Origin of the sequence: Alkalibacter mobilis (assembly GCF_015594845.1) — a bacterium.
GTDB classification, from domain to species: Bacteria; Bacillota; Clostridia; order Eubacteriales; family Alkalibacteraceae; genus Alkalibacter; species Alkalibacter mobilis.
Window position 1 is genome coordinate 1 of the sequence record NZ_JADNRK010000005.1, and the last position, 57,196, is coordinate 57,196.

Consider the following 57,196-nt stretch of genomic DNA (forward strand, 5'->3'; position numbering starts at 1 on the left):
TCTTTACGAATTATTCTTTGAAAAACAACAGTCTGTCTCAATTTAATATGAGACAGACTGAAAAAGAGACATTTTCTAACGATAATTACTTTAAAAAAAAGAGACATTTTCTCAAGTTATTGACATAAATTTGATAATATTCCTGAAATCTTTTTTCGATCTGTTTCTCTTGATGAAATTATCCCATTTATCAGACGATGGTATTTATCACTTCCAACATATCATCGGCTGTTGTAACAGATTTTGCATTTGCCTGATATACTCTTTGCACAACCAACATCTCTGTTATGCTCTGTGTCATGTCCACATTCGAATTTTCCAAGTGCCTCTGCCTTAAAACTCCGAATTCAACATCCAAATCCTCAACAGAGTTATATACCGGCACGTCCTCTCCAGGCAAAAATCTCCCCTCCCCAAGGGTAATGAGATCATCTGAATTTTCAGGTGCAAATACAACCACTTTGCCCAAATCAATATTTTCACCAATTTCATCAACAAAGCTTATAACTCCATCGCTTCCGATATTGACGGATTCACCGTCAGGCCATTTATCAATGTCCACATAAGTATCCATGGCCAAAATATTCCCTTGATCATCGGTGATGCTGTTATCAGCATTTTGGTGAAAACATCCGTTTCTGGTCAATGAAAGTTGTCCCAAATCATCAACTGTTCCAAAAAAACCCCTTCCTTCGATCGCTAAGTGAAACGGACTGTATGAAGGGACGATCGTACCCTGAGTAAAATCCGTCTTGGAAAAAACTGCTCTTGATCCTGCATTTATCCCCTGATTCTGTCCATTTTCAGAAATCTGAACCTGATTATCCCCCAATTTATTTATGAGCAATTCCTGAAAATTTATTTGCTTTTTCTTATAACCTTCGGACCCTGAATTTGCAATCTGGTCAGCTACATTATCCATTACCTTCTGTGAAGTCCTCATTCCCGAACTACCTATTTTCAACCCATGAAACATTTCCTGCCCCCCTAGTTCCTTCCAATTTCATTCACGGTCTTTTGCAACGTTTCGTTAAGCACTTTCAAAGCCCTTTGATTAGACTCGAACTCTCTGGAAATTTCCATCATCTTTACGATCTCATCCATTAGGTTTACGTTTGAATTTTCAATGTAGCCTTGCAAAACCGAAGACTGCGTCAACTCAAATTCTTCATTCTCAGGTAAAAACAAAGCATCTCCACTTAGTTCAAAGGATCCATAATCTGCAAAGTCAACCGTCATTATTTTTATTCCCGAGTCGTTTATGAAACCCGAAGAATTCACAGAAAGATCATCGCCTTCTACAAAAATTCGAGTTGTATTCCCAACCTGATCTACGGCCAGGACAGGATGGCCTTCCTGAGTAATCAGTTGGCGATTTTCATCTATTTTAAAGTTTCCATTTCTTGTAAATCCAATTCTTCCTTCTTCCAGTTCTACAGAAAAAAATCCTTGACCTGATATTGCCAAATCCGTGGTCAGTCCAGTTTCCTTCAATATTCCCTGGCTAAAATCAGTATGCGCTTCATCTATTTCCGTACCCATATTTATGGTTCCCAATGTTTGGAATTTGTCATTTCCAACTCCGCCAGTGTGATTATGCACTTCATACTCGGCCATGGTTTTTTGGATCAAATCTTGATATTTATACCCTGGTGTATTTGCGTTTGCCGTATTTGCAGCATTGTTTTCCTGTTTTTTTTGCAAAACGTTCATCTGTCGACCTACATTATAGAGGCTTCTAATTATCACCCGACTCACCTGCTCCCTTCAAATCGACTTTTATTTCATCAGGGTATACCATACCCATCTCGCGCGCCTTGTCTTCAATTCTGAAATTTAAAGACATGATGCAAGAACCATTCATCAATAAAGTACCCAACAAGATCCCTGCACCCAGTGCTATCAATATTTCAGATCTAACTCTTAATAGTGCCTGGATAAGTTTTTTAATAGTAAAACCTCCCCTTTTTTTATTCCCATGACATTGGCAATCTCCTGTATATTGAGTCCCTTGCTCTCGTAATCCAAAAAAGACTTGATATTATCGGGCATTTCTTTTTTTGCAATCAAAATATCACTCTGCTTTTCCAATTTTTCGACGGTTTTCGATCGATCATTCAATTTTTTTTCATCTTCTTCTATTTCAAATTTTATTCCTGACACTTCGATTTGTTCGTCATTGATTTCTTCGGGTCGACTTTCATTTTTTTTCATATTTTCCAAGACCATCAAACTGGTAAAAACCGTTTTTTCCAATTCATTTAATCTCGTTTTCAAGTCGTTTAATTCTTCTGATTTGAATTCTTCTTCAACCTGAATATATTCCATCGCATAATTTGCATCTGACTTATCTTCATAATTTCTTTTAATAAATCCTCCAAACGTCAAAGCACCGCCTAAGATAATTAAAAAATAGAACATCACTTCATTCCCCTCATATATTGCATTTCAAGACATGAAATCTTTTAATCTGACCAGTATCTTGCCATGAATCTGGGATACCCTCGGTATGGAAATATCCAGGATATAGGCAATTTCTTTTAAAGTCAGCTCCTCCACGTAATAAAGACTCAAGATGATTTTTTCTCTTTCATTGAGCTGCTCTATGGCTTCAATCAGCAGGCTTTTTCTTTCCTTTTCTAAATAGTTCATTTCCGGCGACTGCATGGATTCGTCTTTGATCATATCCAAAAGCTGGATCTCGCTTCCATCTCCTGTAAACAAAGTGGTCTCCATGGACACCTCAGAAAGATAATGAACTGTTTCATGCAACTTGTAAAGATCTTTCTGGGTAATTCCCAACTCCATACATATTTCATGTTCTTCAGGTTTTCTTAATAATTTCTGCTCCAAGTCTTCCCTGGCCCTATAAAATCTGTTCAACTTGTTGATCCTGTCTCTGGAAACTCTACCGGATTTTCTCATTTCGTCTATTATGGAGCCTTTTATCCTTACAGAGGCGTATGCTTCAAAAGGAACCGATTTATCCGAGTCGTATTTTTTAACGGCATCCATCAAGCCTATAACTCCAACTGAGAACAAGTCGTCTTTTTCCAAATATCCATCTCCGGAGTCGATCCTGTTAACGATCCTTTTCACAAGTGGAATATACTTTAGTATAATTTCATTTTCTGTTTCCGCAGCAGGGTATCCCAATTTTATCACCTCCAATATTATTTTCTGCTTTGCTTCCTCATCAAAATAAATACGTGGTTTATGATAAGTTCTTCCGTAGATTCATCCAGATTTTCAAATTTAATTCCGTAAAAATACTTTATATTTGCAGGGTTGACAATAAGTTGCCGATGGACTACGATCCCGTGAATTACCAGGGGTTCTTCCTCAAGACATATCTGCAATAGGATCTTTTGTCCTTCTTTTATGTCTTCATCGCATGAAAATTTGACACCTCCGGCACTTAAATCTATCATGATCGCACTTTTCATATACTTGGCTATGCGCTCGATCAGATGATCAAGGTTATTTACAGAGGCTACCGATTCAATGAGATACCTGTTATTGGTATACTGGATAGGAGCACTGCATGGAACCCTGACATTGTCCCTTCTCTGAATTTCTTTGATACCCCCTATGTGAATTATGGAATATGAAGGTATGTTTTCGGATTTTCTAAGACCTATTATGCCGTTGAACAAAACAGCTTTTCTTTCACCATAAGCTACAGCCCTGATACATTCGCCTTTGTGAAAAAGCTTGAAATTCTTGTCATCGGCAGGAACTGAAAAATCGACAGAGCTTTCCGATTTATCCACTACCATGCCCTCGGTTACCCTTCCGTCTTCGCTTATGATCTCAATTTTTCCATTCAGTTTAATCAAATTCAATTCCAATCACCTGCTTAGGATCCAAAAATTTTTAAAAATCTGTTTCCCAACTGTTTTAGTGTGGAAACATTTCCAGTGTAGTTCTTTTGATCAAGTATGGATGAAGCTATGAGTTTTATATTACCGCTGGCCAATGACCCAGGATAAGCGAGTACCACCGGTTCCTGTTCCATGATCGCTTTTTCAACTCTTGAATCATCAAATATATATCCCGAATTCTCAATGTCTACAGTTAGAAAACTTTTTGCAGTATTATAAAGTTTTCCGTAGGTTTCTTCCCCCACATCAATGGACGAGACCTTGTTGACCACCAGTTTTACCGTGGACTTGAGTTGATAGAAACTAATTGCTTTCAACACCCTGTAAGCATCGGTAACGGCAGTAGGTTCAGGAGTGGTCACCAGAATAACTTCGTGAGCAAAAGTAATAAAACTGAGGGATTCTCGACTTATACCTGCTCCATTGTCGATTATCATAACGTCGAATCCACCAATATCCAACAACCCCTGAATGAACTTCTTTTGTGTTTCTTCATTCAGGGTCTCCATTTTAAGAAGTCCCGCTCCTCCAGACACAAATTTAATGCCTTCCGGCCCTTCGTATATTATTTCCTTCAGGTCTACTCCACTCTCAAGATGATCAAAGAGATCGTACTTGTAATTTATGCCCAAAAGGATATCTGCATTGGTCATCCCAATATCTGCATCCATCAATAATACTTTTTTGCCGGATTGAGCCATGGAAATAGCCAGATTTACAGAAAGGTTTGTTTTGCCGACACCACCCTTGCCGCTTACCACCGAGTATATCTTGATCAATCCTGGATTGTAATTCTTGCGAATTTCTTTTGATTCAACTAATTTTCTCAATATTTCGGCTTGGTCATTCATTGATCAATTCCCTCCATAGATAGGATAAAACATTCTCAAGGGAAGACTCTTCAATGTCTTCCGGGACATTTTGACCATAGCAAAAATATTGAATGGGCAAAACATTATTTTCCATCATGTTCCAAAAATTATTATAGTTTCGCACTTCGTCAAACTTAGTCAATATTATCCCGTTGTACGACAGGGATCTGTACGTCTTAAGCACTGCATTGTTTGTATCTACATCGGTAGACATGCTTAAAGTCAGGTAAGTGTTTTTTTCACCTTCAATTTGATCCACATAGGCTTTGACATCTTCGATCCTGTCCTCGCTCCTTGGGCTTGCTCCAACTGTATCGATCAAAATCAAATCGCAATCTTTAAGTTTTTGGATCTTCGATTTCATTTCAGAAGGTTCGTTCACTGTCTCACAGGCAATTCCCATTATTTTGGCATACTTTCTTAATTGCTCCACCGCTGCAATCCTGTATGTATCTATGGTTATAAGGCCAACTTTCTTGTCATTGTGCAAATATTCCTTAGAAGCAATTTTAGCCATGGTAGTTGTTTTTCCAACTCCGGTCGGTCCTACAAATACGTTTATTTTGCATAGACCAAGTTCCTTCAAGTAGGCGTTTTCCATGTACATTTCAGATATGAAATTTCGCACTTTCTCATAATCCACTTCATTTTCGGAAATGGCATTTCTATCGCAATAATCCTTCCATCTCTTATGGGTAGAATCGTGATTTCCGAAAACATGCCGTCCTTTAGATTTTTCAGTCTTTTCGACTGTGGCCTTTTCAGTTGATTTTCTAGACTTTTCAAACAGGATCTTGTTTATTGCTTCTTTCTCGGTTTTGTTCTTTTCGTGTATTTCATCTTCTATGGCTATGGTTACCTCAAACTTTTTTTTCCTGAATGGATTATACCATTTTCCAGGTTTTACCGTCTTTTGACTTATGATTATTGCATCCTTGCCCAATTCATACTTTGCACGAACGAGGGCTTCTCTCATGTCATTTACTATGTATCTTTTAATGATCAACGAAACTCCACCATCCCAACAACTTCAATCTGTATATCATTCGGAACTTCATTTAAAGATAAAACAGCAATCTCCGGAAAAGTAATAGCAGTAAGATTCCTGAAAGCAGTCCTTATTTTTGGCGATGCAAGAATGACACATTGATACCCTTTTGACAGTGCGCCATCATAAGAACTTTTTATGCCGTTAAAAATCCTGGTTATCATATCCGGATCTAAAACAGGAATGCTCCCGTTTATGGTCTTTTGAATATTTGATCCAATTAAATCTTCCAATTGGGAATCTATCGTTATTACGTTTAATTCTCCTTTATGGTCCAGATGATCCTTCACCACTGTCCTCTGCAGATCATGCCTGACATGTTCTGTCAAAACTTCCGTATCTTTGATTGTCGTCCCATTATCTGCCAAAGTTTCCAAAATCGTTACCAAATCCGTAATCGGCACATTTTCCCTCAATAGATTTTGCAGCACTTTCTGGACTTCACCCAAGGTCATGATTTCCGGAATAAGTTCATCTACTACTACCCCGTAATTTTCTTTCAAATCTTCAAGAAGAGCTTTTGTTTCCTGCCTTCCCAACAGCTCATGGCTATGTCTCTTTATCAATTCTTTGAGATGTGTCACAAGAACCGTCACTGGTTCAACGATCGTATATCCTTTCAAATCCGCCATCTCTCTGTCTTTGCCGTCTATCCAAAGGGCATCAAGCCCAAAAGCCGGTTCCGTGGTCGCAATCCCCTCCATTTTAAAATCGGAAGTTCCCGGATCGATCACCAAATATTTGTTGGTGAATATTTCACCTCCGGCTATTTTATTCCCCTTGATTTTAAGGACATATTCGTTGGGGTCCAGCTGCAGATTATCTCTTATTCTTATGGGATTCACCAGGATCCCCAATTCATTGGCACATTGCTTTCTTATAGCTGTAATGTGCCCGACCAAATTGCTTTCCGCGCCCTCATCCACCAGCGCTATTAAACCGTATCCTATTTCAAGAGATATGGGTTCGACTTGATATGAGGTGATTTCCTCTTCTTTTACCATGCTTGATTTGAATTTTTCTTCTTTTAAAAGAGCATTTTTTTCTTCGGCTTTTTCATTTTCATATACCAGATATCCTGAAGTTCCCAATATCAAGGCAATAATAAAAAAAGGTATCGAAGGAAATGCCGGGATCATTCCTATTGCAAAAATCACAACAGCACCTATCATCATAACCTTCCAGGTTGAAAAAAGTTCATCAGCAAGAGTAGAACCAAAACTTTTGTCATTACCGGATCTGGTTACTATAATTCCCGATGCCACTGATATCAGTAGTGAAGGAATTTGACTAACGAGACCGTCACCTATGGTCAAACGGCCAAAACGGTCGAGCGACTCCATAATAGTCAACCCGCCCTGAAGTGAAAATATTATAATTCCACCGGTAAGATTTATTATAGTAATGATTATTCCGGCTATTGCGTCGCCTTTTACAAATTTGCTGGCTCCATCCATAGAACCATAAAAATCAGCTTCTCTTTGCAGATCCAAACGTCTGATTTTAGCTACTTCTTCATTTATTATTCCTGAATTCAAATCTGCATCAATTGCCATCTGTTTCCCCGGCATGGCATCGAGAGTAAACCTGGCTCCGACCTCCGAGACCCTTCCTGCACCGTTTGTAACTACCACCATTTGAACTATGGTTATTATTACAAATATTACTCCTCCAACTACGTAATTGCTGCCAGTTACAAAGGTGGCAAAGGCATTTATAACAGATCCGGCGGCACCCTCGCTGAGTATCAGTCTGGTGGATGAAATATTCAATCCAAGTCTGAACATGGTCATGATCAACAACATGCTCGGAAATATGGAAAATTCAAGTACGTTTTTAGTGAACAGCGTCAGTAGCAAAATCATAACCGAAATAGACAGATTTACTGTCAAAAGCAAGTCCAGCAAAAAGCTGGGCATTGGAAGTATGATGATAGCCACTATTCCTATAACTGCAAATGCGATGGCTATCTCAAGATATCTGTTTATTTGATCGAATGCGTATTTGATTCCCTGGGGCATAACCTTCTCCTAACTAAATCTTACCTTTATTCTTTTCTTTTAACTTATAAACAAATGCCAAAATTTCAGCTATGGCCTGATACATTTCTACAGGCACATGATCTCCCGGGTCTACTTTGTGATACATTGCTCTGGCCAAAGGCTTGTTTTCGACAACAGGCACATTTACTTCCCTGGCTTTTTCCTTAATTTTCTGAGCCATGTAATCAAGACCTTTCGCCATAACCACTGGTGCCTGATCCTTTCCCTGTTCGTATCTCAACGCAATTGCTATGTGGGTGGGATTTGTGATTATGACACTTGACTCCTCTACACTCTGCATGGTTCTGCTCATGGACAATTCACGTTGCCTTTGCTGCCTTGCAGATTTGATTTTGGGATCTCCTTCCATTTGCTTGTACTCATCCTTGATTTCCTGTTTTGTCATCATCATGTTTTTTTTGAATTCCTTCTTCTGAAAAATCAAATCGATGATTGCCAGCCCCAGCATCAGTACCGCTATATTTATGCTTAAGGATCTGATTATTTCAATAAAAAAATAAAATAAATTTTCGGTTCCTATTTGTCCTGAATTCAAGATTTGTCTAATGACATCCTGAAGTCCCTTGTAAGTAATAAATGATACTACGATCAATTTCAAAATACTCTTGAACATATTGAAAACAGCTTTTTGCGAAAATATGTTCTTAAAACCTTCCACCGGGTTCAATCTCTTGAAATCCGGCTTTATGGGCTCTATTGAAAAGATGAATCCTACCTGAACCAGGTTTGTAAAAACGCCCAGTGCTACCGCTATGATACCAAAAGGCAGGAATATATAAAAAAATCTCTCAATGATCTGTATCAGCACGACACCGGCATTTGCATAAGACAAATCATTTCCAATCCCGGTTTTCAAAGTGGCTTCAACCATCTCTGCGGAATTCACCAGCAGATATCTGCCCAGACTACCTAGAAGCAGTGCAAATATCAAAAAAGATACCGCTGAATTCAGATCTCCACTTTTAGCAGTCTGACCTTTTCTCTTGCTGTCTCGGAGCCGTTTGGGTGTGGCTTGTTCGGTTTTTGAATGTTTATCCTGCACAAAATCCCCCCTAGCGGAACATCTCCAACGACTTTTGGATAAAATCATCCATCAACATAAGGTTTTTGCCTGCATAATTTAACAAGGAAGTTATCAGAAGCAAAAAAACTATTAAACCTACCAAAGACTTCAAGGGCATTCCCAGCATAAAAACATTAATTTGAGGTACTGTTCTTGAAATGAGTCCCATGACTATATCTGTTACCAACAGTACTATCAGCATGGGTGCAGCCAAACTGAAACCTATCTTGAATGCATGGGAAAACATGTACAGGACGCCTTCCAAATTTATACTTCCAAACCCTACGGTCCCCGGACTCACCAACTGAAACGACTCTATCATAGATATTATCATCGTGTGATGAAGGTTCAGGATAAAAAACACTAAAATGGAAATCCAATAAAACAGGCTTCCATAATATGATGAAGTATTCCCGCTGGATGGATCAAACACCGCACCCATGGAATATCCAACTTGAAAATCTATGTACTGCCCCGCCATCTCAACGGCAGAAAAAATAAGCTTTGCCATGAACCCCATTGAAAGGCCTATTATGGTTTCCCTTATTGCTCCCAACATAAAATACACTGTGTTTTCCTGGACAACTGATAAAGAAAGATTCATATATACCAACCAGCTCAAAACAAGAGAAAGTGCGACTTTGGATGTATTCGGCAAACTTTTGTGAGAAAATCCCGGAACTACTACTATAAAAGATGTGATTCGCACCATAATATAAAGAAAAGCTTGAACCTCAAGAACAAACATCCAATCACCTATAAATTTGGGATCAGTTCCAACAGATCCCGGAAAAATCCAGTAAGCACATTCATCATGAAACTACCAAAAATTATCAATGCAAAAATCACGGCCATCATTTTCGGCACAAAAGACAAAGTTTGTTCCTGCACCTGAGTCGTGGCCTGCAAAACGCTTATCACCAGACCAACTACCATGGCGACAATCAAAATGGGTGCCGCAACTATAATTGTGTTCATAAATGCGTTTCTCAACAAATCCAAAGCTATGGTCTGATTCATAAATCTCTCCTAACTAAAACTTCTCAGCAATGACTCCACCACCAGATACCAACCATCGACCAAAATGAACAATAGAAGTTTAAACGGTAATGATATCATTACCGGTGGCAGCATGAACATGCCCATTGACATCAATATGCTGGATACAACGATATCCATAACCAAAAATGGCAAAAAAAGTATGAACCCAATGCTGAAAGCCATTCTCAATTCACTTATCGTAAATGCAGGAACTATCACGGTAAATGACAGCTCCATTGGATCATCCAAATTTTCCATATTTGAAGCTCTCATAAAAAGAGCCAGATCTTTCTCCCTTGTCTGTTCCAACATAAATTTTTTGATGGGGCGGGACCCTATGTCGAATGCTTCTTCCTGTGTTATCTCTTCACTTAAATAGGGTGTGACAGCCTGATCCATTACTTGAGTGTAAACCGGTTGCATCACAAACAGCGTAATGAACAGCGCCAAACCCATCAGAACTTGATTGGGGGGTGTCTGCTGGCTTCCGATGGCACTCCTCAAAAATGAAAGCACCACAACGACCCGGGTAAAACATGTTGTAAGTATTAGAAATGCAGGAACCAACGTCAGTACTGTCAACAATATAAAAACCTTTACTGTGTCAACAAGGGCCTGGGGTTCGTTTTCCGATGAGCTGAAATTAATGCCAAAATCACTTAGATCCAAACCCGTTGCCGAAACTTGATCAGGAAACAATACCGCAAAAGACGCAAGTAGCAAGACAATTATTATCAACTGTCTCTTATTCATGATTTTTCCCCTTTTTTATGAATTTTTCCAGGGGATTTTCATCTAACCGCCTGCTTTTCTCATCTATGATCTTTTCAACTTCCGCAGGATCCAGTTCTTTGATGAGTTTGATCTCATTTCCTGAAACCCCAATCAGATCGTAACCTCCACCAACTTTTACTACCGCCAGATATCCCTGATTTGACAAAGGCATCTTTTCGATTATTTTAATATAAGACAAAGTTCCCTGATTTATTCGCCGGGCAAATCTGATCGTCACATAAGCCAATGCAATTACAGCGCCCAAAGCTGCAAATGTCTGCAGCAGTGCAAAAAACATTTCAAAATCCATATTTTCTCTCCGGTTACTGGATCAAGAAATCTGTAAAGTATATTTCCTCTACCGTTTCTTCACCCAAGGTTTTATTTATATTGGTCTTTAGCCTGGTTTTTGCTTTTTCAAGACCGCCTGACTCCAGCAATTCATCCGGGTTGTAACTCATAAGATCTTCTATGATCACATCCCTTATCTGACTTGTTTTCTTTTCCAGATAAGACGTTTTCTTATCATCACTGTACATAATGGAAATTTGAGTTTTGAGGTAATTGTTGGTTCTCCCATCTGTATCCAGATTGACCACAAAGCTGTCCAGCTGCATTACATATTCTTCCTGTTTGACAAATTTTTCTGTTATATCGGATATTTTCAAACCAGTTGCCATAAATATCAAAGCCACTATCCCCAAAACTATTATCGCGCCCAGTATGGCAATTACTACTATCAGCTTGTTCGGTTTTTTCTTTTCACCTTCTACCGCCATTGTCATACCTCTCCTTCATCCATGATTATCAATAAATTGACCCTTCTATTCAGAGCCCTGTTCTGTGGTGTATCATTGTGGGCAATGGGTTGATATTCTCCGTATCCTATTGCCGAAAGTCTCTTTTCAGGTACCTTTTTAACTTCACACAGGTACCTTACCACCCTGACTGCCCTATCAACCGACAATTCCCAGTTTGTAGGATAATTTGCCGTTTTAATGGGGACGTTGTCGGTATGTCCCTCTACAACGATCTCATTTTCAAACTGCAAAAACAATCCTTCCAAGTTGTCAAGTATCTCCTTCCCGCCGGTTTTAAGTTCAGCTCTACCCGGCTCGAAAAGTATGGCTTCCTTTATATCAACGAAGACACCGCTTCTGTTGAGACTTACTGTAACTTCAGCTTCCAGACCTTGTTCCTGGATATAATCCTTTACCTGTGTGTACATTTCCAGTGTGGTTTCTTTAATTGTACTTGGATCGATAATGTCCTCTATCTCATGATTTTCCTCTTCAAGGGGTATGTCCGTTGTAGGATCCTGTCCTTCGAAAATAGTCGGTTGACCCTCTCCCATCAACACAGCCTGCAGTGAATAACTTATATCCTTGAATTTTTGCACATCGACTGTAGAAATGGAGTACAGTAATATGAAAAAAGTCAGCAACAATGTCATCATGTCAGAAAAAGTAGCCATCCATGCAGGTGAACCAGAGGACTGGCTTTCAGTAGTTTTCCGCTTTCGCCTTTCCCTACTCATATGCCTCGGCCTCAACTCCCGGAGTGATCTTTTCTTCCTTTAATACCAAATGATCTTCCGGGGACAAGTATGTCATCAATTTTTCTTCTAAAATCCTGGGATTGGTGCCAGCCTGGATCTCTATTATTCCTTCGATAGCCATTTCCTTGGAAAACATTTCCTCGTTTGTTTGAACACTGAGGTTGCTGGCAACCGGGATAAAAACAAGGTTCGCAGTTAGTGAACCGTAGAAAGTGGTAATCAATGCGACAGCCATCCCAGTTCCAATGGAACTGGCATCCTGGAGGTTGGCAAGCATGACGATCAAACCTATCAACGTTCCCAACATCCCAAACGCAGGAGACAACTCCCCCCATTTAGTGAATATGTTTTGCCCCATTCTATGCCTTCTTTCAGTGGTTTCCATCTTTAGAGTAAGGATCTCCCTGATTATATCAGGGTCGATCCCATCTACTACCATCTGCAGACCGGATATCATGAACTCGTCATCCATGGTTGCAATGTCGTCTTCCAAAGCCAAAAGACCATCTCTTCTGGCTTTTCTTGCCAATTCGGAAAAAATCAATATCAACCTTTTTCTGTCATTTTCGGGCTCAATGACCAACATTTTCAATATTTTAGGCAATTTCATCAAGTCTTTCAGCGGAAAGCTTATAAGAAGAGCACAAAAGGACCCACCTAATGTAACTACAATGGACGACAAGCTGACAAAGCTTTGAATGTCCCCACTCATTAGAATTGAAATTACTATTAAGGCAAAACCCGCCACCAAGCCTATTATTGCTGTAAAATTTTTTTTCATCAATCAAACCTCCGGTTTTCCCAGGTATATCTTTCTTCTGTATTCTACGATCCTGTCTATGATGGCCTCAGGAGATTCCTTGACCCGCACGGTTTTTCCGTCGGTCAAAGTGATCACTGTATCGGGCAATGCTTCGATTTTAAAAATCAGGTCATCATTAAGATAAAACTCACTTCCACCTAAAGAGTTTAAAAGTATCATATTTCCCCTCCATCTTAGGTCCCGCTAATTACCTTTTAAGATTTATAAGCTCCTGGAGCATTTCATCCGATGTAGTTATAGTTCTTGAATTCGCCTGATAAGATCTGCTGGTGATTATCATTTCGGTAAATTCGTTTGCAAGATCCACGTTGGACATTTCGATGACTCCCTGTCTGATAGTACCAAATCCGTCACCGTTTGCCACACCTGTTTCAGGCTGTCCGGAGTTGTTAGAAGCTGTATAATTGTTGTTACCAGCTTTTTCAAGGCCTTCCGAGTTGTTGAATTTACTCACCGCCAACTGACCCAAAAGGTATGGGTTTCCGTCACTGTAAACACCAATTATCTGTCCGCTACCATCTATTGAAAATGTTTCAAGGCTTAGATCGTTTACCCCTACAGTTATGGTATTTGGGATGCTGAGAGGTTTCATGGAAGCTTCATCAATATCCAGGTTTGACATTTCCGGAGATGCATAAGGATCTCCGGCTGCCGGCATGTATCCAAGCACCCTGTACCCGCTGGCATTTACCAGATTTCCCTGGTAGTCCCTGTAAAACGCTCCATCTCTGGTATAATATTTCATTTCTGCATTTGTATCCTGTGACACTACAAAAAATCCGTTTCCCTCTATGGCAAAGTCCAAGTCCCTGTTAGTAGGCTGCAAAGCGCCTCCGGTCATAATAGTATCTATGGCCCCCACCTTTACACCCAAACCGATTTGCTGAGGATTGACCCCTCCAAGGCTGTTTGCTGTAGGTGATTGGGCATTTGCTATGGTTTGACTCAACATGTCCTGAAATCTCACACGACCTGATTTGAATCCTGTAGTGTTTACATTGGCGATGTTGTTTCCGATTACGTCCATTTTAGTTTGGTTGTTTCTCATGCCGCTTACTCCGGCGTATAGTGATCTTAACATTGTGTTTCCTCCTAGGTTAATTTATTAGTTCCGCATCTGTCATTCAGCGGGCAATGGCTTCCTCAAGAGGTCCGGCCATTATTTTATCTTTACAGCGCTGTCGATGTTGGTTATCGTGTCCAATTCTCCGTCTTTCATGGCTGTAATTATGGTTCGGTTTCTAATGCTTGCTATAAATGCCGCATCCTTGTACAAAAGCAGGCTTTCTTTAGCTCCTTTTTTATCAAGAGTCTCAACTGCATCGTTGATTTTAATCATGTCTTCATCATTGAGCTTTATTTGCCTCTGATCCATCCGTTGAACTGCATGAGCCGATATTTTTACAGTAGATTTTTCTTTATTCAGGCTGTCAATAAAAGCTTTCTCAAATTTATTGCTTGCTCCATCAGTTCTTCTGTTGCGTTGCTGAGTCGGAATTACTTGTCCGTTTTGAATCCTAAAGGACATCTTGTTCTTCACCTACCTCTGAAATCATCCCCATAGAATATTCCTTGCCATTTACCACAGGGTAGACTACACCTTCTCTGAATCTGATTTTCTCCACTTCACCCGTTACGGTCTCGTCAACGTCATTAACTTTTACTGTTTTTCCCACAAGAGAAAATGACAGTTGCTGATGGGTCAGAGTCGATATGTTGTCCAGACTTTCAGTTAGACCTTCCAGCTGCTCCAGTATGGTAAATTGTGCCATCTGTGTCATGTAGCTGCTTGAATCGGCTCCACTTTCGCCCATTGGATCAAGATTTTTCAATTGTGCTGTCATTATCTTTAAAAAATCCTGAACGTCCATTGAATCATTGCTTTTCAGACCTTCTTGAGGCGTCATCTGATTTCCTATTCCATAAACTTCCATTTCTTACTCCTTTCTTCAAGCCAGCAGATCGATTCCCTTAAGATATTTTGTTTCAGGTCCAATGGACCCTTCTAATGTCAAACTTGGGACTTCGTAGCTTTTAAAACTGCGCTTTGTGTTGTACCTTCCCTGTTCTTTTCTTTTTCCCTGGCTCTGATCATGACCTGCTCCGACGTTAATTTCAATTTTAGCCACATCCAGATTGTTCTCCTTGAAGTTGTGGTTTAGTTCCGACAACCGTTCAATGAAAACCTGTCTGATTTCTTTGTTCTCCACCAAAATTTTCCCGGCAAGCTTTCCGTCTTCAAGACTTAAAGTGATTTCCATTTCTCCCAATTCTTTCGGATGGAGGTTAACTTTCATTGTAGTCTTCTCACCTTCCACCATTGTTTCAAATTTCTGCGAAATTTCTCTTGATGCAATTTCAAGATTTTTTTCAAATTCCATATTGTTTGCTGGCTTCAAACGCACCGACTGATCCCTTGGATCTACGAGTTTAAGCTGTGGTTGAACATTGTCCGCCCGATCCATGATTTCTTTTTCAATTGGATCGTCCTTTTCCAATCTTTTGTGCTCATCAGATGCGTATACCGAAAGGTCGTCAAATTTGAAATCAAGAGATTGTAGATTTGCTATAGCACCATTTTCCGAATGATTTTTAATCGTATTGTCCTCTTTGGAAACATAACTTGTTTCTGGAGTTTCAATACCAAACCATTCAACTGTTTCTTTCTGCACTAATTTCGAGTCAACCTTGGAAACGGTCTCTCCATAAAAATCACGAGATTTTAAATCAGTTATATCCTTGATCTCAAAATCCGGTCTTTTCATGCACAAAAGTTCTTTAAATGCGATATCCTGATTTTCATGTAAATACATCCCCGTTTCGGGTTCATCATTTTCCATGGCCGTCCCGTCAACTTGTCCAGAAGAAAAGTCCAAAATCTGATTGCTTTTTTCGGTATTTATAGGAATAAAATCAGATGCCACCACCATCGAAAGTAGTTCTTCAACTTCTTCTTCACAACCTTTCAGCTTGCTTTTTTCGGCTGAAATCAAAGACTCAAATCCGGTTTGATCAAGATTCTTACAGCTTCCCGGATTGGATTTTAGATTGCTTTTTTCCATATTGAATTGTACACTGCCATTCACTGTTTCACCTCCTTTCAGAACCTGTTTATATTATCTGTGTTTCATCACAGTAAGGTCATCCAATTCCTTTTGCTCAGATTCTCTTATCATTTTGTCGTATTTTATTCTGTCTTTGTCTTTAAGGTTTTCCATTATTTTTCTGTCTTTTCGAGCCTCTATCAAATTTCCTCTTGCGCACTCAAGTCTGTCTGTCATTTCGTTTATCCTGTTTTCCTGGGCATTAAGTTGATTTCTCAATTTTTCTTTGTAAAGGCTGTGCATTTTCATATGTTTGATATCATGGATCTTTTTTCTGTTCTCCGTGTTATATGCCGCCTCCAAATCTTCCAACTGTTCCTTTTCTTCCAATAGTTTTAAATTGATTTTGGCATAATCCTCAACTTTAAGCTTTTCCACGTTGCTCTTATATTCAAGCACCTTCTCCATTTTAAATCGATAATTCTTCATATGACTCATCAACCTTTGCAGTTAATATTTTATTTAAAGACAGATGCCAGTTTTTGAATCGTTTCATCATATTCCCAGGGTTCGTCGAATTCCTGTTTCAAGAATGAATCTATTCCTCCCTTGAGTTCTACAGCTCTATCTATCTCAGGATTTGCACCCTTAGCATAAGCGCCAACATTGATAAGATCCTCACTGTCTTGATAACGCCCAATATTTTCTTTCAATTTGCCGGCATAGTCATAATGATCCTTGCCGACTATTTCTCTCATCAATCTGCTTACACTCTGCTGAACATCTATTGCAGGAAAGTGATTTTTGCCGGCCAGTTTTCTACTTAACACTATGTGACCGTCCAAAATCCCCCTGACTGCATCTGCAATGGGTTCATTCATGTCGTCACCTTCAACTAATACTGTGTAAAATGCGGTAATCGAACCTTGACTGGACATACCGCTTCGCTCCAACAACTTTGGAAGCACTGCAAAAACCGAAGGCGTATATCCCCTGGTAGTAGGCGGTTCTCCGATAGCAAGTCCAATTTCCCTTTGAGCCATTGCAAACCTGGTAACAGAATCCATCATAAACATGACTCTTTTTCCTTGATCTCTAAAATATTCAGCAATTGCCGTGGCAACGTATGCACCTTTCAATCTGACTAAAGGGGGCTGATCCGACGTAGCGCAAACCACCACAGATTTTTTATATCCTTCTTCGCCAAGATCCCTTTGAATAAACTCGAGAACTTCTCTGCCTCTTTCGCCTATCAAACCAATCACATTCACGTCTGCCTCTGAATATCGGCTGACCATTCCCATCAATGTGCTCTTCCCTACTCCGCTGCCTGCAAAAATACCGATCCTCTGACCTTCACCGCATGTTAGTATTCCGTCAATAGCTTTTATCCCAGTGCTCATTACTTTCTCTATTTTTTTTCTCTCAAAGGGATTTGGAGGCATCCTGTAAATGTCAGTTCTCTCTTTCAGATCCCTTTCGATCCCGTCCATAGGCTTGCCCAATCCATCCAGGGTCGTTCCTAAAAGTTCTTCACCCACTTTTATCTCAAGTGATTTCCCCGTGGGTTTGACCAAACATCCGGGCCCAATGCCTTGAATATCGCCTAATGGCATAAGCAACACGCTCTCATCATGAAATCCCACCACTTCTGCAGGAACATCTTTGTTGTCACTGATGATTATGTTGCACACTTCACCGATAAAAACCTTCAAACCGGCAGCATGTATTATCAAACCTATGACTTTTTTTACTTTACCCATCTTTACATACAAATTGTTTTTGTTTAAAATATCCGTGTAATTTTCAAAAGACAAATCCATAAGAATTGATTCTCCTCTATTCGGCTGCGAGTTCCAGAAATCTTTGAAGTTGCTTTTTTATCTGCAAATCTGTGATTTGACTCTCATTTTCGACAACTACACCGTTTTTTTCCAGCTGTTCATCTTCCAGTATCAGAATATGTGCATTTGGACACATTTTTTCGATTTCGTTCAAATGGCCCTTTATAAAATCCGTATTATTAGGGTTGCAGGTAATTATTACCGTCTGAGTCTTTCCATATTCTTGCAATACCGGCTTTGCCAGTTGCATCACGTTCTCTGCATGATGGTCTATCTTGTGGTGGATAATTTTCTCAGCTATATTGACCGAAAGTTGAATGATGCGCTTTTCATTTTCAATGAAGTAATCTTTGACTTTTTTTTCAGCTTCATCCAAAAGTTTGATGGCATTTTTTCTCATTGATTCCGTTTCGATCCGACCGTCTTCAAAGCCTCTCTGAAACCCTTCATTGTAGCCTTCGACAACACTTTCTCTTCTTGCAGCATCTTTAATTGTTTCAGCTTGAGCTCTGGCTTCTTTCAACAGCTCTTCCCTTTTGACCGAAAGTTCTTCTTCGATTTGACTTCGTATTCGATTTTCCATTTCTTTTACGAATTTATCAATGTCCTCTTCCTGATCGTCCGATTCTTCGAGATTTATCGTCTTTTTTTTAAAATCAGACAAGTCCATGGGGTGAAGTTGTTTTTCAGCATCCTTGATTCCATCGGGATTTTTAATGATCTTATACGATAATGCTATCGGAATCACCCCTTCCAATAACTATTTCTCCTGCTTCTTCGAGCCTTCTAATTATGCCCACAATTCTGTGCTGAGCCTCTTCCACAGTTGACAACCTGACCGGCCCCATAAATTCGATATCTTCGCGGATGGTCTCTGCAGCTCTCTTTGATACGTTTGAATAAACCACGGTTGATACCTCTTCAGAAGCTCCTTTGAGCGCAAGTACCAGATCTTCATTGCTGACTTCTCTAAGCACTCTCTGGATGGAGCCTTTGTCGAGAGAAACGATATCTTCAAACACAAACAGATTTGCTTTTACTATTTCTGCCAATTCGGGCTGGGATTTTTCCAAATCGCTTAGAATATTCTTCTCTGTGGTCCTATCTACCGAGTTAAGTATCTCGACCAAAGTTTTCACCCCTCCGATATTCTCAGAGTCGCTGTCGATTATATTTGAAAATTTATTCTGCAAAATAGTTTCGATTCTTTTGATAACAGCCGGAGAAGTCCTGTTGATCACTCCAATCCTTTCAGCCACCTCCGCCTGAAGTTCCGTGGGAAACATGGATAACACATCTGCGGCTTTGTCGGCCTGTATATAACACATGATCAAAGCAATGGTTTGAGGATGTTCGTTTGCCAGCATGTTTGCCAATTGATGGGTATCGGCTTTTCTAAGAATGGCAAAGGGCATTTCCCTCTGTTGAATCTGGTTTAGAACATCCAACACTTCTTTAGCCCGGGAAGTACCCAATGCCTTGGTGAGAAGGTTTCTTGCATAGTCGATTCCTCCATCCAGGATGTATTCCCTGGCAGAAGCCATGTCCATAAAATCCTGGATCACTCTTTCTCTTTCATGAGGTTCCACGTATTCGATATTTGCTATTTCGTAAGTTACCTTCTGAATCATATTGTCCGGAAGCATTCTCAAAATCTGAGATGAAACTTCGGGTCCCAACGCTATCAAAAGTATAGCCGCTCTTTTGATTCCATTTACTTTACCTTGCATTTTCAATCATCCTCAATCTTTCATCCAGGCTTTGATAAGATCGGCAGCAATTTCCGGATGTTCCTGGGCGTATTCCTTGATTTGTTTTTCCTGCTGGTTTTCCTTTACCTCAAACTTTTTAACGACTTCATCGATCAAATTTTCCGGTTCCTGCATAGGCACAGACATTTCAGCAGCAAGTTGCATTTTGTCTTCTTTTCTTCTTCTACCCAGCATCATCCTTAGCACCGATATGAATATCAGAAGACCCAGCAGCGAAAATACGCCAAACAATATGTAATCTCCATACCTGTCCATTATGGATCTGGAAGCCTCTTGGGCTTTTCTTACTTCTTCAAGTTCTTTTTCCAGTTCCAACTGATATTCCCTGTCGAAGACAACACCTTCTACATTGATCAGGTCTCCACGATTTACGTCATACCCTGTTGCAGTTGCAACCAGATTTCTGATACTGTCTCTTTGCCCCTGTGTTAAATCCCCGTCATACAATACCGAAGTCGATATCTTGACTACCTTTCCCGGAGCTTTTACTGTATTGGTTCTCGATTCTGTCAGTTCGTAATTTACCGTACCGTCAAAAGAGGACAACCCTTCATCATCAACGCCACTCAAAACATTTTGTGCGCTGTCACCTATGGGATCGTTCATTATACTGCCTTGATCCAGTTCCGAACCCACCGCACTCATTTGCTCGCTTCTGACAACAGGATTTTCATAACTTATAACTGTTTGCTCTTCTGCATCAAAGTCCAAATCGGCGTAAACGGATACCTTGATCTTCTCCGGCCCAAAAGCCGGTCCCAATAAATTCAAAATATTATTTTTTAGTTCCGACTCAAACCCGGATCTTATTTCGCTGTATTTGCTCATCATGTCTATTCCAGCATTAGTCTCGGAAGTAGAAAGTCCTGCATTTAATAAATTTCCGTACGTGTCTATTACTCTGACATTTTCTTCGGGAAGGCTGTCGACAGCACCTGAAATCAGGGCAACAATTCCGGAAACCGCCTGATCACTTAGATTTGACCCGGTTTTTACGTCCAATATGACAGAGGCTGTGGCTGATCGTTTCTCTGTATCAAAAATACTATCTTGGCTCATCACCAAATGTACACGGGCTGCTTCGATTTCAGTCAAAGACATTACCGATCTTTGAAGTTCCCCCTCAAGAGCTCTTTGGTACATGATCTTCCTGTCTTCGTCCGTCACCATCATTCCCATATCGTCGAATATTTCAAATCCCGTGGAGTTTTCGGGCATCATTCCATTCATTGCAAGATCCAGTCTATACTTGTCCACGTGCTTTTCATCGATGTAGATGTCCTTGCCACCGTTTTCGATCCTGTAGTCAATGTCTTTTCTTGCATCCAAGTCTGCAGTTATTGATGCCGCATCCTGTAGATCTAGGTTTGTAAAGAGAGGTACATACTCGACTTTCCCACTGTACCACGCATAAACCAGAATGAATGAAATCAAGGATACAATGGCTAAAATCAAAGCATTTTTCTTTTTTTTGTCGATGTTATCCCATCCACCCCTGATTTTCAGGGTCAATTCCTTTAATTTTTCCATCAGCAAGCTCCTTACTTCCACAAAAATTTCATATCTGGCATAATTTTGATTTTTACTGTATTTAATCAATGCAATTTTCCCAATCTAAAACTGCTTATTCATGAAACTCTTTTTTCATACTGTGTAATACCTATAAGAGTTGGTATGTTAAGAAGCAGTCTGTTAGTTGATTTGTTCAATTTATAGTTTGCCATCCTGGATGCACTTTATAGTAAAAAGAAATCTCTCTTTGATCCAAATTTATAGCTGCATGTTGTTCAATTCTTTGTACGCTTCCACAACTTTGTTTCTGATTTGTACGGCCAGCTCCATGCTCAATCTGGCTTCTTCAGCAGTGATCATCACCTGATGAAGATCTTCCGTGTTGCCAGCTGCAAAATCCGCAATCATATCATCTGATCGTGTCTGAACGCTGTTCAGCTTCCCTATCTGTTCTGAAATCAAACTTTCAAAAGATCCAGCAGGCTGTCCTAAGGATTCCAATTCTTCCGGTTTTATTTCAATGCTTTGATTGACCAGATTCTTATATCTACTCAAAATATTATTGTATTCGCTATTTATTCCGTTCATAAATTACACCTAACCTTTTGATATTTCTACTGCTTTATTCAGCATGGCCTTGCTGGCTTTTAGGGCGGTTGCATTTGCCTCGTAAGATCTTTGGGCTTCGATCAACCCAACCATTTCATCCAGTAGATTTACATTAGGCATTGTCACATAGCCTTCATCATCTGCATCGGGGTGATTAGGATCGTAGACAAGCCTCATGTTGTCAGGATCTTCCAAGATGCCTGTTACCTTTACGCCCATAGTCACTTCTTCCTGTCTTTTTGTATATTTATTATATTGATCCTTGACCATTTCCTGAAAAGCAACTTCTTTCCTTTGGTAAGGTCCACCTTCTTCCGTTCTGGTGGTGTTAACATTTGCAATATTGGATGATATTGTATCCAGCTTCAGTCTTTCCAAAGTAAGTCCTGAAGCGTTGATTTTCATTGAATTGAAAACTGACATGGTTTCACTCCTTCAATAAAGTAAATTGACCTTACGATCGTTTTTATTTATTAAATATTTTAATACTTAGTTAAACAATAGTTATGGTTGGTTATTATTCAAAAAAATAATATTTATACATTAACGATTGATCACATAGCTCATATTGCTTAATTTTCTATTCAGTTGTTCGATCAATGCCGAATAGTAAATCTCGTTGGCTGCCAAATCAACCATTTCCCTGTCGATATCTACATTGTTGCCATTTTCGTTCATACTATGCTCCTCAGATTTCACCACTTTTGGAGAGACAGAGGAAATATCTGTGCCACCAAGGTGATTTTCGTGAGTTTTTTTCATGGAAACGCCAGCATTCCCGATAGCTTTTCTTAATTCGCTTTCAAACTCGACTTTACCGGCTTTAAAACCGGGTGTATTAACATTGGCAATGTTGGATGATATGGATTTTTGTCTAATTGATGCTGCATCCAAACCTTTTTTTATTATGTCGTAACTGAAATCGGCCATATTGTCGCCCCCAAATTTTTGTTCTTAAATTTACTTAAATTTTATTTTTTTAAGAATTAAGAAATAATTTCCAATCACATTTTATAATTCTATAGCTAAATTTTAAAAAAATCAACAGAATATAAGTAAAAAGTTTGTTAATCAAACATTTTTTATGGGTATATAAAATTAATTTGTAAGTTTTGCCAACAAAGTTTACATATATTGTATTATATGTAATTTTCTTAAAAATAAAAAAATCCAGAAATTCAATATAATGTAATTAATGCAACATTATATTGAATTTCCAGATATGTTGTTCTATCTAAAATCCTTATCTACAAATATGGATATGCTCTCTTTTTTTACGTAACTGCTGGTAATACTTTTTATTTTCGAAAATTGATTCATTGAATTCAGGGTATCGGCTTTTGACTTTTTCAGTGAAAACATCAATTTATCATTGTTGCTTTTAAGTATCTTCGCCAGCTCCAAGACTTTTTTGAACATTTGAATGTATTCAATGTGGTCTCTGAAAATTTCATCATCAAACGAAGCATCAATTACTTCAAGTTCTCTAAACAGGCATTTATTTTTTTCTATTGCTGCTATGCATTCTTCGGGTGAATCCAGATCTACTTTTGTGTTATTGATTGCCTCGGAAAATAAAATCTGTTTTCTCATTAGTACTTCGTAATAATTTTCAGAATTCATATTCTGCTCCACACTTGGCTTAATTCCTCCAAAAAACTTATGACTTCATCCAATACCGATTTGTCCTTGTCAATATTTGCTCTGACAGTTCGTTCGTACATGTATCGGTACAATGACATCAGGTTTTCAGCAATTTCACCACCGTGATCAAAATTTATGGTACTCATCAATTCCGCCAAAATGTCTTGAGCTTTTATTATCAAACTATTTGTTTTCTCAATGTCGCCTTCGTTGATTGCCATTTTTGCCAGTTTAAGATTCTTAGCCGCTCCGTCATACAACATTATTACCAGTTTTTTCTTTGACGCCGTCATTACTTCATTACTTTTATATGCATTGCCGGCATTGGCATATGCATTATTGGTTGCATACATTACAAATCCCCCTTACTTGTTGTTTCCAACTGAAGCCGTCAAACTCGATATCTGACTTGTCAGCCAACTCATTTGAGATTCGGCCTCCATCATTGCCGTGTCAAGCTTGCTGAACATGTTTATATAATATTGCTCTTTCCTTTCCATTCTCAAGTTGAAATCATCAACCTGCTTGCTTATTTCCCTTATCGATCTGTCGTAAGTATCAGTCTTTCCCTTTATGATCCCTGTGGTGGAAACAAATCCATCCAAATAGCTGTTTATTCTTGGAACGAAACCTGTTTCATCCCCCAAAGCATCCGATGCGAAAAAAAAGTTTTGCACCATTTCAGGATTTAAATCCGTCATCTCATTGAGTTTACTCTGGTCAAACTGCAATTGACCGTATTTGTCAATAGTTGTTATACCGAGTTGGGATAAATCCGAAATATCAGTTTCCAAATTGGTGATCTTTGAAGTTACCATGTTTCTAAGGGTCGATTGCAGTCTCATCAACGTGGCATCTCCCGCCAAATCTCCCCGGCTATTTTCCACTCCAACTTCGCCGGCATCCAGTTTGTCTGAAATGAATTGGATAGTGGAATTATACTGTTTTACAAATTCATCCAGAGCTGAAGTCAACTTAGTTTTATCCTGGCTTACAGTCACCGTATCGAAATCACCCGTCTGATGCTCTTTTGTCAGATTTATGGTTGTATATGCTACCACGTCCTTGATGGAATTGGTGGTTCTTTCAATATCCACTCCGTTGATATTGAACTTCGAGTTTTTGCCTTCAACGACCGACTTGCTTACTCCCAATCCAAGGGCATCAAGTGTGATTCCGTCATTATCTGTCAAATCAAGTGCAATACTGCCGGTTTCGTTGTTTTCCAGAATCAGTCTGTTGTCGATTATCGTTGCTTTTACCCCTGAGTCTGAAGACAGGTTATTTATCTTTTCGGCTATGGACTGAACAGTGTCAGCGACATCGACCTGAATCTCAGTGCTGCCATTGATATAAAAGCTGCCGCTTACACCCAAAGCCTTGTTGCTGTCACCATCGGCAAGCGCAATTTCTCCGCCTATGACCGAGGTGTTTGTGGCCAGCTGACTTACAGCAATTTTATAAACACCTTCAGGTGTATTTTTGCTGACTGTCATATCCGCCGATTCTCCTAAAACAGTTGCGGTCTTGCTTGTATAAGTGTCAGAGTCTTGCAATACCTTGATCTTGTCAAACAGATTGCTCAATCTGGTTCTGACATCGTTCCAGGCATTTTTTTGATTTTCCATATTTACTTTTTTATCAGAGAGTTGAACCAACGGTCTTTTTTCTATGGCCATCAATTGATCTATGGTTGTTTGGTCTATCCCTGAATATGAACCCATGAAATTTATTGTAGACATAGAATCATCCCCTTTCATCCACCAATATTCCGACAAGTTCCCAGATGCTGGCTACCAAATCCAAAATCTTTTCGGGCGGCATTTCCTTTATGACTTCGTCTGTCTTCGTATCTACAAGGTTTATCATCACACGACCTGTTCCTTCGTGAATTTCAAATTTGAAGTGAGTGCTTTGCTGTTCAAACAATAATTTATTCGTTGATTCCACGACACCTTCAAGTTCTTTTATGGTGTAGTCGTTCTTTTTTTCAACAGGTTGAAAATCCCTTAAATCGAGCGGTTCTTCTTTTGGCTTTCTACTTGAGTTGTTTTCCAGGGTACGACCTTCAACTTTTATGAGTGGCTTGGGATTTTCATTGCCGCTTCTTGAAATCTGTATCAACGTGATCACATCCTTATTTATTTGAAATTTTACTATTTGCTCACCATTTGCATTTACTAAAGGCCTGTAAGAAGATCTTTCGACAAGCTCAGGAAGACGACATTTGTAATCGAATGAAGTTTCACGCCAAGCTTGAGTGGGTCCTTCCCCCGGTAAAATACCTTTACAATAGTAATATCGGATGATAATTTAAATTTTTAATAGTATCTAAATAAATTCAGACATATTTTTCATATGTTTTCTCCAATAAAAAAACGCCGATGATCAGCGTTTGGCCTTTGTCAGTATGTTGAAACTATCTAAAGATATGCTTGCAGCTTCTTCGTTTTCTTTCTTAATTTCCTCATACACTTCTTTTCTAAAAATCGAAATGTTCTTTGGAGCTTCAATACCGATTTTGATTTTTCCGTCTCCGGCTTCAAGAATTACTATTTCGATTTTGTCATCTATTATGATGCTCTCATTGATTTTTCTGTTTAGTATCAACACCGGTATCAACCTCCTTTTTTTCGAACAAAGGGTGCTTGGTGCTATATAAAACATCATTGAGAACTTGTTGTTTACCCAGTTTTGAAACTGTATTCATAACAATGGGCGCCAGCAAGTTTATTGTGCTCTTATAAAAGTCCCCTGCCAATGTGACTATTCCCACAACAGCCAGCTGCTCTTTTTCCCTAATTTCGATTTTCAACAACTCTTCGTCGGGAATTTCTATTTCGTAATCCTTGTAGAATACCCAAGGTTCCGCTACGATAAAACTTACATAATCTTTATCTATATCCTGCAACACTTTGAATTCTTCATTACCTGGAATATTCAACAATGCAAACTTCCTGCTGTCCTCAAAACCCAGAATTCCATCGGGAAAAGTAATAACATGTTTATCGTTTATATCGACTTCGCCCAAAAATTTTGTTTTAATTTTCATAAGATCCTCCTACCTTATGTAATCCAGCAGACTTGGCTGGAGTATCTTTGCTCCCGCAGAAAGAGATGCTTGATACACTGTTGACATGACGCTGTACTCCATCATTTTTTCCGCTATATCTATATCTTCGCTTTTAGACAAAAGTTCTGTCATGTTTAAATTCTCTGCATCATTTCTTTCCAATGCAGCTTCCAGACGATTATAAGCGGCACCCATTTTTGATCTAAATCTTATCACATTGTCTATATGTGCATCCATATCACCCAATAATTCACCGGACAATTTTCCCAGGTCACCGCTTTCAAGGGCTTCCGCAACATTTTTGATCAAGTTTCCCAAGTCTTGATTTTCAGCAGTAGAAGTTCCAGAAGTCTGGGTTATTCTGCTGCCATCACTAATTATAGTGATCCCTACCTTGGGAGCAATTTCCCGGGCAATATTATTATTGTCTCCTGCATAAATCATTTTGCCGTCAACATCGATGGAAAACGGCGGTTCCGTGGTCATCTGACCTCCAAAGATATATCTGCCGTCAAAATTTGTATTGAGCAACTGTGTCAGTTGTTCGTTGAGCATATTTACTTCATCCATCAAAGCTGACCTGTCCGTGTCGGACAAAGTTCCATTGGCTCCGTATACAATAAGATCTCTGGCTCTGAGCAATGTGGCTGAAACTTCACTCAAAGAACCGTCCGCAGTCTTCGTCCACCCCAAAGAATCTTCGATATTTTTCTTGAATTGTTCATTTTCCCTAACAGAATTGTCCAAATTCATAACTCTTGAAACCAACATTGGATTATCAGATGGTCTGCTTACCTCTTTTCCCGAAGAAAGTTGATTCTGATACTTTTGCATTTGTTTTAAATTTCTGGACAGATTCCTAAGATAATTTCCAGTTAAGGTATTGTTTGTTATTCTCATGATTGCCTCCCTACACACCGGTCCTGTTGATTAAAGTATCGAGCATTTCCGAAATCGTACTTATGACTCTTGAATTAGCCTCAAAGCTTCTTTGGAATTTTATCAGATTTGTAACTTCCTCGTCGATGGACACACCAGATACTGATTCTCTTCTATTGTTCAATTGGGCCATAAGTGCTTCCTGATTGTCCACCATATTGGCTGCATGTTCAGTAGATATACCGACTTTAATGACCACATCTCTAAAACTGCCTTCCACAGTCACTCCACCCGGTACATCAGAAATCTTCATGGTTTCCGCATCATAAGATATCGTGGATAAGTCATTAAAATCGATCTTAGTATTTCTTAAATTAGCGATCGCCAAAGCTCTTGAACCGTCACCTGCAGGTGATGTTGCAGATTTTCCAGTAGCCACCAGCTCTTCATTGTCCAAGATATCTTGATTCACTTTTAGATTCAAAGCACCTGTGGATCCTGAAAAAACATAGAAATCTTTTCCCGAACCGTCCGGGTTATGAACCTTGTTGAACACAGTTGCCGTTCCCTGGGCAAATAGATCAAGTTCATTCATTCTGTCGTCAATTTCGTTTAGTGCATGAATATTTCCGCTGATTTCACCCGAATTCATATTAGCAACTTGGATCGAATCATTGTCCAAATCATAAAAAACCGTGCTTCCTTCTCTAAAATTTTGCGCCTCCATAGAAGTTATTGTCAATGATTTCATATTTGTAGTATCTCCGCCTACGGCAATTAAAACTGTTGCATTGCCGCCATCGTACGATATATCGCTTATCGAACTCAGCTTCAAGTTTACGGGTGCTTCTGTCAATGACTGGCCATCAACTTCTATTGAAACTCTACCCCATTTGTCAAAGGTTTCGGTAAACCCTGTCAAATCAGAAAGATCTTTCATCAACAAATCTCTCGTATCCAGCAAGTCATTCGGGCTGTGCCCCTTGACACTTACGTTGAATATCTGTTCATTGACTGTATTTATCTGGGTAATCAGTGAGTTTACGTCGTAAACATTTTTACTTATATTTGAAACCGTATCTTCTTTCAAATCTTCGATTTGCATCGCCATATGATTCAAAGTATCGGCAAAAGTTTTTGATTTCTCTGCGACTATGCTTTTTGCGTTCAGACTTTCCGGATTCTTGCTCAATTCCTGCCAGGAATTGAACATTTCTCCCATAGCAAAATTCAATCCGGTATCTGAAGGCTCGTTAAATACCATTTCTATCTGGCTCATAACATCATTTTTTGCCATATATTCGTTGAGTGTACTGTTTTCATTTCTAATTTGATAATCGACAAATTCATCTACCATCCTAAAGACGCCTTCAAGCTTAACGCCAGTACCCAGTTGTCCTACACCGGCATAGTCAAAGGCCAAATCAGCCTTCATGTCCACTCTTTGTCTGGAAAACCCCTCTGTATTTGCATTTGATATATTATGGCTCGTGGTGTGCAATGCAGTTTGTTGTGCATTCAAACCTTTAACCGATGTATTAAATGTATTAAATAAACCTGCCATCTTATCCCGCCTTTAAACTGATTGATCCAGTATTGATACATCTCTTTGGTTGTTCAGATAACCCTTAGATGAGTATGTGTTGAATTTTGAAGTATTATTTTTGGACAACGCTTTAAATATTTCTTCCTGGTAACTCAAAGCTTGAAATGTCAGCATTTGATTAGTCTCCTGGCAAGAGTCGATTTGAGCAACCAATTTTCTCATTTCGTCAGTAGGCTCGAATTCCAGATTTTGAAATTTCTCAAGATGATCCATCAGAATATTTTTTCTTTCCACGATTGAAACCAAGGTCAATGCATCGTTTTTTATCAGAATCTGTTTTTCTTCTCTTAATATTTTAAGCAACTCCTGCAATATTTCCACCAGATCTTTTATTCTGCTCATTTTTTGTCCAGCCTCTCAGAATCGATCTTCTCCAAAATTTTATCCGCTATTTTTTCTGAATTTGCCAGATAAGCGCCCTCTTGTATGGATCTTCGTATGGATTCCACTTTTTCAGAAAAGTTAGCATCTTCAGACTCATTGATTTTTTTAACAAGATCCTTTGCCTGGGAAGAAATTTCAACAGTGGATTTTGCAGTTGTAGGCCCCTCCACATGACCTTTCTTTCTTTCGTCATTAGTTTTATAGAGATTGTTAACGTAATTACTGTGAAATTTGTCTATTTTCATGGAATTCACCTCATTTTATTATCCTTTATTAATATTATCGTAGGTTTATTGTTTTTGTTAATACTTCAAATCAAAAATACCGGTATAATTTAGCATTTTATAAAAAAGATGCTGATAAAATCAACATCTTTCAAGACGGATATTTATTTAAGTCCTTTAACTCTCTGCTCTCTGCTTAGGATTTGAGTGATCCTGATGCCAAAATTCTCATTTATCACCACAACTTCACCATGGGCGATCAGTTTTCCGTTAACGTATACTTCTAAAGGTTCATCAGCCAACTTGTTCAACTCAACTACGGATCCTGTACCCAAAGCCAAGATATCCTGAATGGTTTTTTTAGTCTTGCCCAAAACCACACTGAACTCCAAGGGTACATCCATGATCAAATCAAGATTCCTGTTTTGATTTGACTCGGAGGTGTCTTCAAGGTTTGCAAAGACAGGCTTTTCTATTTGCAAACCAGGTTGAATTGGAATCTCATTAACCGTTTTGCTTTCGCCCTGCATCTCCGCTTCCCTTATTGAGTCAACTGCAGCAGTTTGTTTCGTATCTACCGAGGCGGCAGAGTCGTTGCGCTCTGAAGAAACATCTCCCATCATTATGTCAACGATCTCCTTGACCGTATCCAAGGTGTACAGCTGCATTATATCGCTTTCTATCAAACCCTCCACCGATAGATGGAAAGATATTTTACAAATGTAATCTTCCTTGATGAACTTCTTGTAATCGACAGTCTCTTTCTTGTCCCAAACGCTTACATCAGGTGGAAGAATGTCGATGTTCTTTCCGAGCATCTGAGCCATCGAAGTTGATGCGGATCCTATCATCTGATTCATAGCCTCGGCAACCGCACTAAGCTCCAATTCTGTCAATTCCGAATTGGCATTCGATCCATCTCCTCCCATCATCAAATCCGCAATTATTGCCGAATCCCTTACGTTCATCATTAAAAGGTTGTTTCCGATAAGACCTTCCTTGAATTCGATCCTGGAGACGACTTTTGGGATCTCACAATCGTCGATGATCTCTTCAAATGGTATATAACTTACCCTGGGGGTCGTAATGGAAACCCTGTGATTGATAATAGAGGATAGGGTGGTTGCAGCAGTAGACATGGTTATGTTGCCGACTTCTCCAATTACGTCTTTGTCAGAATCCTTGAGTCCGGTTTCGTCTGCAGCGTTTCTCTTTTTCAACAAGGCATCCACTTCAGCCTGCGACAAAAAATTTTCTTTCATATTTCAACATCCTCTTCCACATATTGTAAAACCTGTACTGCCAGTTTATCCTTGTGAAGCCCCGGCTGCACCAGGTAATGCACTTTATCTTCTACGTACATTTTCATTGGTTTGTCGGTTCTCATATCCAACTGAACTATATCTCCAGGCTCCAAGTGAAGAAAATCGTCAACGGTCAATATGGTTTTACCCATTTCAACCGTAAGATTCACTTCCGTACTCACCAGTCTTTCACTGATTTGTTCTTTGTATTTGCTGTCATCATAGGTTTTACCCATGTCAAACCAGCTTCTGATACTCAGCTTGTCAGTAATATTTTCAAATGAAACGTATGGAATGCATATGTTTATAAAGCTTTTTTGACCAAAAATCTCAACTCCAAAACTTATTAAAACAACCGGTTCGTTAGGCGACATGGTTTGAACCAACTGAGGATTGGTGTCCAGACTGTCCAAAACAGGATCCAACTCCAAAATTTCATTCCAGGCTGATTTAAAACCCTTTAGAATGTTGACCACAATGTCTTCGATTATTCCCAGTTCTATATCAGTGAATTTATCCTTCTTAAAGCCCTTTTTTTCTTTGGATTCAGCACCGCCGCACAATAGTTCTATAACTTGTATGGCAAACTGAGGATTGATTTCCAGTATCTGATTCCCACTTAAAGGCGCCGAATGAAATATTCCCATGATCGTGGGATTTGGTATGGAATGAACAAATTCGTCAAAGCTTATTTGTTCAACCGCCCCCAAGGTAAGGTTGATATTGGTCCGAACCTGGTTGGACAAAACATTCGAAGATATTTTCGCAAAGTTCTCAAATATCATATAAAGCGTATTTATATATTCTTTCGACAGCTTTATGGGCCTTCTGAAATCGTAGGCTCTGACCTTGTTCTTTTCCTCTTCTTCCTTGATCTCCTCAGGATTTATCTCTCCTGTATTAAGAGCATTCAACAAAGAGTCTATTTCTTGTTGCGACAGTACCTGTTTCAATTTATCCCCTCATTTTACTGAATTATAAGGTCCAAATCGATGTAGTTGACCAATTGACCGTCGATTTGTATTATTCCGGTCACACCATTCATGGTATCGACTGACACCTTTTCAATTTCTTCCTCTTCGATTTTCAGAACTTCTTTCACCTCATTGACCATTATACCTATTTTTTCTTCCTGCCCGTTGGTGATTATTATGTTATTATAACACTGATCATCTTCCTGTTGCAAAAGCTTGGACAAATTTACCAGAGAAACCACGTTCCCTCTGAGATTTATAAGACCTTGTATCCACGCCGGCGCATTAGGCACGAATGTAGAATCGATCATTTTGCTTATTTCTTCAACTTTTTCAGAGTTAACCGCGTAGTATTTCTCCCCTAGTGTGAATACTATTATCTGCATTTTTTCACCTCTCTACTTACTTGCTTTTCCGAGAGAATCCAGTACCCTGTCGGTCTCGAATGGTTTAACTATGAAATCTACAGCTCCGGATTGTATGGCTTCCATGACCATAGCCTGTTGACCCATTGCACTGCACATAATCACCTTGGCTCCTGGATCGATTTGTTTGATTCCTTTTAGTGCCGCTATACCGTCCATTTCCGGCATGGTTATATCCATTGTCACTATCTCAGGTTTGTCAGTTTTATACTTTTCAATTGCCTCCGCTCCATTTTGAGCCTCGGCCACCACCTCATATCCATTTTTCTCCAAAATATCCTTCAACTTCATCCTCATGAAAATCGCATCATCCACTATCATTACTCTTTTTGCCATTATAGTTTCTCCCTTCAGATTAAACTCCTATTAATTTAAATAAATTACTCAATACTCCGGGTCTCGGTATGAAATACAAAGCCGAATCCACTTTTTCTCCTTCGTATAAGAATTCATTTTTGATTATCATGACATTTTCGTCAAATTGTTCACTTTCCATGTACGCACTACTTAAAATGGCCCCAAACATGTCGACCGCCAGTGCAGGTACTGAAGATACCAAATTTATATCCAACATTTTTGAAATTGCATTCAGATAAGAAGTGACTACAATATTCACCAACTCGCTAAGGGCCGAATATTCTATTTCCTCGTTCAATTCCATTCCTTGGGGCAGCATCATTTCAACCAACCGCTCTGCATTTTCGCTGGTGCAGACAAAGAGGAAATTTCCGTTGCCTGCACCGATCATTCTTAGACTTACTGCAACTACCATCTCGTCTTCAGGCATAATATTTCGAAAGACTTCGGTGTAGTTCAAAATATCTATTGTGGGAACGGTCATGTTTATAAATTTGTTCACCAACTGAGATATTGATGTTGCGGCATTTCCTCCACCAACATTTGCCAGTTCTTTCAAAACATCCAGTTGAATAGGAGAGTATTCGTTTTTATTCAAAATTCTCCCCCTTTCCGCTGCAGAGATTCCCAACATCTAAAATCAGAGTTATGTCTCCATTGCCCAAAATTGTCGCCCCCAAATACTCTTTCATGTTACCGAGGCTTCCACTGAGCTTTTTGATTACTATCTCCTGCTGACCTATCAGGTCATCCACCAAAAGACCGTAATGTTTCCCGCCGATCATGACAAGTATTATATGCTGGTTCTCTTCCCGGGATTCAATTCCCAATTTTTCGTTGACCCTGACCACAGGAATGACTTTTTCCCTGTATACATAAACTTCTTCATTATGTGATTCTTTGATATCCCCCGGTTTTGCATTCACCACTTTTTCAATTATTCCCAGAGGAAGTGCAAATGTCTCCGTCCCCACATGCACCATGAGAGCTTGGATGATCGAAAGGGTCAAAGGCAATTTGATTACAAATTGAGTACCTTTGTCCACTTCACTCATGACTTCGATGCTTCCGCCCAAAGAAGAAATTTTTTGGCGAACCACATCCATCCCCACACCTCTTCCGGAAATATTCGTGACTTCCTGATTTGTAGAAAATCCTTGATTGAAAATCAATTGTATTAATTCATTTTTATCCAGATCTTCTGCCGGGATACCTTTTTTTACCGCACTCTCCCTGATCGTTTCCGGATTTAATCCTTTTCCATCGTCACTGACTTTAATTACGACCTTGTTGCCTTCTTGATAAGCCTCAAGACGTATGGTTCCCTTTGGTTCTTTTCCTTTGGCAACACGTTCGGCGATCGACTCTATCCCATGGTCTGCCGCATTTCTCATCAAATGCACCAAAGGCTCTCCCAACTCCGAAACTACAGTTCGATCAAGCTCAGTCTCTTCTCCCTTGATAATCAAATCAATTTCCTTATTCAACTCCTGGGAAAGATCCCTTATCATGCGAGGAAATCTGTTGAAAACCACATTAACCGGTTGCATCCTGATCTTCAAAACCAAGTCCTGAAGATCGGACGTTATTCGGGCCACCTGCTCCAACGGCTCATCGATCTCAGTTGATTTTTGTTTGGAGCTTAGTTCTTCCAGCCTTGTTCTGTAAATCACAAGTTCTGAAACAAGATTCATGAAATTGTCCAACCTACTTAGATCCACCCTGATGGATTGAGTTGCCGTTGGGATCGTTGTTGCTTTTTCTTCAGATCTCAAATTCTGATTTTTCTTTTGATCCAAAATTTCTTTGCTGTTTTTGTTCGCATTGTTTCCATCTTCTGCAACTTCAGCATCCTCTGTCATTATGTAATGATCAGGAAGAGCTTCTTCGGTAATTTCATCTATCGACACTTCTTCTACCTCAGAAACATTTTCTATCATTTCCCGAACATTCTCTTTTGTCTCTTTAGTAAGAAAAATCATTTTGAAAACCCTGTCAAAATTCCCCTCTTCCAGATCTTCCACCCCGGGATTTGTCTGCAGAATATCCCCTTGAGCTTCAAGCTTGTTTACGACCAGATATGCTCTGGCACCTTTTAGCATGCAATTTTCCACTACCTTTACTGCTATGGAAAAAGCGTTATATCCTTTTTCCAACGCTGATCGTATTATGTCTGCATCCATATCGCTGATTTCATCACTTTTTCCCAACGCTGGTTTTGAATCAACCTCATCTTTGGCAGCCATTTTCGGATCGGCCAGTGCATCCAATTCATACAACAAGCTTTTAATATCATAATCAGGATAGTGCTCGGAACGGAGATCTTCTACTATTTCAGACAGCTTGTCCAAACATTTGAATATCACAGTCACCGTGTTGCTGGTTACTTTCACCTTGCCGCTTCTAAACAATTCCAATACGTTTTCCATGCTATGTGTCAGTTCCGCCATTGTGGTATAGCCCATGGTTGCGGCCATTCCTTTCAAAGTGTGCGCTGATCTGAAGATTTCGTCTATTATTCCAGGACTGTCGGTATCTTTTTCAAGTTGAAGCAAATTATCATTCAAGCTTTGTAAATATTCGTCAGTCTCTTCAAAAAACAAATCCCTGTACTTTTGTATATCGTCCATAATAATGACCTCCAATTAAACTTTTTCGTACAAAAAAGTCGATATTTTTTTAAACCCAAACTCGTTGGGATTGTATATGCTCTCAGTAGCTCCTGTAAAAAAAACACCGCCTTTTTCCAATGAGCTGCTGATTTTTTTGTATATCTGATTTTTTGCTTCATTTTTAAAATATATGGTAACATTCCGGCAGATCACGGCATGAAAGTTTTTTTCATAAGTGTCTAGAAGCAAATCATGCTTTTTAAAATGGACCATCCTCTTTATATTTTCAGCCAAACGATATTCGTTTCCATCCTTAGAAAAATACTCCTTCAACTCTTCCTTGGCAATATTTTTTATTTCATTTTCTTTGTATGCACCCACCCTGGCTTTTTCAAGTATGGTGTCGTCGATGTCGGTTGCAATTATTTTATTGTTCTTCAGTTGGTTTCTTTCCATGATCAGAGCAACTGAGTATGGCTCAGCCCCAACGGAACAAGCTGCACTCCATATTTTTAATGATCCGAATTTGGGTGCCAGATTGCTTTTGATCACCTCTTCAAATTCGTCAAAAATATCTTTATTTCTGTAGAATTCTGTAACGTTTATGGTTATATAATCCAAAAACACCCTTCTCGTGTTTTCATCTGCCTTGATCATATCAGCGTATTCTCGAAGATTTTTTGCCCCGGCGCTTTTCATCACTGTTCCGATTCTTCTATGCAACTGCTTTTCCTTGTAAGCATTCAGATCTACTTTCAATCGTTCCCTGACCCAATTCTTAAAAAAATCAAATTCCAGTTCCATTTTTTCTCTCCGATATCCTAATTATTTTTTCTGTCATTTGTGCTGGAGTCATTATCACATCTACTACACCGGAGGATTCTGCATATCCAGGCATTCCGTATACCACGCAGCTTGCCCTGTCCTGTGCCATGGTGTGCCCACCCAGATCCTTTACAAGCGTCATTCCCGCCGCACCATCCTTGCCCATTCCGGTAAGAATGATTGCCAGCAATTTCTCTTTGTATTTTTTCGCAGCCGTTTCAAACATATAGTCCACTGCAGGTCTGACTCCGTGAAGTTTTGGGCGTTGATCCAATTTTACTATGTTCCCCTCGATAGTCATATGGAAATCTCCTGGTGCCACGTATACAGTTCCCGCTCTCAATTCCATATTTTGTTTAGCTTCCACAACTTTTAAAGAACATTCATTGTCCAACCTTTCCGCAAATGATGCAGTGAATCCTTTTGGCATATGCTGAACTATGAGTACCGGCATGTTTAAATTTCCCGGCAGTTTTCTAATTATGTCAAACAATACTTTTGGTCCGCCTGTCGATGCTCCTATGGCTATGGCCTCTACGTTTGAATATTTGGCATCGATGTTTTTGTTTGGAATTCCCGATATCTTTTCGGTCGTTTCGTTTCTTTCCTCCAACTTAGAAGACAGTACCTTTGCAACTACCAACTTTGATTCCAACTGATTTTTCAAGTCTTCAATTGAAGACTTGCTCGCCTCTGAAGATTTTTCAATAAAATCCAAGGCTCCCAATTCAAGTGCTTCCATGGTCACTTGGCTTCCCGTTTTTGAGTAGGCACTTAGCATAATTACATGTACTTTCGGGTAATCTCTTTTTAAAATTTTTAAAGCCTGTATGCCGTCCATCTTCGGCATCTCTATGTCCATCGTTACGATATCCGGTTTCAACCTTGACATTGAATCAATAGCATCCTGTCCGTTTCTGGCTATTCCAACTACTTCTATCCCTTGGATTTGCGCTGCCGCATCTGACACGATCTTTCTCATAAAGGCTGAATCGTCCACAACCATGAGTCTTATAGACAATGAAATCCCTCCATTTACAGCACTACGATACTTTTACTGGCTGTCTTTATATCAACTTTGAAATTTGACAAATCAACTATCATGGTACGACCTATGTTTCCTCCAGTGTGACTGCCTAATATTGGTATATCAAGTTCACTTAGGATTTTTTCCACCGACTCTACATTTCTTTTACCTATTTCGGAAGTCATTTTCTTGTCTGGAAAATTGAACATACTCGCACCTCCCGCTATCTTGGCAACTAGATTTCGCGTTTTTAGCGTACCTCCATTCATTTCCTTTATCATCAGTGGAATTGCCAAATCTGCGAATTTTTCCGGTTTAACCCCACTTTTGAAGGCGGTGCTGTCAGGCAGCATAATGTGACTGAGTCCTCCAATTCTTCTGTTTCTGTCATAGATCGCTATGCCTACACACGACCCCAGCCCCAATGTTATCAAGCTGTTCGGATCAGTTGTAATTTTATAATCGGCAATACCGACCTTTATCTGATTTTCCATTCATAAACCACCAAACTTTGATTTATTAATTCTTATTGTTCCACGGTCAGAAGTTCTTTGCTTTGAACAAAATCAAAGAGGTTGTCCGTTTCCAAAAGTATGATTATATCCTCATCGATTTTTATGAATCCTTGGATATATTCTTTGGATATGCTGCCTTCTCCAAGGTCTGCGTTCTCAAAAGTATTATCCTCCACCGTTCTGATCCCTATTATTTCATCTACAACAAGTCCGATCAAAGTATTATTCCACTGGATCACTATGATTTTTGATTTTTCATCATTGCCGGCCGGATCTGAATAAAGACGCATGTTTAAATCTATTATCGGCAGCACTTTATCGTTGTACTTGATGACACCAATTAAATAATCCGAGGTTTCAGGAACTTTCTTAGGACAGTTGTATTCGATTATCCTCTCAATTTTAGATATTTCAAGGGCGAAATTTTGGTTGCAGTTGGTAAATATGATCACTTGTTTCATTTCAAGTTACCCTCCCAAAAATATTTTTGATATTTTATATATCGACCATTTTCCCATTAGTTTAATAATATTTTAAAATTTTATTGAATTTATCTTACATTATTATATATAATGGTCTAGTAATTCTCTGAAAGGAATTGATTCTATGCGCTTGGTACCAGTCAACTCAATCAAGGAAGGCAGCCTATTAGCCAAGACTCTTTACAACGGCAGCGGAATACCTCTTTTAAGGGAAGGGCATCCTTTAAACAAGAAACTACTTGATCGTGCAGTCAGCAACGGAGTTCACTCGCTATACATACACGATGAATACAGCAAGGAAATAATCGAGGATGTAATAAGCCCTGACCTGAGGCAAAAGGCCATACAGACTCTCAAAAACAATTTTACCGATATCCATCGGGTGGTAAAATCAAGTTCAAAATACAAAAACAAAAAAAACAACAAGATCGATTCTGCCATAAGCAAAATCACATATATTGCCAAGGAATTCGTAGACAACATTTTATCTCAGGATGATTTGATAATTAACCTTGTGGACATCAAGACAATGGACGATTACACTTATCAACACTGTGTAAATGTTGCCGTACTATCAATCGTGCTGGGAATAGAATTGAACTATGACAGAAAAGTTTTGGAGTCTATGGCAATCGGAGCACTTTTGCACGATTTTGGAAAAGTTTTCATCCCCAAAGAAATTCTGTTAAAACCTGGAAAATTGACGGAATCGGAAATGGAAGCCATACAAAAACATCCATACCTGGGCTATGATTATCTTAAGTCCAACCTCCAGATCAACCATATTGCTTTATCAATAATTCTTGAACATCATGAAAAATCAAACGGCTCCGGATACCCAAACAAGCTTTCAAGCAACCGTATATCTCCTTACGCCAAGGTCGTTTCCGTTTGTGACGTTTATGACGCTTTGACTTCAAACCGACCGTACAGAGAAGCCATGTCTCCCAACGAGGCTATTGAGCTTTTGATGGGATCCTGCGGTCAAGATTTTGATTTAAGTATAGTGAAATCATTTATAAGGCGCATAGTTCCTTACCCCATTGGTACAATGGTGGAATTGAGCAACAGGCAAAGAGCAATAATCAAGGAACTCAATCCCGAATACGTTCTAAGACCTGTCGTCGATGTTGTCATTGAAGATGAAGAAACAATTAGTTTTAAAAAACTGGATTTGATGGACCATATGAACGTTGTAATAAAGCATCTCGCCGGAAATTAAAAAACCTGCCTCCCACGCGGATCGAACTTAAAGTTCTTTTCCAGTGTGAAGCAGGTTTTATTTTTCAATTACATTCTCTGGTAACTACAAGGTTTGCACCTGAACCGCATATGTTTTCTATTATGACGTCTCCGATTTTGCACGGTGCGCTTATTTCAACTTTGTCAATGGCATCAATAACGTTGAATATGTCTTTTTTCGGCACTCCCGAATCTGTTTTCACGGAAGTCACCGGTTCCATTCCACCTTTGACTCTTACCGTGGAAGTTATGACCCGCCTTGGATCCGTTAGCTCTCCTACTGCGTACGCTTCACCTCTTTTACATCTGTTGCCTTTAACCGAATATTTACCCTGTTCTTCTTTTATTGATACTGTACATCCGATTGGACATACCACACATGTGAATTTTTTTTCTTCAGCCATCATAGAACCTCCACTTCAAACACGATTTCTTCAGTATCGCATTCCTGTATATTTTTCATATTCAAGTTAAGACTCGCCATTTCACCAGGCATCAATCTTTCAAATGATTTAGAAAATATTTCATTTCCATTGCTGTATACCTTGATTTTTGCATCGCTGTACACTTTGTCTACGCGCATATACATTTTGATTTTGTCCTCTGATTCACATTTTTTAATCTTTTGAGGCACAACATAAGTGATACCTTGTCCAGCTTTGGTGAGCGTATATCCACTTTCAGATTTTCCATTCTTGATATATTCCATGGCTCCCTTTGCCGCTATCTCTGCTTCTTCGGAAACATAGTCCACCAGATCATGTACGTGCAATACGTTTCCGCAAGCGAAAATCCCGGATTTGGTCGTTTCTCTGCTTTCAGTTACTATTGGTCCCTTGGTCCTCCTGTCCATCTCTATACCGCAAACATTTGAAAGCTCGTTTTCAGGAATAAGTCCCACCGACAGAAGCAAGGTGTCGCATTTGATATATTCCTGGGTTCCTTCGATTGGTTTGAGGTTTTCGTCGACTTTTGCCACAGTTACTCCCTCAAGCCTTTCTTTTCCGTGAACAGATAGAATCGTATGGCTCAGTTTCAATGGTATATCATAATCTTCCAGACATTGAACGATATTTCTTGTCAAACCGTTTGAATAAGGCATCAATTCGAAGACACCTTTAACTTTTGCACCTTCTAATGTCATTCTTCTGGCCATTATCAGACCAATATCACCAGAACCTAGGATTACGACTTCCTTACCCGGTAAATAGCCCTCCAAATTAATAAACCTTTGAGCAGTTCCTGCCGTAAACACTCCAGCCGGTCTGCCCCCTGCTATATTGATGGCGCCCCTGGTTCTTTCTCTGCATCCCATTGCCAGAATTATGCTTTTTGCTTTGAGAACTCTGAACCCGTCCTTTTCATTCAGTACATGCACTTCTCTGTCTTCTGTAACTTTCATGACCATTGTTTCGGTAATTACTTCGATGGAACTATCTTTCAATTTTTCTATGTATTTTTGGCTGTACTCCGGACCTGTAAGTTCTTCTTTGAATTTATGCAAACCAAAACCGTTGTGTATGCATTGATTCAAGATTCCGCCCAGCATGTAATCACGCTCAATGATCAAAATATTTTCAAGACCTTCTTCGCTCGCTTTCAGTGCCGCTGCCAATCCGGCAGGCCCTCCGCCTACAACTATCAAATCATATGTCATTACATCTTACCTCCTTTGGGGGTCTTAGTTTTATCTGCCAATATATAAGAACCTTTGTTTCCCTTGTTGATATCCAACATGTCCATTTTAAGCTCCCTACTCATTATTTCCATGACTCTTGGTGTGCAGAATCCACCTTGGCATCTGCCGGATGTCACTCTGGCTCTTCTCTTAATTCCATCAACTGAATTTACCGGTATGGATCTTCTAAGAACATCCAATATCTCACCCTCGGATATACTTTCGCATCTGCAAACTATTTTCCCAAATGACTTGTCCTGCTCGATCAATTCGTTGATTTCTTCGTTGGACATCCTATCCATTCTGATATATGGAGTCCTGTGGGAAATAAAATTGACTTTTTCTTTTAATTCCATCCCTGAATCCAACAAAATATCTTTAACATACAGTGCTATTGCCGGAGATGAAGTAAGACCTGGTGAATCTATTCCTATCAGGTTTACAAAGCCTTTTTCCGTTTCTTCAATTATAAAATCATAACTTTCCATAGATGATCTCAAGCCTGCATATTGAGTGATTATTTTGCTCATATCCAATTCCGGCATGGTCTTCTTTGCATTTTCGCCCACTTCGGCCAAACCGGATTTTGTCGTATCCAAGTCTTCCTTGTCGTCTACGTATGTGGCATTTGGTCCAACCATCAGATTCCCATGGATCGTGGGTGTGACCAAGATCCCCTTGGATCCCTCCTTGGGTGTTTGGAACAATACCGATTTTGCCATCGAACCAATTTCCTTGTCAAACAACAGGTATTCGCCTTTTCTCGGGGTTATTTCAAAATTGTTCATACCCGCCATCTTAGCTATCTTGTCGCTAAACAAGCCCGCCGAGTTTATAACATATTTAGTCAATATCTCTTTGTCGTTGCTTTTTATCTTATAACCCTCTTCAGTTTTTTCAATGCCGGTAACCGGTGTCTCCAAAATAAATTCAACGCCATTATCTGCAGCATTTTCGGCCAGTGCTATGGTGAATTCGAATGGCGATATTATGCCTGCGCTTCCGCAGAAAAGAGCTGAATGCACGTCAGGGTTGACATTGGGTTCATTGGCCAATATAAACTCTTTTTCTACTACTGAAATATTCCTGACTTTGTTTTCAGTTCCTTTTTCGTACAGTTTAAGTATCTCCTTGTGGTCATTTTCATCAAACCCCAACACATATGACCCACACTTTTTGAACCCAAATTTCAATTCGTTATCAAGCTGTTTGAACATTTCATTTCCTTTGACACACAATTTTGCCTTTAAGGTATTTGGTGCTGAGTCATACCCACCGTGAACGATCCCGCTGTTTGCCTTGCTGGTACCATTGCTTACATCTCCGTCTTTTTCTACGACACAAACCTTGATATCATATTTTGCCAATTCTCTGGCTATGGCGCATCCGACTACGCCCGCTCCTATAATGGAAACATCGTACATGCTATCACTCCTCGTTTTATATTTATCCTTTAATCTGATTTTGTACCATAAATCGCCAAGAAAAATTTGAATACAAAAAGACCGCAACAAACAATTGTCCTCAACAATTGTCTGTACGGCCTACACTTTTAACACTGGCTCGATTTATTCATTTGCTTGAATTATAACATCAACTGAAACAAACTGCAAGCTTTTTCATATATTTTTACAACATTGTGAAATCAGCAAAAAAGTGATACTATATGATTGTATAATCATATAGAGGTGAAAAAATGGATCTTGTAGAAATAATAAAAGCACTGGGTGATGAAAACCGCCTTCGAATAATGAATTTATTGCTGGACGACAAACTCTGCGTATGCGAGTTGGAAGCCATACTCGACCTTAATCAATCGAATGTCTCAAGACATCTTACAAGACTTAAAAATGCCGGTATTATCAAATCCCAAAAAAAAGCTCAATGGATATTTTATGGTCTTAACGACAAATTTAAAAGCGAGAACGAGCTCCTTGTAAATTACTTGAAAAACAGATTCGCCAGTGAAGAGTTTACAAACGACGTATCCAGGCTCAAGGCATATAGAGAAAGCAAATTCACCTGTGTGGATATTCGAAGCAACACTCAGGAATTGAACAAAGAATTATTTCGTATTTTTGAAGAAGACTGATTGTCCGAAACCCAGGCCAGTCCTCTTCAACTTTATTATGGCTTAATGATCCTGACGTTTTTGATGACGGCGATCATCCCTTCTTTTACCATAGGTTTTATAACTTCTATAACTTCGTTTATCTTCTCGGTATCTTCAATGACCTCGATGACAATGGGCATATCCCCAGATAAGGCATCAAAAGGTTTTTTGCCTCTCCTGTTGTTTTCACCAAACCCTTCAATCCCTCTCAATGTGGTAGCACCTCCCACACCATGTTCCTTTAGTTTCATGATAATGGCATGGTACAGGGTATCGTGACTATACATTTCAGACTCTCCAATAAAAATCTTTAACATGCTGCCATTTGTGTCGGATCTCAAATCGATCCCCCCTTTTTTAAAAATCAAACCATCCTTTTTTCTTGAACCATCTGTACATGAGAAATCCTATCAAAATCATTATTCCCAATACGATGAAATATCCGTATGGATGATCGATTTCCGGCATGTTTTTAAAATTCATTCCATATATTCCAGCTATGAAAGTCAGCGGAATAAATATGGTGGTTATCACAGTCAACAACGTCATCACGCTGTTCATCTTGTTTGTATTTAATGATATCATGCTATCCCTTATTTCGGAGGCAATTTCTCTATTTGCATCGATTATCTCTGAAATTTTCAAAAGATGGTCGTAAATATCCGCAAAATACGCCTTGCCGCCCATGAATCTGTTTGTATGGGTGGTATTTAGTATCCTGTAAATCAAATCTCTGGTGGAAGTTACCGTTCTTCCCACTTTCATCAAATCTGATCGTGTCTTGTACAGTGTTTTGATTTGATCCTTATCATAACTCATATTCATTATATCATCGTATTCTTTTAACTTGTCTTCGATATTAAAAACACCTGGAAAGTATCCATCCACTATCAAATCCATGATCAAGTATGCTACATATGTGTTTCCTTCCTCCCATAGATCGATACCGCTTTCCAGTAGATTTTTGGAAGCTTCAATGAATTCTGGCAAATTGGGATCTTGATGAAATGTCACTATATATTTGTTTCCCAAAAACAGGTTTATTTCCATATGAACAAGAGTTTCCCTTTGAATCGCATGGAGTACAAAAAAACTATATCCGTCGTAGAAATCAACTTTTGGTCTCTGCATCCACTGCAGGCAATCCTCAATTGCCAAGGGGTGAAAATTGAAATAATCATAAAGATAAGCAATTTCCATTTCATTTGGTTTCTCAAAATCCACCCAAAACCACTTCAACTCATCTTCATTTATTTCCTCAATGGTTTTAACCGATATGAGTTCGTCATTATTGGTCAACGCAATTATTTTGATCATCCAAATCACCCCTGAACTTATTTCTCACACGTTGTCTTCAACATAAAAATTCAATTCACCATCCACTGCTCCAATCTTAACAGTCATATTTTCAACCAGCGTTCCAGCAATGATCATTTTGCCCAGCACTGTTTCTACATTTTTTTGAATAAAACGTTTCACTGGTCTTGCGCCGTATACATTGGAATAGGATTTTTCTGCTATCAGCAGTTTTGCCTCATCTTCGCATTCCAGCGAAATGTTCCTGTCTTCCAGTCTTTTCCCTACATCTGCAAGTGCCAAGTCGATGATTCTGACTATCTCAGATTTTTTGAGCGGCTTGAATGTTACTATGTCATCGATCCTATTTAAAAATTCAGGCTTGAAACTACGGTTCATCTCATTCATCACCAGCTTGCGAGCATTCTCCGTTATTTCACCGTCATCTCCAATTCCCTCAAGAAGAAAATTGCTTCCAATATTTGAAGTCATTATTACGACCGTATTTTTGAAATTGACAGTTCTTCCCTGACTGTCCGTAAGTCTGCCGTCATCCAACAATTGCAAAAGTACGTTGAAAACATCCGGATGAGCCTTCTCTATCTCGTCAAACAAAATTACACTATAGGGTTTTCTTCTTACACTTTCCGTCAATTGTCCACCCTCTTCATATCCAACATATCCGGGGGGAGCACCAATCAACCTGGAAACGGAATGTTTCTCCATATATTCGGACATATCGATCCTGATCATGTTGTCCTCATTGTCAAACAAAGCTTCAGCAAGTGATTTAGCCAACTCGGTCTTCCCGACTCCTGTAGGTCCCAGGAATATGAAAGAACCAATTGGTTTGTCCAAATCCTTAAGTCCCGAACGCGCCCTTATTACTGCATCGCTTACTGCTTCTACCGCTTCATCCTGACCAATGACCCTCTCATGAAGAATGTCCGACAGATGCAACAACTTTTCTTTCTCCTGTTCCATAAGCTTGGCGACTGGAACACCTGTCCATCTTGAAACAATTTGGGCGATCTCTTCGTCTGTAACTTCTTCTTTCAACAATTTTCGCTCCACAGGTTCCTTTGATCTTTCCAATTCTTTGATCAGTTCCGGCAATTTACCATGCTTGAGTTGAGCCAATTTTTCCAGATCATAATTTCTTTCGGCTTCTTCAATCTGCCGGTTCACATTTTCGATCTCAAGTTTAATATCCTTTTCACCTTTTATGCTTTGCTTCTCAAGTTCCCATTGTGCCATCATGCCATCGCTTTTCTCTCTTAAAACAGATATTTCTCTCTCTATATTTTCCAGTCTATCCTTGGAAGCTTTGTCGGTTTCCTTTTTTAATGCCTGCTTTTCTATCTCCAGCTGCATGATTTTTCGGCTGAGTTCATCAAGTTCGGCAGGCATGCTGTCTATTTCAGTCCTGATCATTGCCGCCGCTTCATCCATCAAATCTATTGCTTTGTCCGGAAGAAACCTGTCTGTGATATATCTATTTGACAAAACAGCACATGCTATTAGTGCATTGTCTGTAATTCTGACACCGTGGTGTATTTCAAATTTTTCTTTCAATCCTCTCAATATGGATATGGTGTCTTCGACTGTAGGTTGATCCACCATGACAGGTTGAAATCTTCTTTCCAGAGCAGCATCTTTCTCGATGTACTGTCTGTATTCATTTAATGTAGTCGCTCCGATACAATGGAGTTCTCCCCTCGCCAGCATGGGTTTTAGAATATTTCCTGCATCCATTGCTCCCTCGGCTTTTCCCGCCCCCACTATGGTATGTAATTCATCAATGAACAGAATGATCTTGCCCTTTGATTTTTGAACTTCGTCCAAAACTACTTTGAGTCTTTCTTCAAATTCTCCTCTGAATTTGGCACCGGCTATCAAAGATCCCATGTCAAGGGCAAAAACGGTTTTATCCTTAAGTCCTTCCGGCACATCACCTTTCAGAATTCTCTGCGCCAAACCCTCTACTACCGCTGTCTTTCCTACTCCAGGCTCCCCGATCAAAACAGGGTTGTTTTTAGTCCTTCTAGATAAAATCCTTACAACCCTTCTTATTTCCGAGTCTCTTCCGATAACAGGATCCAACCTTCCCTGTCTAGCCGAATCAACAAGATCTCTGCCAAAACGCTGTAAAGCCTCGTAAGTGTCTTCCAGATTTTGCGAAACCACCCTCTGGCCGCTTCTAACTTTACTCAGTGCCTCCATAAATTTTTCTACGGTAATTCCATGATTTTTAAAAACTCTGTCCGCTGCTGATTTCTTTTCTTTGAGCAGGGCTATGTACAGATGTTCTACGCTTGTATACTCGTCTTTAAATCTTGCGGCTTCATCGGATGAGACCACCAATACCTGATTAAGCCTTCTTGACAAATAACTGTTTCCTGCATCTCCGTATACTTTGGGATTTTTTTCGAGTATGTCTTCCAGGTCTTTTATATAGAGAGCGACATCAACGCCCATATATCCCAATAACTTTGGTATCAATCCGTCTTCCTGCTTGGAAAGGCTGTAGTTCAAGTGTTCGGGTTCAATTTCCTGGTTATTGAATCTAATGGCGTATTCCTGTGACAAAGCGATGGCTTGTTGAGCCTTTTGAGTAAATTTTTCATAATTCATCACTGATTCCTCCTTTGTCAATTTTGATAGTTGTTTTTCAATTCTTCGTATAATTCCTTAATTTTTGGAGTTATATTTACAGGATTTACTATCCTCATCTTTATATACAGATCACCCCGGTTTCCCTTTCTGTCCGTGTATCCCTTGCCCGTGAGCCTGATGCTCTTGTCCGTTTGAATTCCGGCAGGAATTTTTACCGATAATCTCTCTCCAAATATTTCGACTTCTTTTTTTATACCAAACAGCGCTTCCCAAGGCAACAGATCTATCTTCTTATAGAGATCGAGTCCTGCAAGTTCTATGTCTCTATCTTGCTTGATATTGACCTTCAGATAAAGATCTCCATTTTTTCCACCGTTTCTGCCCACTCCGCCTTGACCCGTCAAGCGAATTTTTTCTTCGTTTTTTATCCCCTTTGGAATTTTTATATTAAGACTCAGCTTTTTTCCATTTTTATCGAAAGTTACTTTTTTTGTCCCTCCATGAAACGCTTCATTCAAATCAATCGATATCTCAGTTTCAAGGTCGTTACCGCGAATTCCCTGACTGTATGCCCTTTGACTTCTTCTTCCGCCGAAAAGATTTTCCACATCAAAGTCATCACCCATTCCCCCACCGAAAAAAGCGTTGAAGAAATCACTGAATCCTCCATCCGAACCTGTAGAAGTGTAGGTATAAGTTCCGCCTCTTCTATCAAAACCGAATTGGGACGGATCAAAATCCGAACCATTAGCGAACTGCTGGGAACTTCCGAATGCATCGTATTTCTCTCTCTTTTCCTTGTCACCCAAGACTTCGTATGCTTCGTTTATATCTTTGAATTTTTCTTCACTTTTTTTGTCTCCCGGGTTGGTGTCAGGATGGTATTTTTTTGCAAGTTTTCTGTATGCTCTTTTAATCTCTTCGGATGTTGAATCTTTTTTCACTCCCAGAATTTCGTAATAATCCTTATATTTCATTTGGAACTCCTTTCCGATACACAAAAATCAGGCATCGTATCACCTGATTATGTTGTAAAATCTATGTCGTTTTTACCTTACATTATAAATACCCTGTGGATAAGTCATTAAACTACAACTCCAGTGAGTTTTTATTCATTCTCTTCATTTTCGCTTTCCAAGGTCTCTGGTTTTTCTATTTCGACTTCTACAATGCGCTTGCGCTCAACTTTTTTTATCCTGTATATTACTCCATCTCTTTTTATCTCGAACACCTCTCCATTTCGAGGTATTTTCCCCAAGACACCTATCAAATAACCGCTAAGCGTATCGTAATCCTTGGAAGGAAGGTCTATCTGCATTATATATGCCACTTTATCCAAATCTATTCCTCCATTAAAATAATGGATGTTATCAGAAATTTTTTGATATTCAAATTCCATTTCGTCATACTCGTCAAAAATATTTCCAACGATTTCCTCGATCAGATCCTCTATCGTTACAATACCCGCCGTTCCGCCATATTCATCAATCACAACAACCATGTGCACTTTGCCCCTTTGCATCTCTCTGAATAGTTCATCCAATGGTTTTGATTCTGGAACAAACACAGGTTTTTTCATTAATTTTGTCAGCTCGAAGTCGCCTTCCTCATCATGGATCAAACCCAGGATATCCTTAATATGGAGTATCCCCACTATATGGTCTATAACCTCATCATAGACAGGCATCCTTGTATATTTCCTGTCTGCAAAAATCTTGAATATCTCTCTTTTATCTGTTGCTAGATCAAATGCAACAATTTCAGTTCTGTGGGTCATGATATCCGATGCAACCTTGTCGTTGAATTCAAATATATTGTTTATGAGCTCCTTCTCGATGCCCATGATCGCACCTTTTTCTTCGCCGACGTCGATCATCATCCTGATTTCTTCTTCCGTCAATTCTTCCTCCCCGTCATTGGGATTTGAACCGGTAAGTCTGATGAAAAAATTTGTTGAACTATTCAAAAATGTTACAATCGGGGCAGTCAACTTAGAAATCAAAGTTAGCGGTCCAACGGCAATATTTGAAATTTTTTCAGCATGTTGCATGGCAAGGCGCTTTGGTACCAACTCACCCAATACCAAGGTAAAGTATGAAAGAATCAAAGTAATGATTACTACGGCGATTCCTCCAAGCAGACTCTGAGGCAAGGGCACTCCTATTTTTATTGCAAACTTGGCCAAATCATCTGCAAAACTTTGTGATGCTGAGGCACTTGCCAAAAACCCGGCCAATGTGATCCCTACCTGTATGGTGGCTAAAAATCTACCGGGCTCGCTCAACAGGTCAAGCAATTTTTTCGACTTTTTGTCACCTTCACCAGCTTGAGTTTTGATCTTGTTGTCGTTAAGTGTGATCAATGCGATTTCTGAAGCAGCAAAAAAAGCATTTACTCCTATAAGTGCAAAAAGCAGTAATATATTAAACATGGCGCACCTCACATATCGGAATTCTAGTTATCTTTACTTTAACTATAATCGAAACTTGCTTATCAATCAAGTGGTTCAATTCAATAAAGGCGAGCTCTTAAGAGCCCGCCAATCAATTACTGCATATTATCTATAAAGGATACTGCGTTAAGAGCGGCTACCTGGCCTTCCCCTGCGGCTTTCAGGTATTGATACGGTTTTCCGGTACAATCACCAGCCGCATACAATCCCTCAATGTTAGTTTCCATTTTTCTGTTTACTACAAAATGATTATCCTCGATCTGGACTCCAGGAACCAACTGATCAAGTTCTACGCTGTCTTTTAGTATGAATATGCCATCTGCATCTATGTGGTCGTTGTGTAAAACCAGTCTCTCGGCCTTTTCATTGCCTTCGATTCTCAGCGGTCTTCCCAATACTACATTTACACCATCTTTGATTTTTTCCGGCTGTCCATATAAAGGTATGTAAACTACCTCGCTGGCAACATCCAGCATGAAATTTGCTTCTTCTTCTGCATGAACATCATACCCTACTATCGCAACTTTTTTATTCTTGTATATAGGTGCATCGCATGTTGCACAGTATCCTACACCTTTACCCAGATATTCATTTTCGCCCTCAAGACTCTTTTTGTTGCTCACTCCCGAGGCCACAATCACTGAAGTTGCTTCATAACTGTTGTCTTTAGTAGTTATGGCAAAATATTTTCCAAGAGCATAAACTGCGTCTACTTTTTCTTCCGTTATTTCAACTTGCATTTTTTCAAGGTGCTGAGAAAATACATCTTTCAGTTCATTTCCCGTGATACCATGAAAACCAAGGTAATTATCGACTCTTGGAGCCTTTTGAACCTTTTCGCTTAAATTTCTGCTGCCAAAAACCTTGACTTTCTTGTTTCTTATGACACCGTTAATGGCAGCCGATATTCCTGCAGGTCCGCTTCCTATTACGATCAGGTCATATCTATCACTCATATAAATCTCCTCTTAAAGGTGCTTGTCTATCATTTTTTCAAAATCGTTTTTGGGTCTGAATCCTACAACTGCATCTTTAGGTTGACCTTCCTTGAATAAAACGATTGTTGGTATGCTTGTGATTCTCAAAGCTTCAGATATTTCTGGATTTTCATCCACATTTACCTTAACCACTTTTATTTTACCATCATATTGTTGATCCAGTTCTTCCATTACCGGAGTAACCATTTTACATGGCCCGCACCATGGTGCCCAAAAATCAACCAATACCGGTTGTTCGCTATTCATTACCTCTTCTACAAATGTTGCATCCATTACTTCTTTCATATTAAACCTCCATATTTTTAGTTAAGTTATTTTTTTATCACTACAGTCATTATATACCCCCCATGGGTATATGTAAAGGGTAAATCATGTTTTTTTGTGTATTTTTTTAATAAACCGATTTCCTTCTGGAATGAGAAAAATTCATATTTTCTATGGCTGCGCACTCGCGACCTCCGATGGGTTACGTATCGGAGAGATAATCCGTTTTGTTTATGATATAATGGTCAAGTTCGGAGAGGAGACTATTTATGAAAATAATACAATTCTTGAAACTGGCTGAAATTCAAACCAAAGTAGCCAGCATGACGCCCTTATTCGTTGCAACTTTCTATACCTTGTATTACTACGAAATTTTTGATCTCAAAAATTTTGTTCTAATATTCGTATCGCTGTTATGCTTCGACATGGCCACGACCGTCCTGAACAATTACTACGATTATGTAAAAGCATTAAAGACGGAAGGATATGGCTATGAAGATCACAATGCCATAGTCAAATACAACCTGAGTGCTTCCACAGTTCGCAAGACTCTTTTAGTTTTGCTGGTTACGGCAATATCTACCGGCATGGCATTGTTCATTAATACCCATCCGTTGACCCTTCTAATCGGTTGTGGGGCGTTTTTAGTGGGAATTTTTTATTCCTTTGGTCCAGTCCCGATTTCCAGGACACCTTTGGGAGAAATTTTTTCAGGGTTTGTTATGGGCTTTTTCATAACATTTTTAGGCGTGTTCATCCATATCCACGAATTCGACCCAGTATCATTCGGTTTTGACACGCGGTTTTTGACAATGAACCTTGATATGGATTTCCTTGCAAGAATAATCATCGTTAGCTGGCCATCCATAATCGGCATAGGCAACATCATGCTGGCCAACAACATATGCGACATTGAGGAAGATATCGAAAATAAAAGGTACACGTTGCCCATCTACATCGGAAAGAAAAAAGCTCTTTGGATTTTTGAGAACAGCTATTACACTGCATACGTTGCCGTATTAATGGGTGTTTTCTCCGAGACACTTCCCTTATTGTCTCTGTTGATGTTTCCAACCATTAAATTACTGAGAAAAAATATTGCTGCTTTCAAAAAGCTCCAAACCAAGAAAGATACTTTTTCACTGTCCATCAAAAATTTTCTGCTGCTGGACGGTTCACTTTTATTGACACTTTTGGTCTCGTTGATACTTGACAAATTCATTTGAAACAAAAAATGATGAGACTTTAAGATCCTTCTCATTGTAAAGGTTGCATATAATCGGGAGAGAATAATACAACTTGATTTTGCAACAGAAGGATCTTATAAATCTCATCATAACTAACCTGTCAACTTAATATTTGTTGCCACTTCAATTACATTATACCTTAAGACCTTTGCATAATCTAGATTTTTTTGGTTGTGCAAAATTTCATAAATCTACATAAGCATTATTGCTCGTTGGCAATATTTGCGAATGCTTCACCAAATTTTCTCGCATTTTCCAGTGCTTCCTCGTCTGGATTCCACAAAGCTTTGGTTTCTTCAACAGGCATCTTAAATCCTGATTTTTCCAGTTTTTCAGCTATCACCTTAACGGATTCCCCACTCCAACCGTATGTCCCAAAAGCTCCACCTATTTTGCCGGTCATTTTTAATCCTTCGATCATTTCCAAAATACCTGCTGTTGCATAAGTGATGCCTTTGTTGATTGTCGGTGAACCCACCAATACAGCTTTTGACCTGAATACTTCGGCGATGACATCGTTTTTGTCGGTTTTAGACAAATTATAGAGTTTTACAGTAGTATCCTCATCAGTGCCGGTAATTCCATCTGCTATTGCTTCAGCAAATCTTCTTGTCCCCTCCCACATGGTATCATACAAAATGGTGATCTGATCTTCCTTGTAATTGTCAGACCATTCCAAATATTTTTCTACGATTTGAACCGGATCGTCTCTCCAAATAACTCCATGGCTGGTACACAAGTAGTCCAGAGGCAAATTCATTGCCAGGATCTCTTTGATTTTCGCAGATACAAGTTTATTGAAAGGAGTCAGAATATTGGCATAATACTTGAATGCCTCTTCAAAAAGTTCTGTTTGATCTACCTTGTCGTTGAATAATTTTTCTGATGCGTAATGCTGACCGAATGCATCAGTACAAAATAAGATATTGTCTCCGGACATGTAAGTAAACATGGTGTCCGGCCAATGGAGCATCTTTGCTTCTACAAAAGTCAAGGTTTCAGACCCTATATCCAAAGTATCACCAGTCTTCACAGTCACAAAGTTCCAATCTTTATGGTACAGGCCTTTCAAGCTCTTTTTACCATTTACACTACAGTAAATCGGTGTCTCGGGAATCTGTTCCATAAGTTCAACCAAACTTCCGCTGTGATCGCTCTCTCCATGGTTGATGACAATGCAATCAATGTCATTCAAATCGATTTCCTTTTTAAGATTTGATACGAATTCCTTGTCATATGGTCCCCATGCCGTATCTATCAGTATATTTTTTTCATCTCTGATCAGATAAGAATTATAAGATGTCCCTCTGTGAGTCGAAAGTTCGTCACCATGGAATCTTCGCAACTCCCAGTCTATTTTGCCTACCCATGTAACCTTGTCCGTTATTCTTCTTCCCATATTAATCTCCTCCCAATAGATCATCGATCAAATTCCAAAACGCCCTTTTTCAAAAGAAGTTCGATATCTTCTGCAGGAATAGCCTTGCTGAAATAATATCCCTGCCCTAGGTCACAATTATTTTTCAACAAGAATTCAGCCTGCTCTTTAGTTTCTATACCCTCTGCAACCACACTCAAACCAAGACTTTGAGCCAATGAAACTACACCAAGATACAAACTCTCTTCCTTTGGATTGTTCAGTACGTTCATCAGAAAAGATCTGTCGATTTTTAGCACATCGATTGGAAGAGACTGAAGATGGGTCAGAGAAGAAAAGCCCGTCCCAAAATCATCCAAAGCTATTGTAATTCCTCTGGATTTAAAATCCAACAATGAATTCAATACATTTTCCTCATTCGTCAATACGGCAGTCTCGGTAATTTCAAATTCGAGCTTGCCACTGCTTACGCAATGATCAGTCAATATGTCCATGGTTTTTGAAGAAACTCCCGTCCTGCTCAATCTTACACTGGAAAGATTAACAGAAATTTTTGGAGCATCCAAGCCTTTTCCAAGCCATTCATTGACCTGTTCGCAAACCTCGTTAAGCACCCAATCGCCAATTGCATCTATGTGCCCGGTCTGTTCGGCAACGGGAATAAACTCCCCGGGCGATATGAAACCTCTTAGTTTGTGTTCCCATCTGATCAATGCTTCCAGCTTCACGATCTTGCCGGTTTTAAGGTCTACTTCCGGCTGATAGTATAACTGAAATTCTTTATTTTCTATTGCCTTTCTAATCATGCTCTCCATCTGAACGAATCTTTTTGAATTCAGTTCCATTCTTTCTGTAAAGAACAGATACTTGTTTTTTCCACTTGCTTTGGCCTCGAACATTGCCAAATCAGACCTTTTAAGCAAAGTGTCCAAATCTGTCCCGTCATCAGGATAGATGACGATCCCACTGCTTACATTTATATAAAAATCGTGTTCCATATAAATCCAAGGTTTTTTAATACTTTGGTTTACAGCCTCCAGAAGTTTCACCGCTTCTTCCCTGGACCTTATTTTTTCCAAGACCACAATAAATTCGTCACCGCTGAGCCTGGCTACAAATCCCTTTGTCCCTACCATTGCGATCAATATTTTTGCCATGTGTTTCAGCATTTCATCTCCTGCAAAATGTCCGTGGATGTCGTTTATATGCTTAAAATTGTCTATATCTATGTATATCAGCGCGAAACCTGATCCGTCGCCAACATCACGCTTGACCAGCTCTTTCACTTTGGATGCCAACAAAGCTCTATTTGGAAGCTTTGTCAAATCATCATAATATGCTTGCTTGTACAGCATCGCTTCCATTTGCTTTCTTTCAGTTATATCCGTCCCCGACAAAATAATCCCTCTTACATTTTGTTCATCGTCGTGAAGAACGCTGAAACTCCACAGTATGTCAAGATACTCACCTTCTTTGGTGACAAGCTTCTCTTCCATTGAATTAAGAGCTTCTCCCTCCAACAATCGGTAATACAGTTCAATGATGTCAGACTGCCTTTCATCGGACACCAGTTCCAGGGCACTTCTACCCAGCAAATCATCTTCAGAATAACCTGAAATTTTTGATGCAAATTCATTTACACGCAAAATTTCTCCTTTAGGTGACAACAGGATTATGATGTTAGCTGATTCCTCGATTATATTTTCCGAAAGTTCCCTTTCTTTCTTTAAAGAATTTTGTAGTTCCACTTGTTTTGTTATATCCGTATGAGAACCCGCCATCCTTATAGGGTTTCCCTTGTCGTCCCAAACTCCAACTCCCTTGCTAAGGACCGTTTTATAACTGCCGTCTTTACACCGAATCTTGAATATATTCTGGTACTCGCCTTTCTTATCTGCTATATAAGTTTCAAGGATCTCCATGGCCTTGTTTCTGTCATCCGGATGTATCATGCTTCTGAGTCCGTTTATTGTTGGGTCCAAATCGTCAGGACCGTAACCACAATAACTCAACCACTTTTCTGAAAATCTATACACATCGTTGGCTACATCCCACTCCCAGATGCCGTCATTTGCCCCTTGTACGGCAAGATTGTACCTTTGCTCGCTTACATTTACCGCATTTATGCTCTCATCAAGCTCCCTATATTTCATTTGAAGTTCAATCTCGGTGCGTATAAGCTCTTTATGGGTATAACTCAATCCTTTATAATTCTCGAATATTATATCCACCGAATCTTGATAAAGGCACAGACTTCTTTTTATTATTCTATAGAAGATCCATCCAGTGATTGCAACATAAAACCATCCCTTCCATGTGCTTACCGTAGTTATGAACTCCAAGTCCCCGAATAGGAATGCCAATGCCTTGTCGGACAATCCGATCCAAATGCTTCCGATCAACAAATAGATCAAAATTATCTTCCTGGCCTCATGTCCCGGGTCTATATCTTCTCTAATTTTAGAAAACCGGTCTAATTCACCGTCTATTTTTTCAAATTCCATGTTACCACTTTCTATTTGGTTCACCACATTTCCTTTATATTGCCTGATACACTACTCTTTAAGATGTCCTTTCTCTACAGCATCATCAATTTTACTTATTACGTATTCCCATAAATTAGGAGCATGATCTCTTAGTATTTTATTTCTTTCAATCACCTTGTTTTTGTTGACCCCCGGCTTTTTCCAAGTGTGCCCCTCAGTCATGCTGTTCAATAGCAAAGGCTGCATTCTGTCGAGGCATGCGGCAAATTTTGCTTCCATTGTGTCTGTTTCTTCAAACTCCTGCCATAAGTCCCATAACTCTTTTTCCTGATCCTTCGGCAATATCGAAAACAACTTTCTGGCGCTTTGGATCTCCCTCTCCAACTTATCTTTGTTACCTTCCTGATCGTAACAAAATGTATCTCCTGCATATATTTCAACAAGATCATGTATTATGGTCATTTTTACGGATTTTAATAGATCAACGTTTGGATCTATGAAATGTTCCCTAAGCAGAAGCGCCATCATGGAAAGATGCCACGAATGTTCAGCGTCATTTTCATTTCTTCTATCTTCTATAACAACATTCTGTCTGAAAATATTTTTCAATTTGTCAATTTCTACTATAAAATCGATCTGTTTTTGTAATCTCTCCAACTTCTCACCATTCCTTCCTTCTAAATAATAACACATCGGATACAAATTTTACAGTCGGATAAAACCAATAAAAAAAGCAGAGCATACGCTCTGCCTGAAATTACACTGATTCAGTTATAGTATTGGTATCTTTGGCAACTCTTTCCTTCATGACTTCGTTTGACGATTCCAAGCCTTTGGCGTGGGAATCATCCAGATGTTTAATTTCGTAGAACAAGAAGATTGCAGTTACTGTTCCTGAAAGAACATCTGAAACAGGCAAAGATAAATATACCCCCGGCAAATCGAAGAATCTCGGCAAAATCAACAATAGCGGAATCAAAAAGAAAAACTGTCTTGAAAGGCTTAAAAACGACGCATGTCTGGGTTTCCCCACTGCCTGAAAATAGTTTGCACCCACTATTTGAAATCCTACTATAGGCAATAGTGACAAAGCTATCTTCATTTGAAGTTTTCCTATCTTTAGAAGCTCGGCATCCTTACTGTTGAAAACAGAAACTAGCTGATCCGGAAATAGTCTGGTAACAAGCA

The 57,196-nt window shown here is 39.3% G+C and carries 67 protein-coding genes (1 of these 67 cut by a window edge); 3 read left to right on the forward strand and 64 right to left on the reverse strand.

Going from position 1 to position 57,196, the window contains the following annotated elements; translation table 11 throughout:
• Positions 1-190 precede the first annotated feature (190 nt).
• The 50 genes from IWB18_RS04025 to IWB18_RS04265 all read right to left on the reverse strand — a co-directional run bounded on the left by IWB18_RS04025 (position 191) and on the right by IWB18_RS04265 (position 38,217).
• On the reverse strand, positions 191-976 hold the full coding sequence (locus tag IWB18_RS04025; RefSeq protein WP_195682323.1) for a flagellar hook-basal body protein: 786 nt from the start codon (positions 974-976) through the stop codon (positions 191-193).
• A gap of 11 nt (positions 977-987) precedes the next feature.
• Positions 988-1,758, reverse strand: a complete 771-nt coding sequence (locus IWB18_RS12685; protein WP_332310659.1) for a flagellar hook-basal body complex protein — start codon at positions 1,756-1,758, stop codon at positions 988-990.
• On the reverse strand, positions 1,739-1,864 hold the full coding sequence (locus IWB18_RS12575; RefSeq protein ID WP_269747899.1) for a hypothetical protein: 126 nt from the start codon (positions 1,862-1,864) through the stop codon (positions 1,739-1,741). The genes IWB18_RS12685 and IWB18_RS12575 overlap by 20 nt, the downstream gene beginning before the upstream one ends.
• A gap of 59 nt (positions 1,865-1,923) precedes the next feature.
• Positions 1,924-2,421, reverse strand: a complete 498-nt coding sequence (locus IWB18_RS04035) for a hypothetical protein (protein WP_195682325.1) — start codon at positions 2,419-2,421, stop codon at positions 1,924-1,926.
• Between the two features lie 27 nt (positions 2,422-2,448).
• Complete coding sequence (locus tag IWB18_RS04040) at positions 2,449-3,165, reverse strand: sigma-70 family RNA polymerase sigma factor (protein WP_207740742.1); 717 nt, start codon at positions 3,163-3,165, stop codon at positions 2,449-2,451.
• An 8-nt stretch (positions 3,166-3,173) separates the two neighbouring features.
• Positions 3,174-3,845 carry a flagellar brake protein gene (locus tag IWB18_RS04045; protein WP_195682326.1) on the reverse strand — a complete coding sequence of 224 codons (672 nt, stop codon included), beginning with the start codon at positions 3,843-3,845 and terminating at the stop codon, positions 3,174-3,176.
• A 14-nt stretch (positions 3,846-3,859) separates the two neighbouring features.
• Positions 3,860-4,735, reverse strand: a complete 876-nt coding sequence (locus IWB18_RS04050; RefSeq protein ID WP_195682327.1) for a MinD/ParA family protein — start codon at positions 4,733-4,735, stop codon at positions 3,860-3,862.
• The gene (locus IWB18_RS04055; protein ID WP_195682328.1) at positions 4,728-5,762 is read right to left on the reverse strand and encodes a flagellar biosynthesis protein FlhF; all 1,035 of its coding nucleotides are present in this window, start codon (positions 5,760-5,762) and stop codon (positions 4,728-4,730) included. Before IWB18_RS04055 ends, IWB18_RS04050 begins: the two co-directional genes overlap by 8 nt.
• Positions 5,759-7,825: a flagellar biosynthesis protein FlhA gene (gene flhA / locus IWB18_RS04060; protein ID WP_195682329.1), complete on the reverse strand. Its 2,067-nt coding sequence runs from the start codon at positions 7,823-7,825 to the stop codon at positions 5,759-5,761. The genes IWB18_RS04055 and flhA overlap by 4 nt, the downstream gene beginning before the upstream one ends.
• Positions 7,826-7,838: 13 nt before the next feature.
• Complete coding sequence (gene flhB / locus IWB18_RS04065; RefSeq protein ID WP_195682330.1) at positions 7,839-8,909, reverse strand: flagellar biosynthesis protein FlhB; 1,071 nt, start codon at positions 8,907-8,909, stop codon at positions 7,839-7,841.
• A 10-nt stretch (positions 8,910-8,919) separates the two neighbouring features.
• The gene (gene fliR, locus IWB18_RS04070; RefSeq protein ID WP_225877759.1) at positions 8,920-9,678 is read right to left on the reverse strand and encodes a flagellar biosynthetic protein FliR; all 759 of its coding nucleotides are present in this window, start codon (positions 9,676-9,678) and stop codon (positions 8,920-8,922) included.
• A gap of 8 nt (positions 9,679-9,686) precedes the next feature.
• Positions 9,687-9,950, reverse strand: coding sequence for a flagellar biosynthesis protein FliQ (fliQ, locus tag IWB18_RS04075; protein ID WP_195682332.1), 264 nt, complete (start codon positions 9,948-9,950; stop codon positions 9,687-9,689).
• Positions 9,951-9,959: 9 nt separating this feature from the next.
• On the reverse strand, positions 9,960-10,724 hold the full coding sequence (gene fliP / locus IWB18_RS04080; RefSeq protein ID WP_195682333.1) for a flagellar type III secretion system pore protein FliP: 765 nt from the start codon (positions 10,722-10,724) through the stop codon (positions 9,960-9,962).
• Entirely contained in the window at positions 10,717-11,055 is a 339-nt protein-coding gene (locus IWB18_RS04085) for a FliO/MopB family protein (protein WP_195682334.1), read from the reverse strand. The genes fliP and IWB18_RS04085 overlap by 8 nt, the downstream gene beginning before the upstream one ends.
• A 13-nt stretch (positions 11,056-11,068) precedes the next feature.
• A complete protein-coding gene (locus tag IWB18_RS04090) occupies positions 11,069-11,524 on the reverse strand; it encodes a flagellar basal body-associated FliL family protein (RefSeq protein ID WP_195682335.1) in 456 nt (151 codons plus the stop codon).
• A 2-nt stretch (positions 11,525-11,526) separates the two neighbouring features.
• Positions 11,527-12,282, reverse strand: coding sequence for a flagellar motor protein MotB (locus IWB18_RS04095; protein ID WP_195682336.1), 756 nt, complete (start codon positions 12,280-12,282; stop codon positions 11,527-11,529).
• Positions 12,275-13,084, reverse strand: a complete 810-nt coding sequence (locus IWB18_RS04100; RefSeq protein WP_195682337.1) for a motility protein A — start codon at positions 13,082-13,084, stop codon at positions 12,275-12,277. Before IWB18_RS04100 ends, IWB18_RS04095 begins: the two co-directional genes overlap by 8 nt.
• A gap of 3 nt (positions 13,085-13,087) precedes the next feature.
• Positions 13,088-13,285, reverse strand: coding sequence for a flagellar FlbD family protein (locus tag IWB18_RS04105; protein WP_195682338.1), 198 nt, complete (start codon positions 13,283-13,285; stop codon positions 13,088-13,090).
• Between the two features lie 28 nt (positions 13,286-13,313).
• The gene (locus IWB18_RS04110) at positions 13,314-14,207 is read right to left on the reverse strand and encodes a flagellar hook-basal body complex protein (protein WP_195682339.1); all 894 of its coding nucleotides are present in this window, start codon (positions 14,205-14,207) and stop codon (positions 13,314-13,316) included.
• Positions 14,208-14,285: 78 nt separating this feature from the next.
• Entirely contained in the window at positions 14,286-14,654 is a 369-nt protein-coding gene (locus tag IWB18_RS04115) for a TIGR02530 family flagellar biosynthesis protein (RefSeq protein ID WP_195682340.1), read from the reverse strand.
• A complete protein-coding gene (locus IWB18_RS04120; protein ID WP_195682341.1) occupies positions 14,644-15,060 on the reverse strand; it encodes a flagellar hook assembly protein FlgD in 417 nt (138 codons plus the stop codon). The genes IWB18_RS04115 and IWB18_RS04120 overlap by 11 nt, the downstream gene beginning before the upstream one ends.
• Positions 15,061-15,075: 15 nt before the next feature.
• Positions 15,076-16,212, reverse strand: coding sequence for a flagellar hook-length control protein FliK (locus IWB18_RS12690; RefSeq protein ID WP_195682342.1), 1,137 nt, complete (start codon positions 16,210-16,212; stop codon positions 15,076-15,078).
• A 30-nt stretch (positions 16,213-16,242) separates the two neighbouring features.
• The gene (gene fliJ / locus IWB18_RS04130) at positions 16,243-16,659 is read right to left on the reverse strand and encodes a flagellar export protein FliJ (protein ID WP_195682343.1); all 417 of its coding nucleotides are present in this window, start codon (positions 16,657-16,659) and stop codon (positions 16,243-16,245) included.
• Positions 16,660-16,688: 29 nt separating this feature from the next.
• Entirely contained in the window at positions 16,689-17,993 is a 1,305-nt protein-coding gene (gene fliI / locus IWB18_RS04135; RefSeq protein WP_195682344.1) for a flagellar protein export ATPase FliI, read from the reverse strand.
• 16 nt (positions 17,994-18,009) lie between these two features.
• Positions 18,010-18,762, reverse strand: a complete 753-nt coding sequence (locus IWB18_RS04140) for a FliH/SctL family protein (protein ID WP_332310661.1) — start codon at positions 18,760-18,762, stop codon at positions 18,010-18,012.
• Positions 18,737-19,744 (reverse strand): flagellar motor switch protein FliG, encoded by a 1,008-nt coding sequence (gene fliG, locus IWB18_RS04145; protein WP_195682346.1) that lies wholly within the window; start codon positions 19,742-19,744, stop codon positions 18,737-18,739. Before fliG ends, IWB18_RS04140 begins: the two co-directional genes overlap by 26 nt.
• Positions 19,745-19,756: 12 nt before the next feature.
• Positions 19,757-21,316, reverse strand: a complete 1,560-nt coding sequence (fliF, locus tag IWB18_RS04150) for a flagellar basal-body MS-ring/collar protein FliF (RefSeq protein ID WP_195682347.1) — start codon at positions 21,314-21,316, stop codon at positions 19,757-19,759.
• A gap of 240 nt (positions 21,317-21,556) precedes the next feature.
• On the reverse strand, positions 21,557-21,886 hold the full coding sequence (fliE, locus tag IWB18_RS04155; protein WP_195682348.1) for a flagellar hook-basal body complex protein FliE: 330 nt from the start codon (positions 21,884-21,886) through the stop codon (positions 21,557-21,559).
• Positions 21,887-21,895: 9 nt separating this feature from the next.
• On the reverse strand, positions 21,896-22,330 hold the full coding sequence (gene flgC / locus IWB18_RS04160; protein ID WP_195682349.1) for a flagellar basal body rod protein FlgC: 435 nt from the start codon (positions 22,328-22,330) through the stop codon (positions 21,896-21,898).
• A gap of 120 nt (positions 22,331-22,450) precedes the next feature.
• Positions 22,451-22,837 carry a flagellar basal body rod protein FlgB gene (gene flgB / locus IWB18_RS04165; protein ID WP_195682350.1) on the reverse strand — a complete coding sequence of 129 codons (387 nt, stop codon included), beginning with the start codon at positions 22,835-22,837 and terminating at the stop codon, positions 22,451-22,453.
• Between the two features lie 300 nt (positions 22,838-23,137).
• Positions 23,138-23,530 carry a hypothetical protein gene (locus tag IWB18_RS04170; protein ID WP_195682351.1) on the reverse strand — a complete coding sequence of 131 codons (393 nt, stop codon included), beginning with the start codon at positions 23,528-23,530 and terminating at the stop codon, positions 23,138-23,140.
• On the reverse strand, positions 23,527-23,904 hold the full coding sequence (gene fliS, locus IWB18_RS04175; protein WP_195682352.1) for a flagellar export chaperone FliS: 378 nt from the start codon (positions 23,902-23,904) through the stop codon (positions 23,527-23,529). Before fliS ends, IWB18_RS04170 begins: the two co-directional genes overlap by 4 nt.
• 12 nt (positions 23,905-23,916) lie before the next feature.
• Complete coding sequence (gene fliD / locus IWB18_RS04180; RefSeq protein ID WP_195682353.1) at positions 23,917-25,293, reverse strand: flagellar filament capping protein FliD; 1,377 nt, start codon at positions 25,291-25,293, stop codon at positions 23,917-23,919.
• 4 nt (positions 25,294-25,297) lie between these two features.
• The gene (locus IWB18_RS04185) at positions 25,298-25,675 is read right to left on the reverse strand and encodes a flagellar protein FlaG (RefSeq protein WP_207740743.1); all 378 of its coding nucleotides are present in this window, start codon (positions 25,673-25,675) and stop codon (positions 25,298-25,300) included.
• A gap of 264 nt (positions 25,676-25,939) precedes the next feature.
• Positions 25,940-26,164 carry a carbon storage regulator CsrA gene (csrA, locus tag IWB18_RS04190; RefSeq protein ID WP_195682354.1) on the reverse strand — a complete coding sequence of 75 codons (225 nt, stop codon included), beginning with the start codon at positions 26,162-26,164 and terminating at the stop codon, positions 25,940-25,942.
• Complete coding sequence (fliW, locus tag IWB18_RS04195) at positions 26,136-26,603, reverse strand: flagellar assembly protein FliW (protein WP_195682355.1); 468 nt, start codon at positions 26,601-26,603, stop codon at positions 26,136-26,138. Before fliW ends, csrA begins: the two co-directional genes overlap by 29 nt.
• A gap of 9 nt (positions 26,604-26,612) precedes the next feature.
• Entirely contained in the window at positions 26,613-27,524 is a 912-nt protein-coding gene (flgL, locus tag IWB18_RS04200) for a flagellar hook-associated protein FlgL (protein WP_195682356.1), read from the reverse strand.
• A gap of 10 nt (positions 27,525-27,534) precedes the next feature.
• Positions 27,535-29,067: a flagellar hook-associated protein FlgK gene (gene flgK, locus IWB18_RS04205; RefSeq protein ID WP_195682357.1), complete on the reverse strand. Its 1,533-nt coding sequence runs from the start codon at positions 29,065-29,067 to the stop codon at positions 27,535-27,537.
• A 12-nt stretch (positions 29,068-29,079) separates the two neighbouring features.
• Complete coding sequence (locus IWB18_RS04210) at positions 29,080-29,451, reverse strand: flagellar export chaperone FlgN (protein ID WP_195682358.1); 372 nt, start codon at positions 29,449-29,451, stop codon at positions 29,080-29,082.
• On the reverse strand, positions 29,448-29,738 hold the full coding sequence (flgM, locus tag IWB18_RS04215) for a flagellar biosynthesis anti-sigma factor FlgM (RefSeq protein ID WP_195682359.1): 291 nt from the start codon (positions 29,736-29,738) through the stop codon (positions 29,448-29,450). Before flgM ends, IWB18_RS04210 begins: the two co-directional genes overlap by 4 nt.
• A 143-nt stretch (positions 29,739-29,881) precedes the next feature.
• The gene (gene fliY, locus IWB18_RS04220; protein WP_195682360.1) at positions 29,882-30,979 is read right to left on the reverse strand and encodes a flagellar motor switch phosphatase FliY; all 1,098 of its coding nucleotides are present in this window, start codon (positions 30,977-30,979) and stop codon (positions 29,882-29,884) included.
• Positions 30,976-31,974: a flagellar motor switch protein FliM gene (gene fliM / locus IWB18_RS04225; protein ID WP_195682361.1), complete on the reverse strand. Its 999-nt coding sequence runs from the start codon at positions 31,972-31,974 to the stop codon at positions 30,976-30,978. The genes fliY and fliM overlap by 4 nt, the downstream gene beginning before the upstream one ends.
• 14 nt (positions 31,975-31,988) lie before the next feature.
• On the reverse strand, positions 31,989-32,381 hold the full coding sequence (locus IWB18_RS04230; RefSeq protein WP_195682362.1) for a chemotaxis protein CheW: 393 nt from the start codon (positions 32,379-32,381) through the stop codon (positions 31,989-31,991).
• A gap of 12 nt (positions 32,382-32,393) precedes the next feature.
• Positions 32,394-32,756: a response regulator gene (locus IWB18_RS04235; RefSeq protein WP_195682363.1), complete on the reverse strand. Its 363-nt coding sequence runs from the start codon at positions 32,754-32,756 to the stop codon at positions 32,394-32,396.
• Positions 32,757-32,775: 19 nt separating this feature from the next.
• Positions 32,776-33,375, reverse strand: coding sequence for a chemotaxis protein CheC (locus IWB18_RS04240; protein ID WP_207740745.1), 600 nt, complete (start codon positions 33,373-33,375; stop codon positions 32,776-32,778).
• Positions 33,368-35,407: a chemotaxis protein CheA gene (locus tag IWB18_RS04245; RefSeq protein ID WP_195682365.1), complete on the reverse strand. Its 2,040-nt coding sequence runs from the start codon at positions 35,405-35,407 to the stop codon at positions 33,368-33,370. The genes IWB18_RS04240 and IWB18_RS04245 overlap by 8 nt, the downstream gene beginning before the upstream one ends.
• A gap of 15 nt (positions 35,408-35,422) precedes the next feature.
• Positions 35,423-36,187, reverse strand: coding sequence for a CheR family methyltransferase (locus IWB18_RS04250; protein ID WP_207740750.1), 765 nt, complete (start codon positions 36,185-36,187; stop codon positions 35,423-35,425).
• Complete coding sequence (locus tag IWB18_RS04255; protein WP_195682367.1) at positions 36,177-37,235, reverse strand: protein-glutamate methylesterase/protein-glutamine glutaminase; 1,059 nt, start codon at positions 37,233-37,235, stop codon at positions 36,177-36,179. Before IWB18_RS04255 ends, IWB18_RS04250 begins: the two co-directional genes overlap by 11 nt.
• Positions 37,236-37,249: 14 nt before the next feature.
• A complete protein-coding gene (locus IWB18_RS04260; RefSeq protein ID WP_195682368.1) occupies positions 37,250-37,735 on the reverse strand; it encodes a chemotaxis protein CheD in 486 nt (161 codons plus the stop codon).
• 32 nt (positions 37,736-37,767) lie between these two features.
• The gene (locus IWB18_RS04265; protein ID WP_195682369.1) at positions 37,768-38,217 is read right to left on the reverse strand and encodes a chemotaxis protein CheW; all 450 of its coding nucleotides are present in this window, start codon (positions 38,215-38,217) and stop codon (positions 37,768-37,770) included.
• 145 nt (positions 38,218-38,362) lie between these two features.
• Between IWB18_RS04265 and IWB18_RS04270 the strand changes: the two genes are divergently transcribed.
• The gene (locus IWB18_RS04270) at positions 38,363-39,460 is read left to right on the forward strand and encodes an HD-GYP domain-containing protein (protein WP_195682370.1); all 1,098 of its coding nucleotides are present in this window, start codon (positions 38,363-38,365) and stop codon (positions 39,458-39,460) included.
• A gap of 64 nt (positions 39,461-39,524) precedes the next feature.
• Here the strand turns inward: IWB18_RS04270 and IWB18_RS04275 are convergent, their stop codons facing one another.
• The 3 genes from IWB18_RS04275 to IWB18_RS04285 are packed head-to-tail and all read right to left on the reverse strand — an operon-like array spanning position 39,525 to position 42,582.
• Positions 39,525-39,884 carry a DUF1667 domain-containing protein gene (locus IWB18_RS04275; protein WP_195682371.1) on the reverse strand — a complete coding sequence of 120 codons (360 nt, stop codon included), beginning with the start codon at positions 39,882-39,884 and terminating at the stop codon, positions 39,525-39,527.
• Entirely contained in the window at positions 39,884-41,137 is a 1,254-nt protein-coding gene (locus tag IWB18_RS04280; protein ID WP_195682372.1) for an NAD(P)/FAD-dependent oxidoreductase, read from the reverse strand. The genes IWB18_RS04275 and IWB18_RS04280 overlap by 1 nt, the downstream gene beginning before the upstream one ends.
• A complete protein-coding gene (locus IWB18_RS04285) occupies positions 41,137-42,582 on the reverse strand; it encodes an NAD(P)/FAD-dependent oxidoreductase (protein ID WP_195682373.1) in 1,446 nt (481 codons plus the stop codon). Before IWB18_RS04285 ends, IWB18_RS04280 begins: the two co-directional genes overlap by 1 nt.
• A gap of 272 nt (positions 42,583-42,854) precedes the next feature.
• Here IWB18_RS04285 and IWB18_RS04290 point away from each other — a divergent pair, with 272 nt between their 5' ends.
• Positions 42,855-43,250, forward strand: a complete 396-nt coding sequence (locus IWB18_RS04290) for an ArsR/SmtB family transcription factor (protein WP_195682374.1) — start codon at positions 42,855-42,857, stop codon at positions 43,248-43,250.
• 35 nt (positions 43,251-43,285) lie between these two features.
• On the opposite strand, the gene IWB18_RS04295 is transcribed toward IWB18_RS04290, so the two are convergent.
• The 7 genes from IWB18_RS04295 to trxA all read right to left on the reverse strand — a co-directional run bounded on the left by IWB18_RS04295 (position 43,286) and on the right by trxA (position 50,918).
• On the reverse strand, positions 43,286-43,612 hold the full coding sequence (locus IWB18_RS04295; protein ID WP_195682375.1) for a DUF190 domain-containing protein: 327 nt from the start codon (positions 43,610-43,612) through the stop codon (positions 43,286-43,288).
• 16 nt (positions 43,613-43,628) lie between these two features.
• Entirely contained in the window at positions 43,629-44,588 is a 960-nt protein-coding gene (gene corA / locus IWB18_RS04300; RefSeq protein WP_195682376.1) for a magnesium/cobalt transporter CorA, read from the reverse strand.
• A gap of 24 nt (positions 44,589-44,612) precedes the next feature.
• Positions 44,613-47,201, reverse strand: coding sequence for an ATP-dependent chaperone ClpB (clpB, locus tag IWB18_RS04305; protein WP_195682377.1), 2,589 nt, complete (start codon positions 47,199-47,201; stop codon positions 44,613-44,615).
• A 17-nt stretch (positions 47,202-47,218) separates the two neighbouring features.
• A complete protein-coding gene (locus IWB18_RS04310) occupies positions 47,219-48,160 on the reverse strand; it encodes a DnaJ C-terminal domain-containing protein (protein ID WP_195682378.1) in 942 nt (313 codons plus the stop codon).
• A 131-nt stretch (positions 48,161-48,291) separates the two neighbouring features.
• On the reverse strand, positions 48,292-49,614 hold the full coding sequence (locus tag IWB18_RS04315) for a hemolysin family protein (RefSeq protein ID WP_195682379.1): 1,323 nt from the start codon (positions 49,612-49,614) through the stop codon (positions 48,292-48,294).
• Positions 49,615-49,730: 116 nt separating this feature from the next.
• On the reverse strand, positions 49,731-50,591 hold the full coding sequence (locus IWB18_RS04320) for an NAD(P)/FAD-dependent oxidoreductase (RefSeq protein WP_195682380.1): 861 nt from the start codon (positions 50,589-50,591) through the stop codon (positions 49,731-49,733).
• 12 nt (positions 50,592-50,603) lie between these two features.
• Positions 50,604-50,918 carry a thioredoxin gene (gene trxA, locus IWB18_RS04325; RefSeq protein WP_195682381.1) on the reverse strand — a complete coding sequence of 105 codons (315 nt, stop codon included), beginning with the start codon at positions 50,916-50,918 and terminating at the stop codon, positions 50,604-50,606.
• 248 nt (positions 50,919-51,166) lie between these two features.
• On the opposite strand from trxA, the gene IWB18_RS04330 reads away from it, so the two are divergent.
• Complete coding sequence (locus IWB18_RS04330) at positions 51,167-52,123, forward strand: 1,4-dihydroxy-2-naphthoate polyprenyltransferase (protein ID WP_195682382.1); 957 nt, start codon at positions 51,167-51,169, stop codon at positions 52,121-52,123.
• 223 nt (positions 52,124-52,346) lie between these two features.
• On the opposite strand, the gene IWB18_RS04335 is transcribed toward IWB18_RS04330, so the two are convergent.
• The 4 genes from IWB18_RS04335 to IWB18_RS04350 all read right to left on the reverse strand — a co-directional run.
• On the reverse strand, positions 52,347-53,543 hold the full coding sequence (locus IWB18_RS04335; protein ID WP_195682383.1) for an anaerobic nitric oxide reductase flavorubredoxin: 1,197 nt from the start codon (positions 53,541-53,543) through the stop codon (positions 52,347-52,349).
• A 20-nt stretch (positions 53,544-53,563) separates the two neighbouring features.
• Complete coding sequence (locus IWB18_RS04340; RefSeq protein WP_195682384.1) at positions 53,564-56,026, reverse strand: bifunctional diguanylate cyclase/phosphodiesterase; 2,463 nt, start codon at positions 56,024-56,026, stop codon at positions 53,564-53,566.
• A 51-nt stretch (positions 56,027-56,077) separates the two neighbouring features.
• Complete coding sequence (locus IWB18_RS04345; protein ID WP_195682385.1) at positions 56,078-56,701, reverse strand: HD domain-containing protein; 624 nt, start codon at positions 56,699-56,701, stop codon at positions 56,078-56,080.
• Between the two features lie 64 nt (positions 56,702-56,765).
• On the reverse strand, positions 56,766-57,196 hold the end of the coding sequence (locus IWB18_RS04350) for an MATE family efflux transporter (protein ID WP_195682386.1). Its footprint extends 991 nt past the window's final position; only the last 431 of its 1,422 coding nucleotides appear in the window; its start codon lies beyond the right edge, outside the window — the gene reads right to left on this strand; it ends in the stop codon at positions 56,766-56,768.

What these genes read in the sequence shown, in the direction of transcription:
- IWB18_RS04025 (WP_195682323.1), bottom strand. Translation starts at nt 976, where the DNA reads ATGTTTCATGGGTTGAAAATAGGTAGTTCGGGAATGAGGACTTCACAG.
- IWB18_RS12575 (WP_269747899.1), bottom strand. Translation starts at nt 1,864, where the DNA reads ATGAATGGTTCTTGCATCATGTCTTTAAATTTCAGAATTGAAGACAAG.
- IWB18_RS04035 (WP_195682325.1), bottom strand. Translation starts at nt 2,421, where the DNA reads ATGTTCTATTTTTTAATTATCTTAGGCGGTGCTTTGACGTTTGGAGGA.
- IWB18_RS04050 (WP_195682327.1), bottom strand. Translation starts at nt 4,735, where the DNA reads ATGAATGACCAAGCCGAAATATTGAGAAAATTAGTTGAATCAAAAGAA.
- flhA (WP_195682329.1), bottom strand. Translation starts at nt 7,825, where the DNA reads ATGCCCCAGGGAATCAAATACGCATTCGATCAAATAAACAGATATCTT.
- fliR (WP_225877759.1), bottom strand. Translation starts at nt 9,678, where the DNA reads ATGTTTGTTCTTGAGGTTCAAGCTTTTCTTTATATTATGGTGCGAATC.
- fliQ (WP_195682332.1), bottom strand. Translation starts at nt 9,950, where the DNA reads ATGAATCAGACCATAGCTTTGGATTTGTTGAGAAACGCATTTATGAAC.
- fliP (WP_195682333.1), bottom strand. Translation starts at nt 10,724, where the DNA reads ATGAATAAGAGACAGTTGATAATAATTGTCTTGCTACTTGCGTCTTTT.
- IWB18_RS04085 (WP_195682334.1), bottom strand. Translation starts at nt 11,055, where the DNA reads ATGGATTTTGAAATGTTTTTTGCACTGCTGCAGACATTTGCAGCTTTG.
- IWB18_RS04090 (WP_195682335.1), bottom strand. Translation starts at nt 11,524, where the DNA reads ATGGCGGTAGAAGGTGAAAAGAAAAAACCGAACAAGCTGATAGTAGTA.
- IWB18_RS04095 (WP_195682336.1), bottom strand. Translation starts at nt 12,282, where the DNA reads ATGAGTAGGGAAAGGCGAAAGCGGAAAACTACTGAAAGCCAGTCCTCT.
- IWB18_RS04100 (WP_195682337.1), bottom strand. Translation starts at nt 13,084, where the DNA reads ATGAAAAAAAATTTTACAGCAATAATAGGCTTGGTGGCGGGTTTTGCC.
- IWB18_RS04105 (WP_195682338.1), bottom strand. Translation starts at nt 13,285, where the DNA reads ATGATACTTTTAAACTCTTTAGGTGGAAGTGAGTTTTATCTTAATGAT.
- IWB18_RS04110 (WP_195682339.1), bottom strand. Translation starts at nt 14,207, where the DNA reads ATGTTAAGATCACTATACGCCGGAGTAAGCGGCATGAGAAACAACCAA.
- IWB18_RS04115 (WP_195682340.1), bottom strand. Translation starts at nt 14,654, where the DNA reads ATGTCCTTTAGGATTCAAAACGGACAAGTAATTCCGACTCAGCAACGC.
- IWB18_RS04120 (WP_195682341.1), bottom strand. Translation starts at nt 15,060, where the DNA reads ATGGAAGTTTATGGAATAGGAAATCAGATGACGCCTCAAGAAGGTCTG.
- fliJ (WP_195682343.1), bottom strand. Translation starts at nt 16,659, where the DNA reads ATGAAGAATTATCGATTTAAAATGGAGAAGGTGCTTGAATATAAGAGC.
- fliI (WP_195682344.1), bottom strand. Translation starts at nt 17,993, where the DNA reads ATGGATTTGTCTTTTGAAAATTACACGGATATTTTAAACAAAAACAAT.
- fliG (WP_195682346.1), bottom strand. Translation starts at nt 19,744, where the DNA reads ATGCAAGGTAAAGTAAATGGAATCAAAAGAGCGGCTATACTTTTGATA.
- fliF (WP_195682347.1), bottom strand. Translation starts at nt 21,316, where the DNA reads ATGGAAAAATTAAAGGAATTGACCCTGAAAATCAGGGGTGGATGGGAT.
- fliE (WP_195682348.1), bottom strand. Translation starts at nt 21,886, where the DNA reads ATGAACGGAATAAATAGCGAATACAATAATATTTTGAGTAGATATAAG.
- flgC (WP_195682349.1), bottom strand. Translation starts at nt 22,330, where the DNA reads ATGTCAGTTTTCAATTCAATGAAAATCAACGCTTCAGGACTTACTTTG.
- flgB (WP_195682350.1), bottom strand. Translation starts at nt 22,837, where the DNA reads ATGGCCGATTTCAGTTACGACATAATAAAAAAAGGTTTGGATGCAGCA.
- IWB18_RS04170 (WP_195682351.1), bottom strand. Translation starts at nt 23,530, where the DNA reads ATGAATTCTGAAAATTATTACGAAGTACTAATGAGAAAACAGATTTTA.
- fliS (WP_195682352.1), bottom strand. Translation starts at nt 23,904, where the DNA reads ATGTATGCAACCAATAATGCATATGCCAATGCCGGCAATGCATATAAA.
- fliD (WP_195682353.1), bottom strand. Translation starts at nt 25,293, where the DNA reads ATGTCTACAATAAATTTCATGGGTTCATATTCAGGGATAGACCAAACA.
- fliW (WP_195682355.1), bottom strand. Translation starts at nt 26,603, where the DNA reads ATGAAAATTAAAACAAAATTTTTGGGCGAAGTCGATATAAACGATAAA.
- flgL (WP_195682356.1), bottom strand. Translation starts at nt 27,524, where the DNA reads ATGAGAATAACAAACAATACCTTAACTGGAAATTATCTTAGGAATCTG.
- flgK (WP_195682357.1), bottom strand. Translation starts at nt 29,067, where the DNA reads ATGGCAGGTTTATTTAATACATTTAATACATCGGTTAAAGGTTTGAAT.
- IWB18_RS04210 (WP_195682358.1), bottom strand. Translation starts at nt 29,451, where the DNA reads ATGAGCAGAATAAAAGATCTGGTGGAAATATTGCAGGAGTTGCTTAAA.
- flgM (WP_195682359.1), bottom strand. Translation starts at nt 29,738, where the DNA reads ATGAAAATAGACAAATTTCACAGTAATTACGTTAACAATCTCTATAAA.
- fliY (WP_195682360.1), bottom strand. Translation starts at nt 30,979, where the DNA reads ATGAAAGAAAATTTTTTGTCGCAGGCTGAAGTGGATGCCTTGTTGAAA.
- IWB18_RS04230 (WP_195682362.1), bottom strand. Translation starts at nt 32,381, where the DNA reads ATGCAGATAATAGTATTCACACTAGGGGAGAAATACTACGCGGTTAAC.
- IWB18_RS04235 (WP_195682363.1), bottom strand. Translation starts at nt 32,756, where the DNA reads ATGGCAAAAAGAGTAATGATAGTGGATGATGCGATTTTCATGAGGATG.
- IWB18_RS04245 (WP_195682365.1), bottom strand. Translation starts at nt 35,407, where the DNA reads ATGGACGATATACAAAAGTACAGGGATTTGTTTTTTGAAGAGACTGAC.
- IWB18_RS04260 (WP_195682368.1), bottom strand. Translation starts at nt 37,735, where the DNA reads ATGGAAAATCAGATAAAGGTCGGTATTGCCGATTATAAAATTACAACT.
- IWB18_RS04265 (WP_195682369.1), bottom strand. Translation starts at nt 38,217, where the DNA reads ATGAAACAAGTGATCATATTTACCAACTGCAACCAAAATTTCGCCCTT.
- IWB18_RS04270 (WP_195682370.1), top strand. Translation starts at nt 38,363, where the DNA reads ATGCGCTTGGTACCAGTCAACTCAATCAAGGAAGGCAGCCTATTAGCC.
- IWB18_RS04275 (WP_195682371.1), bottom strand. Translation starts at nt 39,884, where the DNA reads ATGGCTGAAGAAAAAAAATTCACATGTGTGGTATGTCCAATCGGATGT.
- IWB18_RS04280 (WP_195682372.1), bottom strand. Translation starts at nt 41,137, where the DNA reads ATGACATATGATTTGATAGTTGTAGGCGGAGGGCCTGCCGGATTGGCA.
- IWB18_RS04285 (WP_195682373.1), bottom strand. Translation starts at nt 42,582, where the DNA reads ATGTACGATGTTTCCATTATAGGAGCGGGCGTAGTCGGATGCGCCATA.
- IWB18_RS04290 (WP_195682374.1), top strand. Translation starts at nt 42,855, where the DNA reads ATGGATCTTGTAGAAATAATAAAAGCACTGGGTGATGAAAACCGCCTT.
- corA (WP_195682376.1), bottom strand. Translation starts at nt 44,588, where the DNA reads ATGATCAAAATAATTGCGTTGACCAATAATGACGAACTCATATCGGTT.
- clpB (WP_195682377.1), bottom strand. Translation starts at nt 47,201, where the DNA reads ATGAATTATGAAAAATTTACTCAAAAGGCTCAACAAGCCATCGCTTTG.
- IWB18_RS04310 (WP_195682378.1), bottom strand. Translation starts at nt 48,160, where the DNA reads ATGAAATATAAGGATTATTACGAAATTCTGGGAGTGAAAAAAGATTCA.
- IWB18_RS04315 (WP_195682379.1), bottom strand. Translation starts at nt 49,614, where the DNA reads ATGTTTAATATATTACTGCTTTTTGCACTTATAGGAGTAAATGCTTTT.
- IWB18_RS04320 (WP_195682380.1), bottom strand. Translation starts at nt 50,591, where the DNA reads ATGAGTGATAGATATGACCTGATCGTAATAGGAAGCGGACCTGCAGGA.
- trxA (WP_195682381.1), bottom strand. Translation starts at nt 50,918, where the DNA reads ATGAAAGAAGTAATGGATGCAACATTTGTAGAAGAGGTAATGAATAGC.
- IWB18_RS04330 (WP_195682382.1), top strand. Translation starts at nt 51,167, where the DNA reads ATGAAAATAATACAATTCTTGAAACTGGCTGAAATTCAAACCAAAGTA.
- IWB18_RS04335 (WP_195682383.1), bottom strand. Translation starts at nt 53,543, where the DNA reads ATGGGAAGAAGAATAACGGACAAGGTTACATGGGTAGGCAAAATAGAC.
- IWB18_RS04340 (WP_195682384.1), bottom strand. Translation starts at nt 56,026, where the DNA reads ATGGAATTTGAAAAAATAGACGGTGAATTAGACCGGTTTTCTAAAATT.
- IWB18_RS04345 (WP_195682385.1), bottom strand. Translation starts at nt 56,701, where the DNA reads ATGTGTTATTATTTAGAAGGAAGGAATGGTGAGAAGTTGGAGAGATTA.